The organism is Uliginosibacterium sp. sgz301328 (genome assembly GCF_041807905.1).
In the GTDB taxonomy this organism is placed as follows: Bacteria; Pseudomonadota; Gammaproteobacteria; order Burkholderiales; family Rhodocyclaceae; genus JBGVSA01.
The window spans coordinates 144,050-199,670 of record NZ_JBGVSA010000001.1; the positions used below are offsets into that span (position 1 = coordinate 144,050).

General features: G+C 63.3%; 57 protein-coding genes and 1 pseudogene (2 of these 58 cut by a window edge). 27 read left to right on the top strand and 31 right to left on the bottom strand.

Translation table 11 applies throughout. From position 1 onward, the window contains the following. The 3 genes from ACDA63_RS00615 to ACDA63_RS00625 form a co-directional block, all read right to left on the bottom strand. Nucleotides 1-493 carry the 5' portion of an NAD(P)(+) transhydrogenase (Re/Si-specific) subunit beta gene (locus ACDA63_RS00615; RefSeq protein ID WP_373661214.1) on the bottom strand. It extends 884 nt beyond the left edge of the window, so the window shows 493 of its 1,377 coding nt (coding positions 1-493); its start codon is at nt 491-493; its stop codon lies beyond the left edge, outside the window. Further along, on the bottom strand, nt 493-789 hold the full coding sequence (locus tag ACDA63_RS00620; RefSeq protein ID WP_373661215.1) for an NAD(P) transhydrogenase subunit alpha: 297 nt from the start codon (nt 787-789) through the stop codon (nt 493-495). Before ACDA63_RS00620 ends, ACDA63_RS00615 begins: the two co-directional genes overlap by 1 nt. Nucleotides 790-864: 75 nt before the next feature. Then, a complete protein-coding gene (locus tag ACDA63_RS00625) occupies nt 865-1,989 on the bottom strand; it encodes an NAD(P) transhydrogenase subunit alpha (RefSeq protein ID WP_373661216.1) in 1,125 nt (374 codons plus the stop codon). A 138-nt stretch (nt 1,990-2,127) separates the two neighbouring features. Between ACDA63_RS00625 and corA the strand changes: the two genes are divergently transcribed. After that, nucleotides 2,128-3,189: a magnesium/cobalt transporter CorA gene (gene corA, locus ACDA63_RS00630; RefSeq protein WP_373661217.1), complete on the top strand. Its 1,062-nt coding sequence runs from the start codon at nt 2,128-2,130 to the stop codon at nt 3,187-3,189. Between the two features lie 27 nt (nt 3,190-3,216). Here the strand turns inward: corA and ybaK are convergent, their stop codons facing one another. Continuing rightward, nucleotides 3,217-3,702 (bottom strand): Cys-tRNA(Pro) deacylase, encoded by a 486-nt coding sequence (ybaK, locus tag ACDA63_RS00635; protein ID WP_373661218.1) that lies wholly within the window; start codon nt 3,700-3,702, stop codon nt 3,217-3,219. Nucleotides 3,703-3,743: 41 nt separating this feature from the next. On the opposite strand from ybaK, the gene ACDA63_RS00640 reads away from it, so the two are divergent. After that, nucleotides 3,744-4,304 (top strand): DUF4124 domain-containing protein, encoded by a 561-nt coding sequence (locus ACDA63_RS00640; protein ID WP_373661219.1) that lies wholly within the window; start codon nt 3,744-3,746, stop codon nt 4,302-4,304. 27 nt (nt 4,305-4,331) lie between these two features. On the opposite strand, the gene ACDA63_RS00645 is transcribed toward ACDA63_RS00640, so the two are convergent. Together ACDA63_RS00645 and ACDA63_RS00650 are read right to left on the bottom strand one after the other, a co-directional pair. Further along, complete coding sequence (locus tag ACDA63_RS00645; protein WP_373661378.1) at nt 4,332-4,670, bottom strand: FKBP-type peptidyl-prolyl cis-trans isomerase; 339 nt, start codon at nt 4,668-4,670, stop codon at nt 4,332-4,334. Continuing rightward, nucleotides 4,656-5,000: pseudogene (locus ACDA63_RS00650) on the bottom strand (FKBP-type peptidyl-prolyl cis-trans isomerase); the annotation flags it as partial. The pseudogene ACDA63_RS00650 and the gene ACDA63_RS00645, both read right to left, overlap by 15 nt. Before the next feature lie 216 nt (nt 5,001-5,216). On the opposite strand from ACDA63_RS00650, the gene nudC reads away from it, so the two are divergent. From nudC to ACDA63_RS00665, 3 genes are all read left to right on the top strand, one after another. Next, nucleotides 5,217-6,044: an NAD(+) diphosphatase gene (gene nudC, locus ACDA63_RS00655; RefSeq protein WP_373661220.1), complete on the top strand. Its 828-nt coding sequence runs from the start codon at nt 5,217-5,219 to the stop codon at nt 6,042-6,044. Nucleotides 6,045-6,264: 220 nt separating this feature from the next. Next, nucleotides 6,265-7,236 carry a TRAP transporter substrate-binding protein DctP gene (gene dctP, locus ACDA63_RS00660; RefSeq protein ID WP_373661221.1) on the top strand — a complete coding sequence of 324 codons (972 nt, stop codon included), beginning with the start codon at nt 6,265-6,267 and terminating at the stop codon, nt 7,234-7,236. A gap of 169 nt (nt 7,237-7,405) precedes the next feature. After that, nucleotides 7,406-7,918, top strand: a complete 513-nt coding sequence (locus ACDA63_RS00665) for a hypothetical protein (protein WP_373661222.1) — start codon at nt 7,406-7,408, stop codon at nt 7,916-7,918. Nucleotides 7,919-8,002: 84 nt separating this feature from the next. On the opposite strand, the gene ACDA63_RS00670 is transcribed toward ACDA63_RS00665, so the two are convergent. The 8 genes from ACDA63_RS00670 to ACDA63_RS00705 all read right to left on the bottom strand — a co-directional run bounded on the left by ACDA63_RS00670 (nt 8,003) and on the right by ACDA63_RS00705 (nt 15,438). Further along, the gene (locus ACDA63_RS00670; RefSeq protein WP_373661223.1) at nt 8,003-8,218 is read right to left on the bottom strand and encodes a hypothetical protein; all 216 of its coding nucleotides are present in this window, start codon (nt 8,216-8,218) and stop codon (nt 8,003-8,005) included. A 41-nt stretch (nt 8,219-8,259) separates the two neighbouring features. Next, nucleotides 8,260-8,874: a transcriptional repressor LexA gene (lexA, locus tag ACDA63_RS00675; protein WP_373661224.1), complete on the bottom strand. Its 615-nt coding sequence runs from the start codon at nt 8,872-8,874 to the stop codon at nt 8,260-8,262. Between the two features lie 91 nt (nt 8,875-8,965). Next, a complete protein-coding gene (locus tag ACDA63_RS00680) occupies nt 8,966-9,172 on the bottom strand; it encodes a hypothetical protein (RefSeq protein WP_373661225.1) in 207 nt (68 codons plus the stop codon). Nucleotides 9,173-9,331: 159 nt separating this feature from the next. Beyond that, nucleotides 9,332-9,796, bottom strand: a complete 465-nt coding sequence (locus tag ACDA63_RS00685) for a hypothetical protein (protein WP_373661226.1) — start codon at nt 9,794-9,796, stop codon at nt 9,332-9,334. Between the two features lie 12 nt (nt 9,797-9,808). Then, nucleotides 9,809-11,023, bottom strand: coding sequence for a flagellar hook-associated protein FlgL (gene flgL / locus ACDA63_RS00690; RefSeq protein WP_373661227.1), 1,215 nt, complete (start codon nt 11,021-11,023; stop codon nt 9,809-9,811). Between the two features lie 17 nt (nt 11,024-11,040). Next, nucleotides 11,041-12,981 (bottom strand): flagellar hook-associated protein FlgK, encoded by a 1,941-nt coding sequence (gene flgK, locus ACDA63_RS00695; RefSeq protein ID WP_373661228.1) that lies wholly within the window; start codon nt 12,979-12,981, stop codon nt 11,041-11,043. 239 nt (nt 12,982-13,220) lie between these two features. Beyond that, nucleotides 13,221-13,850: a hypothetical protein gene (locus tag ACDA63_RS00700; RefSeq protein ID WP_373661229.1), complete on the bottom strand. Its 630-nt coding sequence runs from the start codon at nt 13,848-13,850 to the stop codon at nt 13,221-13,223. 271 nt (nt 13,851-14,121) lie between these two features. Then, complete coding sequence (locus ACDA63_RS00705) at nt 14,122-15,438, bottom strand: dienelactone hydrolase family protein (RefSeq protein ID WP_373661230.1); 1,317 nt, start codon at nt 15,436-15,438, stop codon at nt 14,122-14,124. Nucleotides 15,439-16,060: 622 nt separating this feature from the next. Between ACDA63_RS00705 and ACDA63_RS00710 the strand changes: the two genes are divergently transcribed. The 12 genes from ACDA63_RS00710 (at nt 16,061) to ACDA63_RS00765 (ending at nt 24,704) form a co-directional block, all read left to right on the top strand. Continuing rightward, nucleotides 16,061-16,609, top strand: a complete 549-nt coding sequence (locus ACDA63_RS00710) for a TM2 domain-containing protein (RefSeq protein ID WP_373661231.1) — start codon at nt 16,061-16,063, stop codon at nt 16,607-16,609. Between the two features lie 90 nt (nt 16,610-16,699). Next, nucleotides 16,700-17,350 carry a response regulator gene (locus ACDA63_RS00715; RefSeq protein ID WP_373661232.1) on the top strand — a complete coding sequence of 217 codons (651 nt, stop codon included), beginning with the start codon at nt 16,700-16,702 and terminating at the stop codon, nt 17,348-17,350. A gap of 6 nt (nt 17,351-17,356) precedes the next feature. Further along, nucleotides 17,357-19,501, top strand: a complete 2,145-nt coding sequence (locus ACDA63_RS00720) for an ATP-binding protein (protein ID WP_373661233.1) — start codon at nt 17,357-17,359, stop codon at nt 19,499-19,501. 147 nt (nt 19,502-19,648) lie between these two features. After that, nucleotides 19,649-20,008 carry an ArsR/SmtB family transcription factor gene (locus ACDA63_RS00725; protein ID WP_373661234.1) on the top strand — a complete coding sequence of 120 codons (360 nt, stop codon included), beginning with the start codon at nt 19,649-19,651 and terminating at the stop codon, nt 20,006-20,008. Next, the gene (locus ACDA63_RS00730; protein ID WP_373661235.1) at nt 19,983-20,501 is read left to right on the top strand and encodes an SRPBCC domain-containing protein; all 519 of its coding nucleotides are present in this window, start codon (nt 19,983-19,985) and stop codon (nt 20,499-20,501) included. Before ACDA63_RS00725 ends, ACDA63_RS00730 begins: the two co-directional genes overlap by 26 nt. Before the next feature lie 88 nt (nt 20,502-20,589). Further along, nucleotides 20,590-21,132: an SRPBCC domain-containing protein gene (locus tag ACDA63_RS00735; RefSeq protein WP_373661236.1), complete on the top strand. Its 543-nt coding sequence runs from the start codon at nt 20,590-20,592 to the stop codon at nt 21,130-21,132. 12 nt (nt 21,133-21,144) lie between these two features. Next, complete coding sequence (locus ACDA63_RS00740; protein WP_373661237.1) at nt 21,145-21,606, top strand: SRPBCC domain-containing protein; 462 nt, start codon at nt 21,145-21,147, stop codon at nt 21,604-21,606. Then, nucleotides 21,603-22,559: an SRPBCC domain-containing protein gene (locus ACDA63_RS00745; RefSeq protein WP_373661238.1), complete on the top strand. Its 957-nt coding sequence runs from the start codon at nt 21,603-21,605 to the stop codon at nt 22,557-22,559. The genes ACDA63_RS00740 and ACDA63_RS00745 overlap by 4 nt, the downstream gene beginning before the upstream one ends. 46 nt (nt 22,560-22,605) lie before the next feature. Then, nucleotides 22,606-23,142 carry an SRPBCC domain-containing protein gene (locus ACDA63_RS00750; RefSeq protein ID WP_373661239.1) on the top strand — a complete coding sequence of 179 codons (537 nt, stop codon included), beginning with the start codon at nt 22,606-22,608 and terminating at the stop codon, nt 23,140-23,142. Then, nucleotides 23,139-23,720 carry an SRPBCC family protein gene (locus tag ACDA63_RS00755; protein WP_373661240.1) on the top strand — a complete coding sequence of 194 codons (582 nt, stop codon included), beginning with the start codon at nt 23,139-23,141 and terminating at the stop codon, nt 23,718-23,720. The genes ACDA63_RS00750 and ACDA63_RS00755 overlap by 4 nt, the downstream gene beginning before the upstream one ends. Beyond that, nucleotides 23,717-24,202, top strand: a complete 486-nt coding sequence (locus ACDA63_RS00760) for an SRPBCC family protein (protein WP_373661241.1) — start codon at nt 23,717-23,719, stop codon at nt 24,200-24,202. Before ACDA63_RS00755 ends, ACDA63_RS00760 begins: the two co-directional genes overlap by 4 nt. An 85-nt stretch (nt 24,203-24,287) precedes the next feature. Then, nucleotides 24,288-24,704, top strand: a complete 417-nt coding sequence (locus ACDA63_RS00765) for a VOC family protein (RefSeq protein WP_373661242.1) — start codon at nt 24,288-24,290, stop codon at nt 24,702-24,704. Nucleotides 24,705-24,750: 46 nt separating this feature from the next. Here the strand turns inward: ACDA63_RS00765 and ACDA63_RS00770 are convergent, their stop codons facing one another. The 5 genes from ACDA63_RS00770 to ACDA63_RS00790 form a co-directional block, all read right to left on the bottom strand. After that, nucleotides 24,751-25,086, bottom strand: coding sequence for a zinc ribbon domain-containing protein YjdM (locus ACDA63_RS00770; protein ID WP_373661243.1), 336 nt, complete (start codon nt 25,084-25,086; stop codon nt 24,751-24,753). A 140-nt stretch (nt 25,087-25,226) separates the two neighbouring features. After that, nucleotides 25,227-27,629 (bottom strand): DNA topoisomerase IV subunit A, encoded by a 2,403-nt coding sequence (parC, locus tag ACDA63_RS00775; RefSeq protein ID WP_373661244.1) that lies wholly within the window; start codon nt 27,627-27,629, stop codon nt 25,227-25,229. A 117-nt stretch (nt 27,630-27,746) separates the two neighbouring features. After that, nucleotides 27,747-28,997, bottom strand: coding sequence for a sigma-54-dependent transcriptional regulator (locus ACDA63_RS00780; RefSeq protein ID WP_373661245.1), 1,251 nt, complete (start codon nt 28,995-28,997; stop codon nt 27,747-27,749). Then, nucleotides 28,978-31,359: an ATP-binding protein gene (locus ACDA63_RS00785; protein WP_373661246.1), complete on the bottom strand. Its 2,382-nt coding sequence runs from the start codon at nt 31,357-31,359 to the stop codon at nt 28,978-28,980. Before ACDA63_RS00785 ends, ACDA63_RS00780 begins: the two co-directional genes overlap by 20 nt. Further along, on the bottom strand, nt 31,356-32,603 hold the full coding sequence (locus ACDA63_RS00790; protein ID WP_373661247.1) for an ABC transporter substrate-binding protein: 1,248 nt from the start codon (nt 32,601-32,603) through the stop codon (nt 31,356-31,358). The genes ACDA63_RS00785 and ACDA63_RS00790 overlap by 4 nt, the downstream gene beginning before the upstream one ends. A gap of 439 nt (nt 32,604-33,042) precedes the next feature. On the opposite strand from ACDA63_RS00790, the gene ACDA63_RS00795 reads away from it, so the two are divergent. The 4 genes from ACDA63_RS00795 to ACDA63_RS00810 all read left to right on the top strand — a co-directional run bounded on the left by ACDA63_RS00795 (nt 33,043) and on the right by ACDA63_RS00810 (nt 38,051). Beyond that, on the top strand, nt 33,043-34,032 hold the full coding sequence (locus tag ACDA63_RS00795; RefSeq protein WP_373661248.1) for an ABC transporter substrate-binding protein: 990 nt from the start codon (nt 33,043-33,045) through the stop codon (nt 34,030-34,032). Between the two features lie 165 nt (nt 34,033-34,197). After that, complete coding sequence (locus ACDA63_RS00800) at nt 34,198-35,268, top strand: ABC transporter ATP-binding protein (RefSeq protein WP_373661249.1); 1,071 nt, start codon at nt 34,198-34,200, stop codon at nt 35,266-35,268. 10 nt (nt 35,269-35,278) lie between these two features. After that, a complete protein-coding gene (locus tag ACDA63_RS00805) occupies nt 35,279-36,976 on the top strand; it encodes an ABC transporter permease (RefSeq protein ID WP_373661250.1) in 1,698 nt (565 codons plus the stop codon). Between the two features lie 10 nt (nt 36,977-36,986). Continuing rightward, nucleotides 36,987-38,051: an ABC transporter ATP-binding protein gene (locus ACDA63_RS00810; RefSeq protein WP_373661251.1), complete on the top strand. Its 1,065-nt coding sequence runs from the start codon at nt 36,987-36,989 to the stop codon at nt 38,049-38,051. A 120-nt stretch (nt 38,052-38,171) separates the two neighbouring features. Here the strand turns inward: ACDA63_RS00810 and ACDA63_RS00815 are convergent, their stop codons facing one another. The 9 genes from ACDA63_RS00815 to ACDA63_RS00855 form a co-directional block, all read right to left on the bottom strand. Beyond that, a complete protein-coding gene (locus ACDA63_RS00815; protein ID WP_373661379.1) occupies nt 38,172-38,483 on the bottom strand; it encodes a type II toxin-antitoxin system VapC family toxin in 312 nt (103 codons plus the stop codon). Between the two features lie 105 nt (nt 38,484-38,588). Continuing rightward, nucleotides 38,589-38,900 (bottom strand): hypothetical protein, encoded by a 312-nt coding sequence (locus ACDA63_RS00820; protein ID WP_373661252.1) that lies wholly within the window; start codon nt 38,898-38,900, stop codon nt 38,589-38,591. 8 nt (nt 38,901-38,908) lie between these two features. Continuing rightward, a complete protein-coding gene (locus ACDA63_RS00825) occupies nt 38,909-40,876 on the bottom strand; it encodes a DNA topoisomerase IV subunit B (protein ID WP_373661253.1) in 1,968 nt (655 codons plus the stop codon). 13 nt (nt 40,877-40,889) lie between these two features. Beyond that, the gene (gene dnaQ, locus ACDA63_RS00830) at nt 40,890-41,603 is read right to left on the bottom strand and encodes a DNA polymerase III subunit epsilon (RefSeq protein ID WP_373661254.1); all 714 of its coding nucleotides are present in this window, start codon (nt 41,601-41,603) and stop codon (nt 40,890-40,892) included. Further along, nucleotides 41,603-42,373, bottom strand: a complete 771-nt coding sequence (gene tpiA / locus ACDA63_RS00835; protein WP_373661255.1) for a triose-phosphate isomerase — start codon at nt 42,371-42,373, stop codon at nt 41,603-41,605. The genes dnaQ and tpiA overlap by 1 nt, the downstream gene beginning before the upstream one ends. Nucleotides 42,374-42,441: 68 nt before the next feature. Further along, nucleotides 42,442-42,921, bottom strand: a complete 480-nt coding sequence (locus ACDA63_RS00840) for a cupin domain-containing protein (protein WP_373661256.1) — start codon at nt 42,919-42,921, stop codon at nt 42,442-42,444. A 20-nt stretch (nt 42,922-42,941) separates the two neighbouring features. Then, nucleotides 42,942-44,306 carry a DNA repair protein RadA gene (radA, locus tag ACDA63_RS00845; RefSeq protein ID WP_373661257.1) on the bottom strand — a complete coding sequence of 455 codons (1,365 nt, stop codon included), beginning with the start codon at nt 44,304-44,306 and terminating at the stop codon, nt 42,942-42,944. Beyond that, nucleotides 44,306-45,379, bottom strand: coding sequence for an alanine racemase (gene alr / locus ACDA63_RS00850; protein WP_373661258.1), 1,074 nt, complete (start codon nt 45,377-45,379; stop codon nt 44,306-44,308). Before alr ends, radA begins: the two co-directional genes overlap by 1 nt. A 68-nt stretch (nt 45,380-45,447) precedes the next feature. Next, entirely contained in the window at nt 45,448-46,401 is a 954-nt protein-coding gene (locus ACDA63_RS00855) for a LysR substrate-binding domain-containing protein (RefSeq protein WP_373661259.1), read from the bottom strand. Nucleotides 46,402-46,580: 179 nt separating this feature from the next. On the opposite strand from ACDA63_RS00855, the gene lplT reads away from it, so the two are divergent. Continuing rightward, on the top strand, nt 46,581-47,906 hold the full coding sequence (lplT, locus tag ACDA63_RS00860; RefSeq protein WP_373661260.1) for a lysophospholipid transporter LplT: 1,326 nt from the start codon (nt 46,581-46,583) through the stop codon (nt 47,904-47,906). Between the two features lie 70 nt (nt 47,907-47,976). On the opposite strand, the gene ACDA63_RS00865 is transcribed toward lplT, so the two are convergent. From ACDA63_RS00865 to tsaB, 3 genes are read right to left on the bottom strand one after another with little or no spacing between them, the layout of a single operon-like run. Next, a complete protein-coding gene (locus tag ACDA63_RS00865; protein WP_373661261.1) occupies nt 47,977-48,852 on the bottom strand; it encodes a uracil-DNA glycosylase family protein in 876 nt (291 codons plus the stop codon). 2 nt (nt 48,853-48,854) lie between these two features. Next, entirely contained in the window at nt 48,855-49,346 is a 492-nt protein-coding gene (rimI, locus tag ACDA63_RS00870; protein WP_373661262.1) for a ribosomal protein S18-alanine N-acetyltransferase, read from the bottom strand. Next, nucleotides 49,343-50,029, bottom strand: coding sequence for a tRNA (adenosine(37)-N6)-threonylcarbamoyltransferase complex dimerization subunit type 1 TsaB (gene tsaB, locus ACDA63_RS00875; RefSeq protein WP_373661263.1), 687 nt, complete (start codon nt 50,027-50,029; stop codon nt 49,343-49,345). Before tsaB ends, rimI begins: the two co-directional genes overlap by 4 nt. Before the next feature lie 51 nt (nt 50,030-50,080). Between tsaB and dusA the strand changes: the two genes are divergently transcribed. From dusA to ACDA63_RS00900, 5 genes are all read left to right on the top strand, one after another. Continuing rightward, nucleotides 50,081-51,082 carry a tRNA dihydrouridine(20/20a) synthase DusA gene (gene dusA, locus ACDA63_RS00880; protein ID WP_373661264.1) on the top strand — a complete coding sequence of 334 codons (1,002 nt, stop codon included), beginning with the start codon at nt 50,081-50,083 and terminating at the stop codon, nt 51,080-51,082. A 114-nt stretch (nt 51,083-51,196) separates the two neighbouring features. Then, nucleotides 51,197-52,675, top strand: coding sequence for a glucose-6-phosphate dehydrogenase (gene zwf / locus ACDA63_RS00885; RefSeq protein ID WP_373661265.1), 1,479 nt, complete (start codon nt 51,197-51,199; stop codon nt 52,673-52,675). Nucleotides 52,676-52,726: 51 nt separating this feature from the next. Next, nucleotides 52,727-53,065 carry a phage holin family protein gene (locus ACDA63_RS00890; protein ID WP_373661266.1) on the top strand — a complete coding sequence of 113 codons (339 nt, stop codon included), beginning with the start codon at nt 52,727-52,729 and terminating at the stop codon, nt 53,063-53,065. 272 nt (nt 53,066-53,337) lie between these two features. Further along, entirely contained in the window at nt 53,338-54,489 is a 1,152-nt protein-coding gene (locus ACDA63_RS00895; protein WP_373661267.1) for a flagellin, read from the top strand. A gap of 350 nt (nt 54,490-54,839) precedes the next feature. Further along, nucleotides 54,840-55,621, top strand: partial view of a flagellin gene (locus ACDA63_RS00900; RefSeq protein ID WP_373661268.1) — the 5' portion only. It continues 370 nt past the right edge of the window; the window shows 782 of its 1,152 coding nt (coding positions 1-782); its start codon is at nt 54,840-54,842; the stop codon falls past the right edge of the window.

Genomic DNA, 55,621 nt, shown 5'->3' on the forward strand with positions numbered 1-55,621 from the left:
CGGCGGCCAGTGCAATGTTGACCACATTCTGCGCAGGCAGGCGGAAAGCCTTGTTCATCAATCCCTGCAGCTTGGCGAACGCCACGCAAGAACCCGCAAACGACACCGCGCCGATGAGCGCGCCCAGCACCGCAAGCGCTACGGCCACTTCGCTATGGAACGTGCCGCGGGCGAACTCGACCGCCGCGATGGCTGCCGCGGCACCGCCGCCCATGCCGTTGTAGATCGCGACCATCTGCGGCATGTCGGTCATCTTGACTACGCGACCGGACCACCAGGCCACGCCGCCGCCAATGACGATCGCCAGAATCATGAGCAGGAAGTTGTGCATGCCCGGCGTGGCGAAAGTCGCCAGCGTCGCCACCAGCATGCCCACGCCCGCCCAGATGATGCCGCGCCGCGCCGTGACCGGCGACGACATGCTCTTCAAACCGATGATGAACAGGACGGCCGCAACGAAATACGCCACTTCAACCAACAGATTCGGCGTCATTACGCGCCCTCCTTCTTATTCTTATCGGACTTGAACATGGCCAGCATGCGTTCGGTGACCACGTAACCGCCGGCCGCGTTGGCCGCCCCCAGCAGCACGGCGAAGAAGCCGATGGCTTGTTCGACCGGCGTTTCGGCGTGGCCCAGCGCCACCATCGCGCCCACCACGACCACGCCGTGGACGAAGTTGGAGCCAGACATCAGCGGTGTATGCAGAATCACTGGCACGCGCGAGATCACCTCGTAGCCGGTGAATGCCGCCAGCATGAAAATATAAAGTGCAGTAAAGCCTTCCATGGGTTCTCCCGTAGCGAGAAGGAAGATGTTCAGTGCGGGGCGATCATGAAGCGACAGCCCCGCTCGTTCAGTCGATCAGAGTCCGAGCACCTGCTTGACGCCAGCGTGGCGGACCTCACCGGCGTGCGTCAGGCACGTACCGGCCAGGACTTCATCCTCCCAGTCCAGCGTGAGCGTTCCTTCCTTGAGCATCGGGCTGATGAAGTTGAACAGGTTCTTGGAGAACATCTCCGACGCATGCACCGACATGCGGCTGGGCAAGTGCGTCGGTCCGATCAGCAGCACGCGGCCGATCTGGGTTTCGGCGCCGGCCACGCAGCCTTCGACGTTGCCACCGGTTTCGGCCGCCATATCGACGATGATCGAACCTGCCTTCATGCCCGCCACCATGTCGGCGGTCACGATGCGCGGGGCTCGCTTGCCCGGCACGGCTGCCGTGGTGATCAGCACGTCGCACTGGGCGATGGCCTTGGCCAGCTTTTCGGCCTGCTGGCGCTTTTCGTCGTCGGTCAGCTCGCGGGCATAGCCACCCGTGCCGGCCGCCGAAACGCCGGTGTCGACGAACTTGGCGCCGAGAGATTCGATCTGCTCGCGGGTCTCGGGGCGCACGTCATAGGCCTCGACCATGGCACCCAGGCGCTTGGCGGTCGCGATGGCCTGCAGACCCGCAACACCTGCGCCGATGATGAGCACGCGCGCCGGACGGATGGTGCCGGCCGCATAGGTGAGCATCGGGAAGAACTTCGGGCACTTGGTGGCGGCGATCAGCACGCACTCGTAACCCGAGCAGGCAGCCTGCGAGGAGAGAATGTCCATGCTTTGCGCGCGCGAAATGCGCGGCAGCAGTTCCATTGGGAACGCGGTGATCTGCCCGGCCTGCAACTGTTTGATGCGCTCGGCGCTGGCATACGGTTGCAGCAGCCCCAGCAGGACCGCGCCCGGCTTGAGCTGCCCGACGATCTCGGCCGGCGGCGGGCTCACGGTCAGCAGGCAGTCGGACTGGGCCACCACCTCGGCGGCACTGTCGACCCATTTGACATCGGCGTAATCGCCTTCACCCAGAAAGGCACCCGCGGTCGCGCCGCGTTGCAGCACGATACTCGCGCCCAGTTGCTGGAATTTTTTCGCCACGTCGGGCGTGAGCGGAACACGCCGCTCGGCGGTATCGCCATCCTGCAAGACTCCGATAGTCCAGGACATTGACTCTCCCTGTCGAGAAATGAAGCTTCGCCTCTATACCACGGACGCACCAACGATGCATCATAAAAGACCCGTGCCATTCGCCGGACCGTCCGCATGCCAAAACGTACAGATCGCAAACCCCGAAAAAAACGCCACTTGGCCTATACGCCCAAGGTGGGTCGCCCACCCGGCAGCATCGATTATGTAGGCGAAATCAAGGTTAAGAATCCGACGATTACTTTATTCGACTATGACGCCGAAGCTCTGACGGAAGTCACTTTCAAGTCGATTAATGACTCACGTCAATACACGCGCAAGCATCGTGGTCTTTGGTTAAATGTTCACGGCCTGCATGAGGCAGAAGTCATGCGCGAGATCGGCGCACGCTTCGGCCTGCACCCGCTGGTGCTCGAAGACATCGCGCACACACAGCAGCGCCCCAAGGTGGACGACTACGGCGAGTATCTTTTCGTCGTCATGCGCGCATTCAACTATGACAGCGCCACGCACGATGCTTCGAGCGACCAGATCAGTCTGGTGCTCGGCAAGAACTTCGTCCTGAGTTTCCAGGAGCGCCCCACCGGCCTGTTCGATCCCATCCGCGAACGCCTGCGCCAGGACGGCTGCGCCTTGCGTCGTGCGGGGCCAGACGCCTTGCTTCATGCGCTCATCGATGCCGTCGTGGACCGCTACTTCATCGTAGTCGAGGCGATCGGCGACGACATCGAACTGCTCGAAGACGACATCATGAGCAGCACGGCCAGCCGCCCTATCGCCGACATCAACCACTACAAGCGCGAGGTGCTGGAAGTCCGCCGCGCCATCTGGCCGACGCGCGAAGTCGTCAACGTCCTGCTGCGGTCGGGGCCATTGCTACAGCCCGAAACCCAGCTCTACTTCCGCGACATCTACGATCACGCCGTCCACATCATTGACCAGCTCGACGCCCTCAGGGACCAGATCGGCGACCTCCTCGACATCCACCTGTCGACGGTCAGCAACCGCCTCAATGCTGAAGTGCGTGTGCTCACGGTGGTCACCACGCTGCTCGCGCCCGCCTCGCTGGTGACCGGCTTCTTCGGCATGAACTTTCAGCACCTGCCATTTCTGGATGCGCGCGGAGGCTGGGAGATATCGCTTCTCATCATCCTGATCGCCGGCTGTTCGCTGGTCGGACTGCTCTACTGGCTGCGCTGGTGGACGATCAAGCGCAACTGATGTCGCGCGGGGGCCAGCCAGCGGTGCTCAGGCCGCCGCGTCGACCAGCTCGGGTTTGAGGATGTCGATCACTGTCTGCGGGGAAAGCCCCACCAGGTATCCGCGCTTGCCGCCATTGATGTAAATCTTGTCGAGCGCCGCGATGGTCCGCTCCATATAGACCGGCATCGCTTTGCGGGTGCCGAACGGACTTGTTCCGCCAATCATGTAGCCGGAATGGCGATTGGCAACATCCGGACTGCACGGCGCGATACTCTTCACACCGATATGCCGCGCGAGATTCTTCGTCGATACCTCGCGATCGCCGTGCATCAGCACGACCAGCGGACGTTTGTGCTCGTCCTCCATGATCAGCGTCTTGACGACGGCATGCTCGGGCACGCCAAGCTCGCGGCTGCTCACAGTCGTTCCGCCATGTTCTTCGTATTCGTACAGGTGATGGGTGAAGTCCGCGTTGTGCGACCGCAGCACGCGGATCGCGGCCGTCACCGGCGTCTTGTCGTGATGACTCATGGTGTTGTTCTGCTGAATGTAGCGCCGACTAAACTGAAATCATGACACTGAGACTCTGCGCAAGCGCTTTCGTCTGCCTGCTGATCGTTCCGGCCTGCGCCGTGGCCGAGGTTTACCGCTGGACGGACCGCGACGGCAGGGTGCACTACGGCGACCAGCCGCCCGCCGGCGTGTCGGCGCGGCGCGTCGATGCCAGCGTCAACGTCGTGCCCGCGGTGCCCCGCGCGCCCGCTCAACCAGCCGCCCCAGCGGTGCCTGCGGCGCCCCCGTCCGCCAACACTCCGCCACAACCCGCCAGCCCGCCTGATCCACAGGATGAACTGCGCGCCCGCATGCTCGCGCAATGCCGCCAGAACCGCGGCATCGATTGCGAAAACGAAGTCGAGGCGATGCTCACCCCTCCGTGGAACGGCTATATCGAAGCTCCGTGGTGGCCTGTATGGGGCATCGCACCGCCGCGCCCGCGTCCGCCATCGCCGCCACGCCCGGAGCCACCCCGACCGCCCAAGCCCAAACCCGATCCGGTGCCAAAGCCCACTCCCGCGCCCACACCCAAGCCTGTGCAGCCCAGGCGCGGGTGGTCGTTCGAGCGCTGGGAGTGAGCTTCGCGCCCGCCCGCGTCCAGACGCTCAGAGCACGTCCAGCAATTCGACCTCGAACACCAGCGTGGCATTGGGCGGGATCGCGCCGCCGGCACCGCGCGCGCCATAACCCATGTGCGGCGGGATCGTCAGCTTGCGCGTGCCTCCGACTTTCATCCCGGCCACGCCCTTGTCCCAGCCCGAAATGACTTGGCGGCGCCCCAGATCGAAGCTGAACGGCTCGCCGCGATCCTTGCTGGAATCGAACTTGGTGCCGTCGAGCAACCAGCCGGTGTAGTGCACGACCACCGTGCGCCCAGGCTTGGCCTCGGCGCCCGTGCCAAAAATGCTGTCTTCGATGGTCAGGTCGGACAACACGTCGAGCAATTCGACCTCGAACACCAGCGTCGCATTGGGCGGAATCACGCCGCCCGCGCCGCGCGCGCCGTAGCCCAATTCGGGCGGAATCGTCAGCTTGCGCGTGCCACCGACCTTCATGCCCTGCACGCCTTCATCCCACCCCGGGATGACCTGACGCCCACCCAGTTCGAAGCTGAACGGCTGATTGCGATCCTTGCTGGAGTCGAACTTGGCGCCATCGGTGAGCCAGCCGGTGTAATGAACGGCAACGTTGCTGCCGGCCTTGGCTTCGGTGCCCGAGCCCTGGACAACGTCCTCGATGACAAGTCCGGTGGAAGTGGTGACGGGTTCGGCCATTGGGCGCTCCTTCTGTAACAGTCAAAGGGAAGAATGATAATGTCGGACGTCGCCGCTGAGCCGGTCTTGGGCCGAAAAGTCATCCAGGGTCGTCTTCGGAACGCACAGCACCAGCGGCTGCGGTGCATTCCCAAGACAATCCATGGCGCCACGACGCTGGCGCCCGCCTCGTGCACTGCTTGTCCAGCACGCGGCTTTCAACCAAGTGAATGAAACATGACCGAGGATTTTCTCCCGCTCTTCTCGGCGGGACACCACGCGTCCGACGACGCATTGCTCTTTGCATACACAGGCGATGAACAGATCCTGCGTGCCGACCTGACCCTGCCAGCCCTGGCGGATCTCGCTTCGCTGGGGCCTGCCGGCAGCGACAACATCATCGGCACGCTCGGCGGCCGCGATTGTCGTGCGCTCGCCTGGCCGCGCGGCACTGCGCTGCCGGATGGGCTGATCGCGCAAGGCATGCGTGACGTGCTGACCGCCCAGGCCGCCCACATCGCCTCCATTACTGTGCGCGCACGCCAAATGGCGACCTGGGACCTCCACTCGCGCCACTGCGGCGCCTGTGGCACGGCCACCTTCGTCGTCGCAGGCGAGCCTGCCAAGGAATGTCCCAACTGCGGACTGCGCGAATACCCACGCATCGCTCCCGCTGCCATGATCCTCATCCGGCGCGGCGACCGGCTGCTGCTGGCGCGCTCGCCCCATTTCAAGCCCGGCGTCTACAGTGCGCTCGCAGGCTTCGTCGAGGCCGGCGAAAGCGTGGAGACCTGCATCCACCGCGAAGTACTTGAAGAAGTCGGGCTGAAGATCGACAACCTGCGTTACTTTTCCAGCCAATCCTGGCCATTCCCGCATTCGCTGATGCTGGCATTCCACGCGGATTACGTTTCCGGCGACATCGTGCCGCAAGCGGACGAAATCGAAGACGCCGGCTGGTACGACGTCGATGCGCTGCCCGGACTGCCCGCGCCGATCAGCATCGCCAGCCGCCTGATTGCCAACGCGGTGGACGAGATCCGCGCACGTCGAGCGGCAGGTTGAGCTTTTTACCCGCCGATCGGGTCAATCGATTCACCCGGCCTCCGTGAGGCATGGTCCGGCTGCGACGACAAGGAATACGCTTTCGTCACCCTGTCGAATGGCGCTCGGCGCCGACCGTTCGGCGCTCATGGAAAACGCTTAACTGATTTTCCGAGTACCCTTCGCCACATTGCGACGCCTCACTCCACAGGCCCGCGCTGGAACACAGGGGAAACGAAAAATGCTGAGGCGATTGTTGCTGGGATGTGTGATGGGTCTGGCCTTGCCTGCGCTGGCGCACGCAGATCCGCTCAAAGGCTGGGTTCAGGGTAGCGAAGAATTCCCTTCGCACCAGGGCCTCAAGTTGTTCATGGACGAGGTCAAGGCCAAGACGGGCGGCAAGTTCGAAGGACAGATCCAGACCAAAGACACGCTCGGCGACATCTACAAGGCATTGCCGCTCGTCGACAAGGGCCAGCTCGATGTCGCAGTCATCAGCAACACGCCGATGTACAAGGCTGTGCCCGAAATGGAAGTACTGTCGCTGCCATTCATGTTTTCCGATACGCGCGGAATGATGAAGGCGCTCGATGGCGAACTCGGCAAAGGGCTGGAAAAGAAACTCGCCACCAAGAGCTTCATCGTACTCGGTTGGTACGACGGCGGCTCCCGCTCGTTCTACCTCAAGACAAAGCCGACGGGTTATGCCACCGATATCGAAGGCAAGACCTTGCGCGTGGCCGACCGCGAAGCGCTGCGCACCATGGTTACCTCACTGGGCGGATCGGCCGTGATGATGCCGCTGAACCAGATGCCCAAGGCCTTCACGAGCAATGAACTGGATGGCGCCGAGACCGACATCTTCACCTATGCCAAGGAAGAGCACTTCAAGTACGCGCCGTATTTCCTGGTCAGCAACCACAGCATGCAGCCAGAGGCTCTGATCGTTTCCACCCAGTTGTGGGCAAAACTGTCGGAAGCGGAAAAGAAGGTCTTCCTGGAGGCTGGCCACAACTCGGCCGTCGCCATGCGAGAACTGTGGGCCAGGCAGAGCGCCACATTGCGCGCCAAGCTCGAAAAACAGGGCGTGAAATTCCTCGATCTGAAGAACCAGACGTCTTTCATCTCGCGCATGCGCCAGGTCTACCAGCCGATCCTCAACAAGCCCGATGCGAGCGAACTCATGCTGCGCATCATGACGACGCGAGGCTAAGGCAACACCAACGACGCCAAAACCGCATCCCAAGACATCTCTAGGAGAGACCCAGCAGGCGGGCCAGACGTTTCTGGTATTGGTGGCGAACTGATTTGAATCGACCCGCGTCATCTTTTCGAAGGGCATTGTCCTGCGCCTTGCATGCAAGTGACGTGAGGAGAAGGTAATGCGGTGGGTCGGCTTGATCGTGGCGATCTGGATATTGGCCGCCTGCGAGCGCGCGGCCGAGCCTCGGAGCGTGCAGCCTGCGCAAGCCGAGAGCTCGATAGCCTCGGACGCCAACGAAACACCATGGGGGACGGTAAATATCGCCGGCCCGGGGCCGACCAGCTTCATGCCCTGCGAAGCGATGATATCGCCCGCCTCCACATTGGTCCTGTCGATGAGCTGGGAGGCCTGTGCCACTGTGCCGCTGCAGCAGATCAAGGCTGTCGGCTCGCAAACGGAAGACGGCGAGACACGAATCAGCGTTCGCCACTACAGCACAGTCGACGGGCGCATCGTCATCTATAGCTACGAATGCGCCAGCAACCGCCCCTGCAACGGCGACAACGGCGTCACCTGGCACCGCGAAGCCCGCAGTCTGACGCTGAACCAGACCCGCCTCGATCTGTTCAACTCGGGCGGCGCTCGCAGCATTCCGCTCGCTGAACAGATCAGCGGCACACTCCACTACTGACGCAAGTCCATTCAGGCATCGCGTCGATTCGCGCAGTCCTGCCCGCGCCATCTCTGCGCGCGACTACCGCGTGGCGAACGCTCTTTAGAGCCCCAGCCGCTTTTCTTCGTACGACGCCAGCAAGCCCCAACTGCGGCCACGTCGATGGACGACATCGAGGATCGCGCTCGGACGGATGACGGTGCGCGTGTGCGTTTCCACGCCGCCACTGCGGCGATCATGCGGTTGCGCCAACACGGGCGCTTGCGGGATGAAGTTGGCTGGACCTTGCAGCAGGCTGAACAAGCGAATCGTCTTCATGATGGGTTCTCTGGAAAGCTGGAAAAAGGATCGGCGCGTGTTCAACGCGGAAAACCGTCGCGGATCAGGCCGACGGCGATGCCTTCGATCGTCAGCTGACTGCGTTCTGGATCAACGAGGATGGGCGCGTAGTCGCGGTTCTCCGCGATCAATTCGACGATCCCGTCGCGGTGGCGCTTGAGGCGCTTGACGGTGACGTCGTCGTCTACACGTGCAACGACGATCTGCCCGTCGCGGGCTTCGTGCGTGCGGTGCACGGCCAACAGATCGCCATCGAAGATGCCGGCGTCGATCATTGATGCGCCCCGCACCTGCAACAGGAAGTCAGCACGCGGAGTGAACAGCGCCGGATCGACCTGGTGCCGGGACTGGATATGCTCTTGCGCCAGTATCGGGGCGCCGGCGGCGACGCGGCCGATCAACGGAATACCCAGGGATTCCACCAGCCGCAGACCACGGGCTGAACCAGCTTCAAGCAGCAAGGCGCCTTTCTGGACGAGCGCCTTGATGTGGCTCTCCGCCGCATTGGGCGAGGCGAAATTGAAGGCGTGCGCGATTTCGGCACGCGTGGGCGGCATGCCATTGGCCTCGATGGCTTCGCGAATGAAGTCGAGGATTTCTTGTTGCCGGCGCGTCAAAACGGATTCGGATGCCATTGCCACCTCCTGGAATACTGTATTTATATACAGCACCCAGGAAATGCGCAAGAATTTTCTGTGCCGGCGCGCCCCATCGGGCGCAGATTGCTCAGAACGCCAATTCGTCGCCCTCTTCCGCCATGGGCGGCGGCTCGGGGATTTCGTCCAGGCGGTGGCTGCGCGCCATTTCCGCCCGGCACGCCACGATCTGGTCAGCCAGGCCGGGCAAGGGTGGAATGTGCTCACCCGAACGCAGGCTGCGTTGTGACTGGTAGAAGCTCATTTGCGCGATCGCGCGACGACGGCGTTCGAACATGACTCGGGCCCTCTGTTTCGTTGAGTGCGCGAATCGTTTGTTGTGATCGACCATGCGTCGCGCTCGCATGCCCCTACTTCAGACCACATTGCACTGCAGCGCAAGCTGGAAGAAAGGGCTGCCCGTGACGAAAATCACCCGGCATTGCGCCGTATCGGTTTAGCGCAGGATTTGCGGATGGACGAGCACGACGTCGGCGCGTGCCGTGCGATGCGGCAGCCAGATGCGCGAATCGATCGACTCCTCGTAGCGCAGGATCTGATAGCTGCCGAAGCCGCGTTCGCGGGCCAGCGCTTCGGCCCGGCGTGCCAGCACTTGTTTGGCCTCGCCCGCGCCGCCGACATTGATCGGCTTCATCGTCAATTCGTACGAAGCACGGTTATCGCCCAGGCGTGTTTCCTGGATCGACCAGTTCGGCGCCAGCGGATCGACCACGGTGTAGACCAGATAGCTGATGCCGGCAATCACCACCAGATCGTCCAGATGCAGCACGTAGCTTGGCGTGAGCTGGATGCCGGCATCGGGAATGATCGAAGCGTTGCGCGGATAGGTGCCGCTGATCGAACTGCACGCCGACATGGCCACGCACAACGCGGCAAGGATGGCACCGGAAAGACGTTTCATGGCGCGCGCCCCTTACTTCAGGAAGTTGAACAGCGACAGGCCGGATATCTTGATGAACGACTGCTGCGCCGCCTGCAGGCTGACGTTCTGCATGCTGAAATCCGAGATCGTCGAGGCGTAGTCCAGCCCGGTCAGCTTGTTGATGCGGTCGGAATACTGCTGCTGCGCATCCGTGCCGAGGCTTTGCAGCGCATCCAGTTCGGTCTGCCGCGAACCCACCTGCGAGCGCAGCTTCAGTACATTGTCGAGCGCGTTGTCCAGTTTGTTACCCGCGTCGGCGAGCCCCTGCTGAAGCGCCGCGCCCGATGAGTTGTCCAGCACGCTGATGAGCTGTTGCAGGGTGCTGAACATGTCTGTCTGGCCGCCCGGATCGACCGTGAAGGTGTCGCCCGGCGCGGGTGTTCCGGACACCGCGACTTGAATCTGGCCGGTGGCCGGCGCGGGCGGCAGGTCGATCGTGCCGCCGCTGGTGTACGTGCCTGTTGCCATCGGCGCACCGGTCATGCCGGGGTCCGCTGCGCGATCGAAGACCTCGTAAGTGCTTCCGCTGGTAAAGCGGATGCCATATTGCCCGCCCGAGTACGAGCCGGTCACCGAGCCACCGTTGATCACCGCCGCGCCGGAGTTGCCCGACGCGGACGAAGCGTTGAACGAGCCATTGAGATTGTCCACGCTCATGAAAACCTGCATGCCGTTGTCGGACACCGGCATCAGCCGCGTATCGGAGACTTGCAGCGTGCGCTGCCCCTGGTCGCCTTGATAGCTCACCCCGCCCGACAGATTGCCGGTAAACGGCAGGGTGTCGCCCTTGAAGCCGGCGAACATGTATTGCCCATTGGAATCCGTGCTGTTGGCCAGGCTCAGCAGGGAATCGAACTGGCTCTTGAGGTCTGTCGCGATGCTCTTGAGGTCATCCTGATTCAGCGCGCCGTTGCCCGCCTGGATGGTGCGCTCCTTCGCGTACGTAATGATGTCGCCGATGGCGGCAAGCTTGCTCTCCAGCGATTTGAGCGCATCGTCGGCAGTACCCTGGTTGGTCATCTGCTGCTGCACAACGGCGCTGGCCTGTTTGACGGTCAACGCTTGCGCGGCGGCCACGGGATCGTCGCTGGGCTTGGTCACCCGGGTATTCAACGACAATTGCTGCTGCAGCGTCATCAGATTGGACTGCTGACGGTTCATCGTCGAAACGTTGGTGTCGAAGATCAGAGAGGTCGAAATGCGCATGGCGTGCTCCTGATTGATCAGCGCGCAATGTTGAGGACAGCTTCGAAGAGCGTCTGAGCAGTGCTCATGACGCGGGCCGCAGCCTGATAAGCCTGCTGGTAGCGCAGGAGATTGGCAGCCTCTTCATCGAGGTTCACGCCCGATACCGACTGCTGCGCGGCCTGCGCCTGCTCCAGCAGGGTCTGCTGCGTGCTGGTGTTGATTTCGGCCGCGTGCGTCTGTGTGCCGATCTTGCTCACGATCTGGCTGTAGGCCGTAGCGTACGTCGCCGATCCGCCAAGCATGTTCTTGGTCGTCTGCAGGTTGCCCAGCGCCACCGCATTGCGTCCGTCCGACACCCCGCCGTCATTGCTGGTGATGGTGAAGGCGTCGCCGTTCTTGGGCGCCCCGCTGATCGAAAACGAAATGTTCGGCGAAGCAAGCGTGAAGGTCTTGCCCGAAGCATCCGCGACGGGGTCATAGGCCAGCGTGCCGGACGCCGCGCCACCCAATACAAAACTATTGGTGGCCGAGTCGAACGTAACGGTAATGTTCCCGATGTGCGGCGTCGTGGCCGAAATACCGGTGCCGCTGACGACCGAACCCTGCGAGATCGACGCCGTGCCGCTGTTCGTCGATGCCGCCGACGTGGTGATGGGTGCGCCAGCCGCGATCAGCCGCGTATCGGTGATTGCCACGTTCACGCTGGACGCGGCATAGCGGGTCGGCTGGATCAGGAAACGGTCGCCCGCCGCAACGGAGCCCGAGGTGAGCGAAATCGAAATGCCGTCAACGTCGGTGGGCAAGGTCGCGCCGGAATACACCGACTTGCCATCGGACGAGCGCTGCAGGTTGTAGTTGGTGCCGTCGAAACTCAGCACGTAGTCGTCGGTCGTCAGGTTGGCGACGTTGCTGTATGACACTTCCAGTTGCGCGCTGGAAACCGTTCCGGTGGAGAAGGCCGGCAAATTTTGCACGGCGCCCTTGATGGGGGTGAAAAAATCGCCGCCCATGGCACCGTTCAGATCTACGCCAAGCCGATGTTGGGCGTTGAAGGTCTCGGTCATGCCCACCGCGATGCGCCCCAGCGCGTTCTGCGCGGCATCCAGCGCGTCCGAGCGGAACGTCAGCAGGCCGGCCAGCGAACCGCCGGTGATCATGCTGTCGGAAAGCTTGGCGGAATTGTCGCCCTGCAACTGGATACCCAATTGCAGCTTCTTCGGATTGCTGTCCGACGGCGTGGCGGTCAGCGTGTAGGTGCTGTTGCCCACCACCAGCGGTTGGCCGGTGCCGATGAATACGCTCACCGAACCGTCGCTCTCGGTCGTGGTCGTCACCTGCACGTTGCGGTTCAATTCCTGGATCAGTGCATTGCGCGCATCCAGCAGATCATTGGCAGGCACGCCCGTGCCGGAGGCCTGCGCCACGACGATCTGGTGGTTCAGGTCCGCCAGTTGTTTGGCCAGGGTGTTGATCGAATCGACGGTGGTTGAAATCTGCGACTCCACCCCGCTACGGATTTCGTCCATGCGCTGGTTGAGCGACTGGAAGCGCCCCGCCAACGCCTGGGCGAACGACAGCATCGATTGACGCGCCGACACATCCGACGGATTGCTCGCCACGCTCTGTACGCTGTTGAAGTAACTCGTCAGCGCAGAGGAAAGCCCGACGGTTTCATCGCCCAGCAGATTGTCGATCTGCGCGATCTCGTTGTAGTAGGTCTCCGACTTGGAATGCGCGGCATCGGCCGCCATCGTCTGGTTTTCGAGGAACTGGCTGTAGATGCGCTTGACCGTCTGGACCTGCGTGCCCTGTCCAAAGAAACCCGCGCCCGTATAGAGCGGCTGCTGTGTGCCCTGGATCACCTGTTGACGGCTATATCCCGTCACGTTGGCATTGGTGATGTTGTGCGAGGTCGTCGTCAGTTGGGCCTGCGCGGCGTTCAACCCCGTCAGACCGATACTCAGCAAACTGGCCATGAAGGCGCTCCGGATCCACTTATGGCTGAGCCATAGCAAGAGCTTTGCCAGTTCAGGCGTCTCTGCTTTTGTTTTTTAAATACAGATACTTAGGACAGTAGAAAACGTCATCCTCCGGTCAATGCACCGATGACCGGCAAAAGCTGCCGGTGCGCAATCGTCGCTTGGAGCGAAGCGTGTCGCGTCAACGAAAAAAAGGCGGGCAAAGCCCGCCTTCCTCGCTCGTGACGCCATGGACGTTACGTCGGCATGAACTCGCGCACCGATTTGTCGATGCCGCGCAATGCCGCCACATCGAACTGAGTGTCGGCGAGCGCGCCGCGATCCCGACGAGCGCCGTGTGCAGCAATCCCGAAGGCCACGCGGGCGCCACGGAAGCCGGTACGCCTGAGCGCAATGGATTGCCGCGACCGGCGTACAGCCGCTTCTGTGCGATCTTGCAGGGTCGCCGCGCCCCCGGCCCGCATATCGGCCGGCGCGACACCTGTCTCATGCGACGTCGACAGGGATAGTCCGAGAAGACTGCGCACCGCCATGACGACAGACTCGTCGGGCGCCGAGCGCGTCATGACGACCACGCCGGACGGGCCCTGAGCGTGTATGGACTGGCTGCATATCTGCGGAGCCAGCAGCAAGACTCGCCCGCTCACGAGGCAATCGAGCAGCGCGGCGCCCATGCCGCGCAATCCCACGCGACTCCCCTCCTGGTCGACCAAGACCAGGTCGGGCTGGCAGCTTCGCGCCACCCGCAGCGCGTGGGCCGGCGAAACCAGCCCGACGACATCCAGTCCCATGTCTTCCGCCATGGCAGAGAGGCGACTGCCCATCCGCCGATGTCCACCTACGATCAATACCGTTTTCTTGCGCATGTGATGATCCATTCATTGCAACCTATCGTCACCCGTGCGTCATATGCTCAACCGCCTGTGAAACGACTCGGAGAAGGAATCGCAGGGCGGTTTTCGCCCTGCGGTCCGGGAGCAAAATGGTAGCGCCCTGCCTCCGCCAATATTTGGCGGCCATCAAGCGGGTATCGCGCATCAAGACATTGTCATGCCGCAGCGCGAAACGAATCTGAGCTGTGCGCCATACTTGTGTCGGACAAAGCCGATGGCGTTACCACCATCGGCCCATTCGCCCTCAGCGCTTGAGTGCCGTGTCCAGCCAGGTGAAGGCCGCTTCCTGCTCTTCTTGCACGAATACGTGGCCGAGTGTCGACCAGGTCTGGGTCTTGAGCTTGTCGCCCGCGCCCCACGCCGTCCACACCTGCTGCATCTTGGCGTAGGCCGCATCCACCGATGCGGTCGGGAACAGCGTATCGGTGCCTCCATTGAAGAACAGCATCGGCTTGGGCGCCGCCAGGCTCGCCACGTCCGGGAAGTCGAGATAACGCAACAGCCCCGGATGCATCATGTTGAAAGCGGACTGGCCCTTGAGCTGATTGTTGCCCGGCACCATCAGGCCGTCGGTGGTCGCCATCCAGCACACTGCAACGCCGGCTGCGATCTTGTCGGAGAGCGCTGCCAACTGCCACGCACGGAATGCCCCCATCGAGAAGCCGACTGCCGCGATGCGATTGACATCCACCTGCGGTTGGCTGGCCAGGAAGTCGGCCGCGCGCACGTCTTCGCGCGCCATCAGCCCGCCGAGCGAATCGCCCAGGTTGTACAGGTTGGCAGCCAGCGCCTGTTGCTGCTCGCCCTGCGTTTGCGTGCCGACGGCGGTATAGCCGCCACGGTCTCCCCAGCCCAGCGCATCGACGGCCAGCACCACGTAGCCACGCTTGGCGAGCTCGTCGCCGACAAAGCGATCGCTGAAGTACTTATTGCTCCAGGCGGTCGCAGAACTCAGGCGCGTGGCGTCTCCCCACGGCTTGATGAGCTTTTCCTTGCCGATGTCGAACTTGCCGCCGTGGTCGTGCAACAGCACTGCGGCCGGGAACGGGCCGCTGCCCTTGGGCACCAGCATGAGGCCCATGACACGGCTGTCGGCGGTCAGGTTGAACACCACCTTGCGCGACCAGTACGTGCCGTTGTCCTGCTCATCGATCACCACCGGGTTGAAGGCGGTCTTGTCGTTGTCATCGAGGATGAGTTCCTTGACCTTGGCCTTGCCGGCGGCGCGCCACGCGGCCATGTCGGTCGTGCCGGATTTCCATGCCATGGGGAAGGTCAGGCGGTCCTTGAGCCTCTGGTAGAACACCGGCAGGTTGTTCGGCGCAGCCGATGTCGCGGCAATGATGCCGGAGGTCTGGTAGCTCGCGTCAGCGGGCGCGCTGCTGGAACTGGACATGGATATGCTGGATGCGGAACTCGAGGAACTGACCGCCACGCTGCTCAACGAGCTGCTGCTGGAAGCGGCCGCCTGAGATTGTGCCGGTTTGTCGTCGTCGCCGCACGCGGCGAGAGAAACCATCAGTGCGGCCGTCAGCACGCACAGCTTGAAAGGGTGATGCATTGCCATTGTCTCCTGTCATTTTTCTTGGCGGGATGTACCCGGGGCGGCCCACGACGTCCGGTTGCGGACGCGTCGCCCCGCTCCGAAATTTGAGCAAATGTGGGAGGGGAAATCCTGATCGGCATTGCGCTTTTTCGGATCATCGACTGGCAACCGTCATCGGCGGTCGATGTTCGGTCGGACGGCGTGCCACCAGTGGCGCCGCCGGGATTTCCGGTGACATTGAATCCGGGCGATCCGGCGTCCACCGAACAGTCATTCGTCATTCACGGAAAAAGCACACGTGCAAACAAGCGATTCATTTGTTCGCCAGATCGTTAAAAAGCGTTCCGTCTGATACCCAAGTAGTTTCATTTGTAACATCATGCCGACAGACCCAGTTAGCAGGAAGCTAACCGTAAGAATTTGGGCTCGCCGCTCCGAACACTCTGATCCGCGCATGAATACCCTCTCGAAAACTCAGAGTTTCCGCAGGACCTGACTCGAAGTTCGGCCACTGCGGTCGGGACATTCGGTCCATATGCTTCCGCTCATTCGGTATCCGCAGTTAAAGAACTCTCACTTTCGATGGTTGAGTGCGGACGACACATGAGCCGCAGAGAACTCAGCCGTGGAGCAAGAGATGAACACGCACTCATCAAGCCTGGTGACGGCGGCCGTGGCGCGCACGCGCCAGTTGCCCGTCCGATGGCCGCCGCGCAGCACGCGCCCGTTCTTGCCGGCGTGCGCACGTTGCGCCCGCTTCGACGCGCGCACCAGCCGAACGCTGTGGCTCCTGTGGGCGACGCTGGGCTGGGCCGGCGCACACCGTCTGTACATGGACAAGGTCGCCAGCGGTCTGGCCGTGTTGATCGGGGCCATGCTGCTGGCGCTGGGCCAAGCCTGGCGCCCTGCCCTGATCGGTGCGGCGGCGCCGGCGGTCGCCGCCACGGGCTTGCCGTGGGCCGTCACTGGGGCGCATGTGCTGCTCGCTGTGCTCGATGCAGGCGTACTGGGGCTGATCGCCCTCTGGCTATTCGATGTCGCCAACGTACGCCACTGGGCGCGCCAGCTCGAACGCAACGCGTCGACCGAAGCACAGGTGCCAAGACATCCGCTGTGTCATATCGAATGTCGCTCGGAATGTGCCGTACACCGCGCCGATGCCACGCTGCGCGGCCGCCGCGCATGAACGCCAACACCAGGAGCGGTGGCCAATCGTCGCCGCGCCGGTTGAACGACCGCCTCGCCGCGGTCCGCTTTTAGAGAAAGGAACGCCGCCATGGAACCGCATATGGCTCATCAGCAGAAGACTGTCGTCATCATCGATGACCACCCGAGCATGCAGCGCGCGCTCAAGGACGTGCTGGAAGAAGACAGCACGCTCAACCTCAAGGTGCTCGGGATGGCCGCGGACGGCATGGCCGGTCTGAACATGGTGCGCGACCTGCGTCCCGACCTCGTCATGCTGGACCTGAACCTGCCGCACCTGGACGGCCTCAGCGTGGTATGGCGCGTGCGCCAGCTGGAACTGAATACAGCCATCGTGGTGTTCTCTGGCCTGGACGCGCGCGTCTATGCGCGCAAGGTCATGGAGGCCGGCTGCAACGGCTTCATCAGCAAGACGATGGAGCCGCAGGACATCATTGCCACTGTACGCACGGTGCTGGCGGGTTTTACCTGCTTCCCGCAGATCAGCACGCCGGCCTACGCCAGCAACGGCAGCGATCGCGGCATCGATGCGCTCACGCGCCGCGAACTGGCCGTCATGCTGGGCCTTGCGCGCGGCAGCAACAACCGCCAGTTGGCCGACGAACTGCACATCAGCGAGAAGACGATCAGCACCTACAAGGGGCACATCCTGCAAAAACTCGGGCTGGGCAACATCGTCGACATCGTCAACTACGCGAAGATGCACGGGCTGGTGGACTGAGCCAGCATGCCGACACCACCTCGCGCCCTTCGTTACTGCACGGCCGTCGCCATCGCTGCGCTGTGCGTGAGCGCGACGACGATGCTGGCCGGCACACGCGGAGCGGTCCATTTGGCGATCATGACATCGGGTGCCAGTCTTGCGCTCGGGACGCTGCTGGCCGTCGTCATCGCCGGCCTGGCGCTCGGCTGGGCCTTGCTGTTGTGCCGTGAAGTGCGCCGACGCAAGCAGATGGAAAGCGATCTGTTGCGGCAATTGGGCTTCCAGCAGGCGTTGATGGACAACATGCCCGTGCCGCTCTTCATGCGCACCGCCGACGGCGTCATGCTCTCCTGCAACCAGGCGTACCTGGACTGGCACGACACGACCGCCGACGAGGTGATCGGCACCGACCTGCAATGGCTGTCTCGCTTCGTCTCGCCGGCCATCGTCGAAGAAGCCCTCTACCGTCCAGTCATCCAGGAAAAGCGCAGCACCGTCAGCGAGGTCACCACCGTCATCAATGGCAAGCCGCGCCCCGCCTATGTATGGGCAGCTCCGTTCGCGGGGCCGCAGGGCGAACTCCATGGCGTGGTCGGTGGCCTGCTCGACATCGGCGAGCGCATCCTGCTCGAAAACGATTTGCGCCATGCGCGCGACGCGGCCGAAGCGGCCCGCATCGAAGCCGTGCGAGCCAACCAGGCGAAATCGCGTTTCCTCTCTAATGTCAGCCACGACATGCGCACGCCGCTGAACGTCATCATCGGCATGCTCGACCTGGAACTGAGCGGCGCGAATTCAACGCTCGAAGAGCGCCAGAACACGCTCGAAACCGCGCAGGAATCCGCCAGGCAATTGCTTGGCCTGATCGACGACATGCTCGATCTGGCCAAGATCGAGGCCGCCGGCCTCACGCTGTCGCCAACGCCCGTGCATCTGGGCGAACTGCTCGGCCGCGTCGAACGCGTGTTCGGCGCCACGGCGCGCCACAAGGGCCTGGTTCTGCAAACGGATTTTCAGGGCGTGGATGTGTGGATCAGCCTCGACGGGCTGCGCCTGTGGCAAGTGCTGGGCAACCTGCTGTCGAATGCCATCAAATTCACCGCCCGTGGTTATGTGCGGCTATCGGTCGAAGTGCGGCCGCGCGGAGACGATTTTTTCGCCACGTTCTGTGTGGCCGACAGCGGTATCGGCATAGCGCCCGAAGAGCAGGCCACGATCTTCGAACCTTTCACGCAGGCCAGTCATTCAGCGCACGGGCAGTTCGGTGGCACCGGGCTCGGGCTGGCGATCTGCAAGCAGCTTTCCATCCTGATGGGCGGCGATATCCGGCTCGACAGCGATCCGGGCATCGGCACTCAAGTGTGGGTGGGACTGCCGCTCAAGCACAGCGCCCCGGCCGAAAGCGGGCGGCCGAACGAGACAGACCGCATGCCGCAAAGCGGACTGCGCGTGCTGATCGTGGACGACCATCCTTCAAACCGCAGGATCATGCGCACGCAATTCGAGCAACTCGGCTGCTCCGTCGCCGAAGCCGACAATGGTCTGGCAGCCTTGGAACGATGGCACCAGGAACGTTTCGACGTCCTCGTCACCGACTGGTCCATGCCGCGCATGGGCGGAGCCGAACTCATGACAGCGGTACGGCGTGCCGAAGCCGGCCACGACAGGCATACGACCCTCCTGTGCCTGACGGCGCATGTCGAGCGCGAGATCGCCGCAGAGGCAATGCGCTGCGGTGCGGACCTCAGTCTTGTCAAACCCGTCACGCGCGACCAATGGCGCGCTGTGCTGGCGCAACTGCACCCGGCGCACCCGACAGCCGCCGCACCGCTTCACGCCGAGTTGCGGCTCGACGCCGAGCTCGTCGCTTCGATACTTCATCACCACGCCCAAGACCTGATCGCAGCGCAGAACGACTTCGCCCATGGTGACTATGCAGCGCTGGCCGAGCGTGCCCACCACATGAAAGGGCCGCTCCAGTTCACGCACTGCCGCAATGCCGTCGAACTGTGCGAAGAACTGGAAGCGTTCTGTGACGAACAGGCTGATCCAGACGTCATCGGCGACGGACTGCAACGCCTGATCGACGCTACCGACGAAATCCGGCGCACGCTGTCCGATGGCACGGGATCATCACCCGGGTGGCCGGCGACAACGCCCTTCGCCTGACGCCACGCCGCGCACCTCGACGTGGCGCGTCACGGGCCAGCCCCACGGCGCCCATCTTGCTGCGTCGATGTTCTCCGAATTTTTCCTTGACGAGCTTCAATCCGGGCACTACTTTACCAATACGTTAATTAACCTATAGGTTTAGTCATGCCCGCCGACCCACTCAGCGCCACGTTCTCGGCGCTGGCCGACCCGACCCGCAGGGCCATTCTTGCCCGCCTGTCGCTGGGAGAGACCTCGGTCAAGGAGCTGGCAGAACCCTTTGACATGAGCCTGCCCGCGGTGACCAAGCACCTCAAGGTGCTGCAGCGCGCGGGGCTGATCACGCAGGGACGCCAGGCGCAGTGGCGGCCCTGCCGGCTCGAGGCCAAGCCCTTGCAGGACGTGGCCGACTGGCTGGAGCAATACCGTCGATTCTGGGAGGCGCGTCTGGATCGCCTCGAAGAGTACCTGCGCGAGCTGCAAGCCATGGAGAAGAACGATGAGCGAACCGACGACGAGCGCTGAGCCGGACCTGATTGCCCCCATCTCCGACGGCCCCGACGAAGCCAGCGTCTCACGCGTGCTCGACGCACCTCGCGAACGCGTCTTCGCCATGTGGACCGACCCGGCCCACGTGACGCACTGGTGGCGGCCGGAGGGCTTTCGCAGCGTAGTGTGCGAACGCATGGACGTACGGCCCGGCGGCGGCTTCGAGTTCCGCATGCATCACGAGAACGGCAACGAGTACCTGAGCCGCAACACATATATCGAGGTCGTACCGCCCGTCCGTCTCGTCTATGACGAAACTTGCTACGAGAACGGCACCGCCTTTCATCAGGCACGGATGACGATCCGCTTCGATGATCTGGGCAGGCGCACGCGACTGATCATCCACGGCCATTTCACCTGGCTGCCGGGGCGCGATCCGCGCTGGACGATCGACGCCATGAAGGCCGGCTGGACTGGCGGCTGGAAAGACAACCTCGACCTGCTCGTACAGTACCTCGCCACGCTCTGAGCGGCCACCCTGGCGCCATCCGCGCCCCACTGCAGCACCTGTTTCACGCATCGCCGGCCGGCCTCGCGCCGCCTCATGGAGAGAAGGCATGAACACAGTAGCGCCTGCTTTTGCTTACCTGGATGGCGACTTTGTCGTCAGCCGTCATTTCGACGCCCCGCGCAGCATGGTCTGGCAGGCTTGGTCGGAAGTCGAGCGCCTCGCCCAATGGTGGGGCCCGAAGGGCTTCTCGATGCGCCATGCCAGCGGAGAGTTCCGGCCGGGCGGCATGTTCCACTACGGCATGGTCACGCCCAATGGCCAACTGATGTGGGGACGCTTCATCTATGGCGAGATCGACGCGCCCTGTTCGCTGGAATACACCGCGTCGTTCTCCGACGAACAAGGCGGCATCACCCGTCATCCGGGCATCGCGGTATGGCCGATGGAAGTCTTCACGCGGCTCACCTTCGACGATGACCGCGACGGCACCGTCGTCGCCCTGCGCGGTAAGGCCGTGCGGTGCAACGCGACCGAACGCGCCGCATTCCGCAGCAGCTACGAGGGCATGAGCCAGGCCTTCAACGCGACGTGGAACCAGCTCGCCGCCTACCTTGCAAAAGAACAGGCGCTGCAGTTTTCGCGGCGCTGACCGGAGCCCACCATGTCCGCCCAGCAAACCACCCACGAAGCCATCACGTTGACCTGCGTGCGCGAATTCGACGCGCCGCGCCGACTCGTCTTTGAAACCTGGGCCACGCCCGAACACCAACGCCATTGGCGTGCCCCCGTGGGCCAGACGGTGCTCTCGTTCGATGCCGACTTTCGTCCCGGCGGCGCCTACCGCATGCGCATGAGGTCGGCGGCCGGCGTGGAGCGCAGTCTTTCCGGTGTCTATCGCGACATCATCGAACCCGAACTCATCAGCTTCACCTTCGCCTGGGAAGGCGACTCCGCGCCCGCCAACCTGGTGACTGTCACCTTCGAAGCCATCGGCACCCGCACCCGCCTGACGCTACGGCAAACGCCATTCGTGACGGTGGAAGCGCGCGACGCCCACGCCGTCGGCTGGGGCAGCGCCTTCGATCGCCTCGCCGAACACCTGACGACAAGGAAGCACTCATGAACCACAGAGCAGACCACGACATGTTCGCCGGCAAGACCGCCGAACTCATCATCCGGCGCAGCTTCGACGTAGCGCCGGCCTACGTATTCGATGCGTGGCTCGACCCCGGCACGCTGGGCAGGTGGCTGTTCGCCACGCCCGAAGGTCAGATGAAAACGGTGGAAGTAGACGCCCGCGTAGGCGGCAGCTTCCGCGTCGCCGAACAACGCGGCGAAGTGCTGGCCGACCACGTCGGCACCTATCTCGAAATCGACCGTCCGCATCGTCTCGTATTCACCTTCACCTACCACGGCGAAGGCGAACGTACGCCAGCTTCGCTGGTGATACTGGACTTCGTCGCCACCGGCACGGGTTGCGAGCTGACACTCACGCACCGCATGGACGCAAGCTTCGAGAGCTGGCTCGACAAAGTGCGCGAAGGTTGGACGGGCATTCTCGGCGGCCTCGCGGCCAACGTCGCCACCGAACGCGACTTTGTCATCACACGCGAGATCGATGCGCCGCGCGACGCCGTATTCCGCGCCTGGACCGAACCGCAGCGACTCACCCGCTGGTGGGGCCCGGAGTGCTTCATCAACCCGATCTGCGAGATCGATCTGTCCGCGGGCGGCCGGCATTACATCGTCATGCGTTCGCCGGATGGCACCGACTACCCGTGCAAAGGCAAGTACCTCGACATCTTCCCGCCCAAGCGACTTCTCATGACAATGGACTGCAGCGAGCACCCTGCGGCCTGGCACGACATGGTGGACCCGCAGCGCGGCGACAACCCGAACCCGGCCGGAGAAATCGTCGAAGCGGTGCTGCTCGACAAGCTCGACGACAAGCGCACGCGCATCACGGTGCGCCTGCGCTTCAAATCGGTCGCCGTTCGTGACGCGCTGGAACGCATCGGCATGCGCGCGGGCTGGTCTCAGAGCTTTGACCGCCTGCAGCGCATGATGCAGGCCTGACGCGCAGAACGATCAGCACACAACAAACAACAGAGAGAGCTCAAAAATGTCAGCGTCCCCGCTCCACGAATCGGTACACGACGGCAAGACCGAAACGCACGTCGTGCTCACCCCGCCTTCGCACCATGAGATCGTCATCGCCCGCGTGCTCGAAGCGCCACGCGAACTGGTATTCCGCGCCTGGACCGACCCACGGCAGCTCGCGCAATGGTGGGGCCCACATGGATTCATCTGTGCCGACAGCCATGTCGATCTGCGCCCCGGCGGCCGCTTCCGGCTCGACATGCAAGGGCCGGACGGCCTGGCCTATCCGTGCGAAGGCATCTATCACGAGATCACGCCGCCCGAACGCATCGTGCTGGGCGGCATGCTCGACGACCGCGACGCGTGCGGCTGCGGCATTCCGCCGAATGGCCGCGTAACGATCACATTCGCGGCGCTGGCCGAACGGCTCACACGGCTGACCATCACCGCCCGCCTGCCCTCGCGCGAGTCTTGCGACATCGTCGTGCAGCACGGCTTCGGGCTGGGCTGGAGCCAGGCGCTCGAACGCCTCGAAGCGCAACTGGCCAGAGCGCAATGATGTCCGCGCTGCGCGTCTCCAAGCTCACGGCCGCGGTGCTGGCGGTAGTGATCGTCGCGGTACTGCTCTTTGCGCTGACCAAGCCGAAGATGTTCGTCGTGCAGCGCACGATCGTCATCCACGCACCGGCCGAGAAGATCTTTCCGCTCATCGACGACTTTCACAACTGGGCCGCATGGTCGCCCTATGAACACCTCGATCCCGCCATGAAACGCAGCTTCACCGGTCCACAACACGGCGAAGGCGCCAGCTACGCGTGGGACGGCAACAGCAAAGTCGGCGCGGGCATCATGCGCATCGCGAAATCCTCACCGCCTGCGCACCTTGCGATCGATCTGCACTTCGAGCGGCCCCTGGACAGTCGCAACGTCGCCGAATACACACTGGGCGCCGCGCCTGAAGGTACGCGCGTGACGTGGTCGATGGAAGGTCCGAACCCGTACATCGCCCGCGTGATGCAGGTGTTCTTCGACGCTGAAGGCATGGTCGGCAAGGATTTCGAGGCGGGCCTGGCCAAGCTCAAGACAATCGCCGAGGCCCCGGAAGGCCGCAGCATCGACACGAGACAAACGCCATGAACACACGCCACCACACGGCGCTCGCGCCCGACATCGGCGCGGACCGCAAGATCGTCCTCACGCGCCTGCTCGAGTTTCCTCGCGAAAAAGTCTTCCGCGCCTTTACCGAGGCCGAGCACGTCGCGTGTTGGTGGGGGCCGGATGGCTTCACCAACACCATCATGGCGATGGATGTGCGCCCGGGTGGCACGTGGCGATTCGTCATGCATGGGCCGGACGGCACGGACTACCCCAACCGCATCGTGTTCACAGAGGTCGATCCGCCATCGCGGCTCGTCTACGAACATGGTGGCGACAGCGAGCCGTTCCGCGCCGACTTCAACGTGGTCGTCACCTTCGACACGGTCGGCAACGCCACGCGGCTGACGATGCAATTGATCTTCCAAACGGTCGAGGACTGCGAGCGCGTCAAATCCTTCGGCGCGGTCGAAGGCGGCCGCCAGACGCTCGAACGCCTCGCCCGTCACCTATCCGGCATGTAAGCCGACACAGCTTGCACGCCCCACCCCGCCGCGCCGCGGTCAGCAGATCGGCAGGCGCGGCACCCTGTACGCGAAAGGACTCACCATGATCGTTCAACCGTACCTGTTCCTCGAAGGCCGCTGCGAAGAAGCGCTGGATTTCTACACCAGGACGCTCGGGGCCAAAGTCACGATGAAGATGCGCTACGACGAAGCGCCCGAAGCGCCACCGCCCGGCATGCTCCCGCCGGGTTCCGAAAAGAAAGTGATGCATTCGGCATTCACCATCGGAGACTCGCTGATCATGGCAAGCGACGGCTGCGTGGCGGGCGAACAGGCATTCAAGGGATTCTCGCTGTCGATCACCGCCGACAGCGAGCAGCAGGCGCGCCAGATGTTCGAGGCGTTGAGTGAAGGCGGCACGGTCAAGATGCCGATGAACAAGACCTTCTGGTCGCCCTGCTTCGGCATGCTGGAAGACAAGTTCGGCATCGGCTGGATGATTGGTCTGAACCCGGCCTGATACCGCCATGGCTGTGCGGGCCATCATTCGGCCCGCACGCGCTGCTTCAGACTTTTTTCAGGAAGCACGCCTTGAGCATGAACGCGCCGGCGTCGGTCTTGCAGTCGACTTCGTGATCGCCGCCGACGAGACGGATGCTCTTGATCTTGGTGCCTTGCTTGAGGGTGATCGAAGACCCCTTCACCTTGAGATCCTTGATCAGCACCACTGCATCGCCGTTGTTGAGGACGGTTCCGTTGGAATCGCGCACGACGTCTTCGGCCTCGGCCACTGCCGCCTCTTGCGGCGACCATTCGTGACCGCAATCGGCGCAGACATAGTTATCGCCATCCGGGTAGGTGTTTTCCATCGCGCAGATGGGGCACGGGGGAATCTGAGACATGTTGGAAAGCCTTATCAAAAGAAAAACGCGGCATCGCTGCCGCGTCCGGATGGTATCGACTCACGTCGTCCCACCTTGTCGACCGGATCAGATCGGAGCGGATTGACACAATCCGTTGCCCACTCCGATCGTCACGCATCTCATTTTGCCGGCAGCAGCGCTGTCGGCTTGAGCTTTTGCGGCAAGGCGCCGCCCTTGCGGGCACGCTTGCCACGGCAGGCTTCCAGCGCCGCACCCTTGAGCGTGAACTCGATCGGCTTGCCACCTCGCACGCCAGTGCCCTGCACGAGCAGTTCGTCTGTCGGTGGGCAGGCCACGGCGACGAGTTCTTCCTTCTCGTCCAGACCCATGACGATCATCCCGCGACCGCGCGGCATGATCTTCATTTCGGCGCGCGGGAAGTACAGCAAGCGACCATTGGCCGACAGCGCCGCCAACCACTCGCCTTCGATGCGCGCCGGCACCAGGACGGACTCGCCCTCTTCCATCGTCATGAACGCCTTGCCCGCACGCTGGCGGCTGACCAGCTCGGACAACTGCGTGATGAAGCCGTAGCTGCCACTGCCGGCGAAGAAGTACGACGACTCTGGGTCATCCGACATCGCCACGGCGACGCGTGCGCCGCTTTGCAGCTCGATGAGCGTGGTCACCGGCACGCCGTCCCCACGCCCGCCCGGCAGATCGGTGATGCGGATGGAATACGCGCGACCCAACGTATCGAGAATGATCAACGGCCATGCCGTGCGCGTTTCGATCACGGCAAAGCCCGCGTCGCCGCTCTTGTACGTCAGGCTCTGCGGATCGACGCCGTGCCCCTGGCGCGTGCGGATCCAGCCGTTCTTCGACAGGATCACCGTCACAGGCTCGTCGATCACCGGTGCCTCGGTCGGCACGATGGCGGCAGCGGCTTCGATCAGCGTTCGGCGGTCGTCGCCGTATTTCTTGGTGTCCTCGGCGATTTCCTTGAGGATCAGGCGCGTCATGGCATTGCGATTTTCCAGCAGGTCCGTCAGCGTGGCACGCTCGTCGCGCAGGCCCGACAGCTCCTTCTCGATCTGCAGGTATTCCAGCCTGGCCAACTGACGCAGGCGGATTTCAAGGATGTCTTCGGCCTGCATTTCGGACAGGTCGAAGCGCGCCATCAGTTCCGACTTCGGTTCATCAGACTCGCGGATGACCTTGATGACCTCATCGATGTGCAGCCATGCCGTCTGCCGGCCTTCGAGAATGTGGATGCGGCGCTCCACCTGCCCCAACCGATGCCGCGTGCGGCGCTCGACGGTCACGTAGCGGAAATCGATCCACTCCAGCAGCAGCGTCTTGATGCCCTTCTGGCCCGGGCGGCCGTCGCGGCCGACCACGGTGAAGTTGAGCGGCACGGACGACTCGAGGCTGGTGTGCGCCAGCAGCACGCGCATGAGTTCGTCGGGCTCCTGCGTGCGCGTCTTGGGTTCGAGCACCAGGCGCACGGGTTCCTTGTCGGACGATTCGTCACGCGCGGCGTCGAGCACGCTCAGCACGAGTGCCTTGGCGTTCTTCTCATCCTGCGTGATTTCTTTCTTGCCCGTCTTGGGCTGCGGGTTGGTGACCGCTTCGATTTCGGACAGTACCTTGGCCGCCGACACACCGTGCGGCAACTCCGACACGATGATGCGCCACGCGCCGCGCGCGAGCTGCTCCAGGCGCCAGCGCGCACGCATGCGAACCGAGCCGCGTCCGCTCTCGTAGGCGTCGCGCAGCACGTGGTCCGGCGAAATGATCTGGCCGCCGCCGGGGAAGTCCGGCCCCGGCAACAGTGCGCGGATATCCTCCAGCGACGAGTCCGGCTTTTTGATCAGCAGCGTGGCGGCGGCTGCGACTTCGCGCAGGTTGTGCGGCACGCATTCGGTCGCCATGCCCACCGCGATGCCCGAGGCGCCATTGAGCAGCAGCATCGGCAGGCGTGCGGGGAACAGCTTGGGCTCGTCGAAAGCGCCGTCGTAGTTGGGTACGAAGTCGACCGTGCCCATGTCGATTTCCGACAGCAGCAGTTCGGCGATCGGCGTCAGGCGCATTTCGGTGTAACGCATCGCGGCGGCACCGTCGCCGTCGCGCGAACCGAAGTTACCCTGGCCGTCGATGAGCGGATAGCGCAGCGAGAAATCCTGCGCCATGCGCACGGCCGCGTCGTACACCGATTGGTCGCCGTGGGGGTGCAGCTTACCGATCACGTCACCCACCACGCGGGCCGATTTGACCGGCTTGGCATTGGGCGCGAGCCGCATTTCGTTCATGGCGAACAGAATGCGTCGCTGCACGGGCTTCATGCCGTCTTCCACCTGCGGCAGCGCGCGACCGCGCACCACGCTCATGGCGTAAGCCAGGTAGGCACGCTCGGCAAATGCCGCGATCGGCAGATGGTCGTCAGGCAGTTCGGCCAGTGTGGGAGGTTGATCGGGCGGCGGCGGTTCGGCCGGCTCGGCGGCGACCGCTACGGTCGCTTCTTCGTCTTGCCCGAACAGATCGGGCTCGTTGTCTGGATTATTGTCGTGGGGCGTCTGCATGGGCTACAACTGCGGCAGTTCGTTCAAGAGCCGCATTATGGCAGAGCCCGCCCGGCTCGGCAGGGCAGCCGGGCAAATGGAGTCCTGCGCGGCTATGCGGTCGCGCCGCTCACGTCCCTACATGCGGTATTCGCTCTTGTCCAGCCCGTACTTTTTCATCCTCAGATAGAGCTTCTTGCGCGGCACCTTGAGGTATTCGGCCACCTCGTTGATGCGCCCGTCGAAGGCTTTGAGCGCCTCGGCCAGAACCGTGCGCTCGAAATCGTCGAGCCGTTCGTCCAGCGAACGAGGGTCCGCCACAGGCTGCTCGCCGGCCTTGGCGGCGAACGCCTGAAAGCCCACCGCGCAGAGTTCGGCCGCGTGCGCCAGCTCATGGATGTTGCCCGGCCAGGGATGATGGGTCAGCCGCCGCAACATGTCGGGCTTGAGGCGCGGCTGCGGCCGCCCGAGGCGCAGGCAGGCCCGCGCAAGGTAGTGGTCGAACAGATCGGCGATGTCCATCGAGCGTTCGCGCAGCGGGATGAACTCCACCTGCGTGAGGCTGAACAGGCCATACAGCGACGGCAGCATCCGCCCCTCGGCCGCCAGCGTGGATGCCGACTTCTGGCCGGTGGCGATAAGCCGTACCTGCCCGGTGACGTCTTCCATCATCTGCACGAGGCGGCGCTGGGCGTCGTCGTCGAGATGGTCGCAGTTGCGCAACAGGAGCGTTCCGCCCGCCGACGCGCCAACCGCCGCAATGAGTTCGTCGAGACTCTGGCGGGCGGCATTGAGCGCCGTCAGCGGGCCGTCCTTGCGGCCGCTGATCTGATGGACGTAGCGCGCTGCCGTCGAACGGCCGGTACCTGACTCTCCATGGAAGAACAAGGGCAGGTCCGTCTCGGCCAGTTGCCGCAGCGTTACGCGCAGGCGCTCGACCCATCGTCCGCGACCGATGATGTGCTGGTTCAAAACGCCGCGCTGCCAGCGACGGCGCTCGACGACGCCACGCCGCATGCGCAGCGCTTCATGCGCACGGTCGAGCAGATGCGCGGGATCGACGGGCTTTTCCAGAAAATCGAAGGCGCCCCTGCGCACCGCGTCGATCGCCATGGGAACGTCGCCATGGCCGGTGAAAAGCAGCACGGGGAGCTGCGCGTCCAGCCGGAGCAGATCGTCGAGCAGGTTCATGCCGGATTGGCCCGGCATGAAGATGTCGGTAATCACGATACCCTCCCAATCGTCCGGCACCAGCTCTAGCGCACCGAGCGCGTCGGCCATGGCGCGCACGCGAAAGCCCTCCGTTGCCAGCATGTCACGATAGGCGTCGAGCACATCGGCGTCGTCGTCGATGAGCAGCACGTTTTCGTCAGATCCCAGCCTCTGCATCTTGCACACCCCGTAGTTCCAGTATGACCAAAGCGCCGCCCGTCACCGTCGACGCGATCCGCAGCTCTCCGCCGAAGGCTTCCATGATCGATGTGCACACCGAAAGCCCCAGCCCCAGGCCGACCTCCTTGCCTGTCGCGAACGGCTGCAGCAAGCGACCGTGCAGCGCCGGCGACCAGCCCGGTCCGTTGTCGGCCAGCTCGATGACGCAACGGCCATCGCACCGCTGCGCAGTCACGCTTACGCGCAGCGACGCCGGCGTGCCGGCCTGCATGGCGTTGGCGAGCAGATTGACGAACACCTGCTGCAAGCGCACCGAATCGGCCAGCACCATGACGGGCATCGGCGGCAGCGCCAGCGCTTCAACCGGTTCTGCGTATTGAATCGACAGGAGCGACCACGCGTCGAGCGCACACTGGCGCGCATCAACAGCCACCAGCGTCGATGACTGGTCGATGCGGCGGGTGAAGTCGCGCAAGCGACGGATGATCAATGCGGTGCGTTCGATGAGCTGCTGCATGCGCCCGTGGTAAGGGGCGACGCGTTCGACATCGCCCGCTTCGAGCGCGCGCGTGGCGGTGTACAGGTAGGCGCGCAACGCGTTGAGCGGTTGGTTCAGCTCGTGCGCCAGCGTGGTCATGGTCTGCCCGACGACGGCCAGCTTGGCGCTCTGCACCAGTTCGTCCTGCGTCTGGCGAAGGCTCGCTTCGGCCGCGATGCGCTCGCCGACCTCTTCGACGAGACGGGCGTTCTGGTCATTGAGCAATTGCGTCTGACGCTGGACCTCCTGCTCCAGCCACTGGCGGGCCTGCACCTGCGGCGTGACGTCGGCGATCGTCATGATCACGCGATGGCGTCTGCGCTGTGGTGAAGTCCGCAATACAGCCGAAAAGTGCCGGCCGTCGCGGTGGAGTTCCAGATGCTGCTCGCCATCGCGCCAGAGTGGGCTGTCGGCCGCCAGCAGGCACTTCAGCGACTCGCGCCACGATTGCGGCATGAGTTCGGACAGCTCAACGGAGCCTGACGATTGGTCCTCGAACAGCGCACGTGCGGCGGCGTTGACCGACTCGATCCGTCCTTCTGCATCGAGCGTGATGAGTGCCGCCGCCGTATCGTCGATCAGCGTGAGCGCGTTGCTCTCCTCCACCCGCTTGACCATGCGTGCAAAGCGCCGCAACAGGCTGGCAATGCGACCGAGTTCGTCGCGCCCGAAGACGGCCACCGGCGTATCCAGTTCGCCGCGCGACAAGCGCAGGGCGGCCTGCGCCAGCATGCTGAAGCGTCTGAGCAGACGACGCCGGATGTAGAAGTGATTGATGACCAGCAAGAACACGATCGAGGCGGCCATGCTGCCGACGATCAGCGCGCCGCTGGCCCGCGTGATCGACAGCAGCCGCGTGTTCAGACGCTGAAGTTGTTCGCGCCCGCTGCCCACTTCCGCCGCGAGCAGACTGCGCAGGCGTCCCAGCACATCGTCGCGCGCCCCGATCGCCGCCTTGAGCGCCTGGCGCGACCGCTCGCGCTCGCTGAGCAATGCCGGCAATGCCGCGCGGTCCGTACCGATCGCGGAAAGTTGGACGACGATCTGCTGGGCGCCAACCATGCCGGGATACGGCTTTACCTGCCGGATCTGCGCATCCAGCATGCGTTGCAGGCCGGTCAGGTAGCCGACGTGCGCTTCGACTTCCTGCGTTGTACGCGCCGCCAGGAAGCGGAACAGATCTTCGACGACCTGCGCTTCCACGCGCGCCACCGAATTGATCAACTGTCGTTGCCGCTGCAGCGCGCGCAAGGATTGTTCGCTGCGCCGCAATTGCGCGGACTCTCCGCCCCGCGCCACCGCCTCGACCAGCGTCCACTCCTGCCAGCCGATGTCCTGCGCCAACGAAGCGAGCTCTTCGTTGAAGTCAGCGTTGAGCGAGTTGATCCGCTGCGTCGTTTCGAGCAGGTGCTGTTCGGCAACCCGTTCAGAGTCCAGCGCGGCTTCCAGTTCCGCCAGCCGCTGGCGCGCTTCGGCCGTCAGGGCTAGCACGGCCTGCTGCAATGGAGGCGACGCGTGACGGGCTGCGTCATCGATCCCCGACAGGTGCGACACGATCGCGTTGCGCTTGCCGCGCTGACGCTCTTCGGGACTCTCCCGCACGATCTGGTTGAAGTCGCTCGTCAAGGCGTCGAGCGCACGCTCCAGGGACTGGGCGGATTCGATGCGCGGCACCAGGTCGCGCAACGTCAGCGCAAGCTGCTCACGCTGCGAATACCACGCCCACATCGCGGCCGCGCCGGCGAGGACCGTCAGCGCCGTGCTGGCAAGAAACGCCCGCTGCAGGAGCGCGACGATCGAGATGCGGCGCAGACTGATCATGGCAAGGACGACATGATTGCGATGGCCGCCTTGTGCTGCCGTTCGAAGAATTCCAGCCAGCGCACGACTTCAGACTCGCGCGCGCCCGCGCCGTGCTCTTCGGCAAAGCGGCCCACGTATTTCGGGTCCGTCGCCTGAGCAGAGGTGACGGGAACAGCCGTCAGCAAGGCTCGCACGTCGGACAACACACGGCCCGTGCGGGCCTCCGCCGCGTCGAGCTGTCGCCAGTCGTCCTGCAACTGCATCAAGCGATCAGTGATGGCTCGGTCGAAGAGTTCCTGCACCAGTCGCTGGCGAGCGAAAAGCACCCCGTAGTCGAGCGTGGGCTGCGCCAACAGGCGCTTCTGCTGCGCGGCAAGCGGATGCCCGGCCGGCAACAGCGTGACCGGGTACTTGCCCGTGGCTGCGTCGGCAAATGCCTCCTGCCCTTTCTGGCTCAACAAAAAAGCGATGAAACGCTCGGCCTCTGCCTTGTTGCGACTGGCTGCCGAGATGGCAATGTAGGTCGGCGCGCTGGTGAAATTCTGAAAGTAACGGAACGCCAACGGCTTGGCAGGAATCAGCACATTGGCATAGTTGTCGATGACCGGACCGGCCGCACCGACGCCCGTTTCGATGTAATGAGACACGCCGAAGCTGCGCGACGAGATTGTCGACAGATTGCCGCCGATACCCATCAGCAAGGCCCATCCCTTGGCCCAGCCGCGTTGCTGGAGAATGGTCTCGACCATCAGCAGATTGGTGTCGGATCGGGACGGCGTGCTCATCACCACCAGCCCGCGCAGGCGCCGATCGGCCAGTGCGTCCCACGTCGCCGGCAGTGACACGCCGGCCTGCCGCAGACGTTCGCGGTGACTCAGCACGCCGTAGCCCGACAGGGCCACGACCGAGGTGGTCTCGCGCAGGAAAGCCGGCAGCAGGCGCTCGCTTTGCGCCACGCGCGGAATCGGGTTCGAGGCGAGAACGCCGGCCGCGGTCATTTGCTGGAACAACACCGGAGACGAACTCAGGATCAGGTCGATCCCCTCCGCTTCGGGTTGCTGCATCGCGCGCAGCAAGGCGCCACTGGTGCGATTGACCGTGCGTACCGTCTTGCCGTCCTGCGCGGCCCACACGCTGATCAAATGTGCGGTGGCCGACGGTGAGAACGTCGTGCCGATCACAAGCTCGGCCCGCGACGACGCGGCTGACAACGCGACCACCACGCACGCCAGCGCCTTGTGTCTCCATGTACTTCTCTGCATATGCCTCGCGCTCCTCCGACGCACACGTGGGGCCCTTGTGGACGAGATACCGGTGTGCGCAGCGCAGGCAATCCGATGCTCGTTCCAAAGGCTCTCCTCTGGCCACCAATATCTCCGAGTCGGGCGCATACAACTCAGATTCACGCCGACACATTGACCTTGCTCAACACATTCATGAGCCGCCGAATCCGTTGCGCAGCGTCAACCGATGCATGCCACTGACCCAATGCGACCACGCCCACGGTCGACCGCATTTCGCGCGGGTTGCTGGCGACTCAAAATCCGCGCACCCCGTCTCCGGGTTGTGTCACGCCTGACTCAAAACAGCCATTTGCCGCGCACGCGGCGCACGGCCATCGTGCGTCGCACGGCTTCACGGTTTGAACAGGCTCGCGAGAGCGAGCCCCGGATGGCAGACAAGCAACGAGGAGACAACTGTATGTTCAAGAAGACACTGTGCGTACTGGCCTGCGGCATGGCACTGGGCACGTTCGCGGGCGCGGCCAGCGCCGCGGAAGAACTCATGATCTACACGTCGATGAAGGAGTCGCTCATCGGCAGGATCAAGGATGCCTTCGTGAAGAAAAACCCCGGCATCAAGGTCGATTACCAATCCGCCGGCGCCGGCAAGCTGATGGCGAAGATCGCCACCGAACGCCAGTCGGGCCGCATCATGACCGATCTGTTGTGGACCAGTGAAGTGCCCGACTTCTATCACATGAAATCGGAAGGCTTGCTGGAAAAATACAGCTCGCCGGAACTGAAGAACGTGGTCAATCCGCTGCCGGATTACGACGGTTCGTTCACCGCCGTGCGCCTGGGCACCTTGGGCGTTGCCTACAACACCCGCTACATCAAGACCGCCCCAAAGACCTGGAAGGATATTTCGGGCCCCGCGTACAAGGGCGCGTTCGGCATCGCCAATCCGGCGCTCTCCGGAACGTCGTACATGAGCGTGCAACTGCTCGTCGATGCGTTCGGCTGGGACTACATCAAATCGCTGAAGGCCAATGGCGCGAAGGTCGGCAAGGGCTCCGGGCAGGTTGTCGACGACACCGCGTCGGGTGACCTGGTGGGCAGCCTCGGCGTGGACTACATCGTCAGCGACAAGATCGAGAAAGGCGCCACGATGGCGCTGGCATATCCGCCGGAGATGCTCGTGATCCCGAGCCCGGTCGCCATCATCAAGGGCACCAAGAATCTGCCCGCCGCGCAGAAATTCGTCGACTTCCTGCTGTCGGCCGAGTGCCAGGAGATCATCGCGCAGGAAGGCACCGTGCCGGTCCGCAAGGGCGTCAAGGCAGCCGTCAAGGGCATTCCCACCGCGGAAGAAGCCCAGGCGCGCGCCATGAAGATCGACTACGTGAAGATCATCAACGCCAAGGAAGCAACCATCAAGCAGTTCAACGAGGTCATGCAGATCCGCTGACGGCGCCCGCCGCACCTGCCGGGCGCTATGCGTCTGGCAGGTGCCCTTCCATAGGAACCTGGAACACGGTTGGCGCCTTCGAGGGCCAACACTCATGAAGTTCCATCGTGCTCCGGGTTCCAAATGCGGCCGCAGGTGCCGCGCCGCCCAAGATGGTGCTTCGACATGGCTGATATCGCACTCCAGGGCGTGAGCAAGGCTTACGCCGGACACTCCGTACTACAAGACCTCGATCTGACAGTCCAGCATGGTGAGTGCTTCACCTTGCTGGGCCCGTCGGGTTGCGGCAAGACCGTACTTCTGCGGCTGATCGCGGGTTTCGAGAACCCCGACTCCGGCTCGATCCACATCGGTGGCAAGGAAGTCTCCAACTCTGCCCACCGCGTCAGCGTTCCGCCTGACCAGCGCAACCTCGGGGTCGTCTTCCAGGACTACGCCGTGTGGCCGCACATGACGGTATTCAACAACGTGGCCTACCCACTGAAGATCGCCAAAGCCTCGCAGCAGGAATTGCGCGAGCGCGTCACCGATAGCATCCGACAGGTCAACCTGGTCGGTCTGGAGGAGCGTCTGCCCTCCCAACTGTCGGGCGGACAGCAGCAACGCGTTGCGCTGGCGCGCGCGCTCGTCGCCAAGCCTTCGTTGATGTTGCTGGACGAACCGCTCAATAACCTCGATGCCAACCTGCGCGAAGAAATGCGCTTCGAGATCAAGTCGCTGCAGCGGCGCCTGGGCATCACGATCCTGTATGTCACGCACGATCAGGAGATCGCGCTGGCACTCTCCGATCGCATCGGCATCATGGACAAGAACGGCGTCATACGGCAGGTCGGCACGCCCGAGGAGATCTTCGAGCGCCCGGTCGATGAGTACATCTTCCGCTTTCTTGGCATGACGAACTTCCTGAACGCCAGCATCGACGCAAACGGCATCAAGGTGGGCGAGCACTCCATTCCCCACGCCCGATTGGCAATCCCCGACGATCGCAAGGCGGGTCCGGTAAGGATGGGTTTCCGCCCTTCCGACGTGATGCTCTCGCGTGGCGGGGAAGGCATTCCTGGCGTGGTGCGCCGGGCGAGCTTCCTGGGTGCGATGACCGATTACCTGATCGAGATCGATGGCCAGAGCCTGCGCACGCAGATCGAGACTCACGAAGCGCTGGGGCGCGATCTGCTGTTCCAGGATGGCGAATCCTGCAGGGTCGCCCTGAGGTCCGCCCATTGGTTCGACGCCTGAGGAAATGAAGATGAAGCACTCACTCAATCGTTCCCGCGGCTTCGGCACCGCCGAGGTCATCCTGACAGTCGCCATCGCAGTGCTTGTCGTGGTGGTGGTGGTCCCTGTCGTCCTGATTTTCTTCAACGCATTGTGGGTGGACGGCAAGTTCAACGCCGCCGATTTCGTGCGCGTGCTCTCCGAGCGCGACACCTACATGGCACTGGGCAACTCTCTGTTCATCGCCACCGGCGTCACCTTGATATCCACGACCCTGGGCACCTTCTTCGCGTGGCTGGTCACGCGCACCGATCTGCCATATAAGCGGCTCATGAAGGGGATGTTCCTGATCCCGTTCATGCTGCCCTCCTTCATCGGCGCATTGGCGTGGAAGATGCTGCTGTCGCCGCGCGCGGGCTACATCAACCGCCTGCTGATGGATTCGGGGCTCACCGACGGGCCGGTGTTCAACTGCTACACCTACGCCGGCATCATGATCATCGAGTCGATGTATCTGTTCCCGTTCGTGTTCATCCAGGTGTCCGGCGCGCTCGAACGCATGGACCCGACGCTGGAAGAATCCGCCCGCATCTCCGGTGCGGGCCTCTTCACCATCACGCGCAAGATCACCATCCCGTTGGTGCTGCCGAGCGTGATCTCGGGCGCGCTGCTGATCATGCTTTACTCGATGGCGCACTTCGGCACGGTGGCCGTGCTGGGCATCGAGAACGGCATCTACAACATCCCCACGCTGATCTACGAGCGCATCCACCAGAGTGCGGGCAGTTTCGAGTCGATCCGCACCGGGACGGTGCTGGCGTCGGTGCTGGTGGTGACCGCGGCGCTGATCATCTGGCTGCAGCGGCGCGTGCTGGACAAGGGCAAGTACCAGATCATCGGCGGCAAGAGCTTCCGGCCGCTGGAGATCAAACTGCGCAAGTTGCGCATGCCGATGTTCATTCTGTGCATCGTCTACATCGCCATCACGATCGTGCTGCCCACGGTGACGATCTTCCTCGTCGGCGGCCTCAAGACCTATGGCCTGCCATTCACGTGGGAGAACCTCACGCTGCACAACTACAGCTTCATCCTGTTCGACTGGCAGCTCACGCGCGACGCAATCTGGAACAGCATATCGCTGGGCCTGGCTTCGGCCGCCATCGCGATGTTTGCCGGCGTGATGATCTCGTACGTCATCGTCAAGATGAAGGTGCGCGGCAAGGGCATCCTGGAATTCCTGGGCATGCTGCCTTTCTCGGTCCCGGGCTCGGTCATCGCGCTCGGCGTGATCCTGGCGTGGAGCGGCAAGTTCGGCATCAACCTGTACAACACGGTCGGCATCATCCTGGTGGCCTACGTGGCGCGCTACATGGCGTTCTCGCTCAAGGCCAACTCGGCCGCGCTGGAACAGGTGCATGACTCGCTCGTCGAAGCCGCCCGCGCGTGTGGTGCGTCGATGTGGCAGGCACTCAAGGACATTGTCATTCCACTGGTACGCCCGGGGATGCTGGCGGCGTTCTTCCTGATCTTCCTGCCGGCGCTGCGCGAGCTGACCGTCTCGGTCATGCTGTACGGGCCAAGCACCCGCACCATCGGCGTGGCGATCTACACCCTGAGTGAAGACGGCGAGACCGTCTATTCCGCTGCGCTGGCCGGCATCGCGCTGATCATCATCGTGCTGGGCCAGACCTTCATCGATCGGTTTGCCAACAAGGCGAAGGCGAAATAGGAGAGCCACCATGTCATATATCCGCCTTGTCAACGTGACCAAGCGCTTCGGCAATGTCACCGCCGTCGACAATCTCAATCTGGAAATCGCCAAGGGCGAGTGTTTCTCGATGCTGGGCCCTTCGGGCTGCGGCAAGACCACCACGCTGCGCATGGTGGCCGGTTTCGAAGACCTCGACGACGGTGAGATCCACGTCGGTGATCGGCTGCTGTCGTCACGCCGCACGAACCACTACGTGCCGCCGGAAAACCGTGACTTCGGCATGGTGTTTCAGGCCTTTGCAGTGTGGCCGCACCTGTCGGTGTACGAGAACGTGGCATTCCCGCTGCGGCTACGCAAGTTGCCGGCCGCGGAAATCGAAAACCGCACGCGCGATGCGCTGCGCCACACCAATCTGATGGATGTGGCGGCGGGCAGTCCGAGCGATCTTTCAGGTGGCGGCAAGCAGCGCGTGGCGCTGGCGCGCGCGCTGGCGATCCAGCCCGACGTGATGCTGCTCGACGAGCCGCTGTCCAGCCTCGACCCGCACCTGCGCGAAGAGATGCGATTCGAGATCAAGGATCTGCAACGGCATTACGGATTCTCGATCCTGTACGTCACGCACGATCAGTCGGAAGCCATGGCACTGTCCGACCGCATCATGGTGATGAAGCTCGGCGTCGTGCAACAGGTGGGGACACCGCTGGAGGTCTATACGCGGCCGGCCAACAAGTTCGTATTCAGCTTCATCGGGCTGTCGAACTTCATCGACATCGACATTGCTGCAAGCGGCTTCTCGCTCGGGGGCATTGCCATTCCGCACAGCGCGGTCGCGACACCCTTGCCCGACAGACTGCTTGGCGCCCCACGAGCAACATTGGCGTCGCGTCCGTCGGAGATCGACTTCGTCAGCGAGGGCGGTCTGCCCGGCACGGTCACGCGCCGATCGTACCTGGGCGAGACGACGGACTACCTCGTCGAATGCGGAGGGCATGCCTTGCGCGTGCAGAAGACCCGCAACTCGCCGGGGCCACGCGAAGGCGAGAACTGCCAGGTTGTCTTCCGGCAACCGCACTGGTACGCGACGGACGAGTAAGTCGCCATTCAATGTCGATTCAGGCATCGCCATTGCTGTCCGCCGTTGCGGCGAGCGGCAATGGCGCGGCATTCGAATTGGCTCGTTTCGCGCCTTGCTGCCACTTCGGTGCACCTCCCGTCACACGAAGGGATCGATGACCCGCACACCGGCTTGATGGAAATCGGTCATGTTGCGCGTGACAACCGTCAGATCGTGGATCAGCGCGATGGCCGCAATCTGCTTATCAATGGGATTCTGGTTGTTCGGCGACATCAATCGCCCCCAGACTTGTGCCGACCCGGCATCAAAATCAAAAATCCTGTCGGAATAGTCCTGGAGCACCGAATCCAGCCACCGTTCCAGTTTCTGCGCTTGCACCGTATCGCCGCGAGCCTTGATTCTCTCAACGCCCTGCCGCAGTTCTCCGATCGTCTGCACAGCAACGTACATATGCGCTTCATCGGCGTTCTTTTTGAAGAATCCGAGCACGCCGCGATGCGCGCTTCACCCTTTGCGGGCCTCGCTGATAACGTTCGTGTCGATCAGAAACAAACCTCACCTCGCCCGCGCAAAATCCGCGTCACCAACGTTGGGCATACTGGCCAGGACGTCGGCAACGGAGCGACGAGGCGGCTTCTGCAATGCGGCTTTCAGGATTTCTCGATGCTCTGCTTCTGCACTTCGGCCATGCGCGGCAGCGCGCTGTTTGAGCGCACGCGTCAAGTCCTCGTCGACATTTCTAACGACCAGATTGGTTGCCATGATTGCTCTCCCTGAATGATCCATCCACCAGACGCTCCAGGCGACGCACACAATGAATAAAGCCCTCGGCGCACGGCGCTCGAGGGCTTCGTGTTGAGCGTTCATCGCTCAGATCATAGATCCGCTTCGACCAAGTTGCCCTTGGCTTCCATCCAGGCGCGGCGGCCGGAGGCTTCGCCCTTGCCCATGAGCAGGTCGAACAGCGTCCGCGCAGAGGAGACGTCATCGAGCGTCACCGGCAGCACGCGACGCGTGGCGTGGTCCATGGCGGTTTCCTTGAGCTGGTCGGAACGCATTTCGCCCAGGCCCTTGAATCGGCCGATTTCCAGTTGCTCGACGCGGAAGCCTTCTTTGATCAAACGGTCACGGATGGCGTTGAGTTCGTTGTCGTCCAGCGCATAGAAGCGGCGCGCCGGGCGTTTCTTGCCTTGCGCGGGGACGTCGATGCGATACAGCGGCGGCATGGCGATGAACACGTGACCCGCCTCCACCACACGCGGAAAGTGACGCAGGAAGAGCGTCAGCAACAGCGTCTGGATGTGCGAGCCGTCCACGTCGGCGTCGGCCATGATGATGATCTTGCCGTAGCGCAGGCCCGACAGGACACCATCCGGCGCATCCAGCGCATGCGGATCGACGCCGATGGCGACGGAGATGTCGTGGATTTCGGCGTTGGCGAACAGGCGGTTGGGGTCCACTTCCCACGCGTTGAGCACTTTGCCGCGCAGCGGCAGGATGGCCTGCGTTTCGCGATCGCGCGCGAGCTTGGCGGAGCCGCCGGCCGAGTCCCCTTCGACGAGGTAGAGCTCGTTGTCGGCGATGTCTTCGCTCTCGCAATCGGACAGCTTGCCCGGCAGCACGGCCACGCCGCTGCTTTTGCGCTTTTCGACCTTCTGTGCGTTCTTCAGGCGCGATTGCGCCTGCTTGATGGCGAGTTCTGCAATCGCACGACCGTACTCGACGTTCTGGTTCAGCCACGCTTCGAACGGGTGGAGCACCATGCTGGACACCAGCTTGACCGCTTCGCGCGAGTTGAGTTTTTCCTTCACCTGCCCCTGGAATTGCGGGTCGAGGATGCGCGCGGAGAGCACGAAGCTCATCTTGCCGCACACGTCGTCCTGCTGGATCTTTACGCCCTTGGGCAGCAGGCTGTGGTGTTCGATGAAGCTCTTGACCGCTTCGAAAACACCGGTGCGCAGGCCGGATTCGTGCGTACCGCCGGCAACGGTCGGGATCAGGTTCACGTAGCTCTCGTTGAGCTGCATGCCGTCGAACCAGCCGAAGCTCCAGGCCGCGCCCTCGCCCTGCGCGAAGTCTTCATCCGCGCCGGCATAGGCTTCACCGGTAAACAGTGGTGCAACGGCCTCGGCGCCTGCGACCATCTCGCGCAGGTAACCGGCCAGCCCTTCTGTGTAGCGCCATTCCTGGCGCGCGAAACTGCCGTCGGCTTGTTCGATGTCGAGCATGACTTTCACGCCCGGCAACAGCACGGCCTTGGAACGCAGAAGACGTTCGATCTCGGCCTGCGGGATCTTCGGCGAATCGAAGTAACGGCCGTCAGGCCACACGCGTACCCGCGTCCCGGTATGTTTGCCCGCGCTGCCGATGTCCTGCAGCTCGCCGATACTGCGGCCGCCGTCGGCAAACACGATCTGGTGGATCTTGCCGTCGCGGCGCACTTCGACTTCGACGCGCGTCGACAGCGCGGTGGTGACCGCCACGCCCACACCGTGCAAACCGCCGGAGAAGGCATACGCGGAGTTGCCGCTCTTCTTGTCGAACTTGCCGCCCGCGTGCAGCACCGTATAGGCCAGCACGACCACCGGCAGACCTTCTTGCGGATGCAGGCCGACCGGGATGCCGCGACCGTCGTCGGTGACGGCCACCGAGCCGTCGCGCATGAGCACGACGTGGATGTTCTTGGCAAAGCCGGCCAACGCTTCGTCGGCGGCGTTGTCGATGACTTCCTGGATGATGTGCGTGGGCGAATCGGTACGCGTGTACATGCCCGGGCGCTCGCGCACCGGCTCCAGCCCCTTGAGGACGCGGAACGAGGATTCGTCGTATTGCTTCTGTGTCATGTCGTCTTGCAGTTCAGGCGCTCGCTTCGTGCGGCAGCCACAGGCAACCGCCCTTGGTCGCCTTGTCGATATCGTTGAGGTAACCCATGTGCGCGGCGAGTTCTTCTTCGGACGCGCGCAACACCACCAGCGCAGGCCGTTCGCCAGCGACGGCGAAGGATGCCACGGCCAGCTCGTCCATGTCTTCATCCAGGCCGATGGTCAGGCTTTCCTGCCCTCGCGTCATGGCCAGGTACACCTCGGCCAGCAACTCGGCATCGAGCAATGCCCCGTGCAGCGTACGGTGCGAGTTGTCGATCTCGTAGCGCGAACACAACGCGTCGAGCGAGGCCTTCTTGCCGGGGAACATCTCCTTGGCCATGCGGACCGTGTCGATCACGTCCGGGTGACACATGTCGGCGATCCTGGGCAGGGTCAGGCGGTCGAACTCCATGTTGAGGAAGCCGACGTCGAAGGCCGCGTTGTGGATGATGAGCTGAGCGTCGGCGAGGTAATCCGCAAGCTCGCGCGAGATGTGCTCGAACAACGGCTTGTCGGAGAGAAAATCGTCCGACAGGCCGTGGATGCGTTCGGAGTCGCCGACCTCGCGCTGAGGGTTCAGATATACGTGATAGTTGTTGCCGGTGAGCTTGCGGTTGAGCAGCTCGACACAGCCGATTTCGACCACGCGGTCACCGGTACGCCAGTCCAGGCCCGTCGTTTCGGTATCGAGGACGATCTGCCGCATCAAGCTTCCTTGTGGCTCGCGACCAATGCCTTGTAGATGGCGACGAATTCGTTCGCATCCAGCGCCGCGGAACCGATCAGGCCGCCGTCGATGTCCGGCATGTTGAACAGGCTGGAAGCATTGCTGGCCTTGACGCTGCCACCGTAGAGAATCGGCAGGTTATCGGCGAAAGCCTGATCACGTTGCGCCACGCGAGCCCGCAGGAAGGCAAGTTCTTCCTGCACGATTTCCGGCGTGGCGGCGATGCCGGTGCCGATCGCCCAGCGCGGTTCATAGGCCAGGATGATTTTGTCATGCGCGGTGCGGATGTAGCCGAAGGCGGCATCGAGCTGGCGGGCGAGCACTTCGTGCGTGCGGCCGGCGTCGCGTTCTTCCGCGGTCTCGCCCACGCAGATGATGGGCACCAGGCCGGCGTCGATGGCGGCCAGCGACTTGCGGCCCATGAGACCGTCGTTTTCGTGCTGGTAATAGCGGCGCTCGGAGTGTCCGATGATGACCGAATCGCAGCCGAGCTCATGCAGCATCAGCGGCGAGACTTCGCCGGTGTACATTCCGTTGAGATGGTCGGACGCGTTCTGTGCGCCGAGGTGAATGCCGCTGCTCTTGAGCAATTCGGCCAGTTGCGGGATGTATGGGAAGGCCGGACACACGACCATCTCGACACCTTCGGTCAGCGCGGGCAGCTCGGCACGTAGCTGCTCGATCAATGTGCGGTTGCTGGCAAGGTTGCCATGCATCTTCCAGTTACCGACGAGCCATTTTTTTCGCATATTGAGTGTCCAGGTAAAGAGTCGTTAAAAGAGGTCCAGGCGCACGGCGCAAGAATCCTGCCGCATCGCTACAGAGTCTGAATGTCGTCGAGCGCCACTACGTCGCGCAGTCGTTCCTGCGGCGTGACGGAGAGGTACAGGCGCTTGCCCAGGTCGGGGTAGTCGCACACATCGTAGTCGGGGCGGCTTCCGCCCACCAGATAGACGAGGTCCGTATTGCCCGTGTTGTGCATGGCGTGCGCCGGGCCGCCCGCAGGCAGCCCGATGAAGTCGCCCGCCGCCACCGCATGGCTGTCGTCACCCAGTACCACCGCGCCTTCGCCTTCGAGCACGTAGATGAACTCGTCACAGAACCGATGCGTGTGCTTTTCTGTCGATGTGACACCGGGCGCCACGCGCACGTGGTGCACGCCGACGCGCGTCAGGCCACAGGCGTCACCCAACGAATGCGAGTGGCGCACGGCCGAAGCGTTGAGCGGATGATGCAGCGTGCGGGCGGCGTCCCCGCCCTGCTCGTCGCGACGCACGATGTAGGGGTTGGCAGCCATGACACCCTCCGAAGCAGACATCACGAAAACTCGCGCAGCGCATCGAGCGCTTGTTCAATGCGGTCGACCGCCCGTACCTCGATGCCGGGAATCGGCTGGCGCGGTGCATTGGCTGTCGGGATCAGTGCGATTTCAAAACCCAGCTTGGCCGCTTCGCGCAGGCGTTCCTGCCCACGCGGCGCGGGGCGGATCTCGCCGGCCAGCCCGACTTCGCCGAACACCACCAGCTTCGGGGGCAAAGGTTTGCTGCGCAGGGACGACACGATTGCCAGGCACACCGAAAGATCGGCGGCTGGCTCGGCGATCTTCACACCACCCACGGCGTTGATGAACACATCCTGGTCCGAGCACACGATGCCGGCGTGACGATGAAGCACGGCCAGCAACATCGCCAGACGGTTTTGTTCCAGCCCGACCGAGAGCCTGCGCGGGCTCGGACTGTGCGCCATGTCAACCAGCGCCTGGATTTCGACCAGCAGCGGCCGCGTGCCCTCCTGCGTGACCAGCACGCATGCGCCGGGTACGGGCTGGGCGTGTTGCGACAGAAACAGAGCCGACGGATTGCTCACGCCACGCAGCCCCTTGTCGGTCATGGCGAACACGCCAAGTTCGTTGACCGCGCCGAAACGGTTCTTGATGGCGCGCACGAGGCGGAAGCTCGAATGCGTGTCGCCCTCGAAATACAGGACCGTGTCGACGATGTGTTCGAGTACGCGCGGTCCGGCCAGTGCGCCGTCCTTCGTGACGTGACCGACGAGAATCACGCTGGTGCCGGTCGACTTGGCGTGGCGCGTGAGCTGTGCCGCGCATTCGCGCACCTGTGCCACCGATCCGGGTGCAGACTGCAGCGCTTCGGAATACAAGGTCTGGATGGAGTCGATCACCGCCACCGCCGGGCGCACCTCACGCAGCGTGGCGAGAATTTTTTCCAGCGAGATTTCGGGCAGCAGCGGCAGGTCGCCACAATCGAGCTGCAAACGCCGCGCGCGCAGCGCGACCTGCTCGGTGGATTCTTCGCCGCTCACATACAACGTCGATTGCCTGGGCTGCAATTGCGCCAGCGCCTGCAGCAACAGCGTCGACTTGCCGATGCCCGGATCGCCGCCGATCAGCACCACCATGCCAGGCACGATGCCGCCACCCAGCACGCGGTCCAGCTCTTCGATGCCGGTCGGCTGGCGCGGTGCTTCACGCGGGTCGATTTCGCCCAGCTTCTGCATCTTGCCGGCGCTTGCCGCCAACGTGGCGAAGCGCCCTGTCGCAGCCGGTTCGGCAACGCTTTCGACGAGCGTGTTCCACTGACCGCAGCCAGGGCATTGGCCCTGCCACTTTGGATTCTGTGCACCGCACTCGGTGCAGACGTAGATGGATTTGGCCTTGGCCATCAGCGCGTCAACACCGGCACGCGATCGGCCAGTGCGCAAAAGAGTTCATACGACACGGTCTGCGCGCTCGCGGCGACCTCATCAGCCGGCAATCCCTGCCCCCACAACGTGACCGTCGAGCCGACGCCGGCATCCGGGATATCGGTGAGGTCCACCGACAGCATGTCCATCGACACACGACCCAGGGTGCGCGTACGCACGCCATTCACGAGTACCGGCGTACCGGTGGGCGCGTGGCGCGGATAGCCATCGGCGTAACCGCAAGCGACCGTGCCGGTACGCATCGTTCGGTCGGCACGGAACAAGGCGCCGTAGCCCACTTCATGCCCCGGTTCGAGCGTCTGCACGCCGATGATTTCGCTCTCCAGCGTCATCACCGGCTGCAGGCCGATGGTGTCGCTCGACTGCATGTCGGGAATCGGCGAGCCGCCGTACAGCATGATCCCCGGCCGCACCCAATCACGATGCGATTGGGGAAAGCGCAGCAACGCGGCCGAATTGGCGACACTGCACGGCAGGTCGAGGCCTGCCGCCGTGGCATCGAAGATTTCGAGCTGATGCGCAATGCCATGCGCATCATCAGCGCCGGCAAAATGCGTCATCAGGGTGATATGGCCCACCTGCCCGCTGGCTCGCAGCCGTTCGATCACCTTGGCCGCACAGCTTGGCGGCAGGCCGAGGCGATTCATGCCGGTGTTGATCTTGACGTGCACATCGACCGGCCGGTCGAGTTCCATGAGTTCGAGCATGCGCAGTTGCTCAGCGCCATGCACGACCAGCGTCAGGCCGTATTCGGCCGCCATCAGCACGTCGTCCTCGCGGAAGGCGCCTTCCAGCAACAGGATGGACTGCTTCAGGCCGGCTTCGCGCAGCGCTACGGCTTCACTCACCTCAAGCAGCGCAAAACCGTCGGCGACATCGGCGATGGCGCTGGCGCACGGCACAAGGCCGTGGCCGTAGGCATTGGCCTTGACCACGGCCCAGGCGTGTGCGGTGGGCGCACGCCCCTTTGCCAACAGGTAGTTGTGGCGGAAAGCCGATGTATCGATGCGAGCGCGGATGGGACGAGCCATGTGTCGGTGGGAGGCGTTTTCAGGGCATGGAGCGAGCGTCGCTCTGCTCCATGCCACGCCTTGTCAGTTCAAGGTTGGGGGTTGTTTGCGGCGAGCGCATTATCGCCCGGATTGCCGCTGCTTTGGGCCAGCTCGCTCATGTGCTGGACGGTGAACTCGGCAAACGTCGAGTGCAGCCGCGCGCGGAACCGGTCCTTGGGCACCAGCACATTCAGTGACGAGTACAGACGCGGTTCGAGCGAAATGGCGATCAGCGTGCCGTCGCGAAGATCACGCCCCAGCGATGCCCGCGAGATGATGGCAAAGCCGACGCCGTCGCGCACCAGTTGCTTGATGACTGCAAGACTGCCGAGCTCGGCGGCGCGCGTGAGATTTTCAGGCGGCACGCCCGAGGTGCGGAAGAAGTTCTCCGCCAGCGCACGGATCGCCGCGCCGGGGTCACGATCCACAAAGGCGAACGGCTGCAGGTCTTCAGCCCGCACCCAGCTCACCTTGGACAGCATGTGTCCCGGCGGCACCACGACCATGAGTTCGTCGCGATAGGCCAGCGTGCATTCGAGATCGGGATCGTCAGAATCCTTTTCGACCATGCCGACGTCGATGTCGTGCGCGGCGACGCGGTTTTCGATGTTCTCGGAGTTACCGACGAACACGCGCGGCACCACGCGAGGGTATTTCTGCTTGAACTTGGAAATGAGCTGCGGCAGCCAATAGGCAGCGATGGTCGGGCTGGCACCGATGGTCAGCACGCCCGTGAGTTCGTCCGTCAGCTCATTGATGCGGGTTTCCATCTCGTCCGACAGGCCGAGAATCCGTTCGGCGTAGGCAAAGACGATCTCGCCCGCTGGCGTCAGCGACACGCGACCGTGCCCGCGATCGAGCAGGCGCGTGTTGAATTGCTCTTCCAGTTGCTTGATCTGGAAGGTCACCGCCGGCTGCGTCATGAACAACGTTTCAGCCGCGCGAGTGAAGGAGCCGTGCTTAGCAACGGCATGAAAGACCTGGAGTCTTCTGTCAGCCATGGCGCCTCCATATAAGAAGTTTTTATTGCCGGCAATTGCAGCACAAACGCTGTGCGCTGTCACCTCTTGTGTCTTTGTTTGTTGCAAGGCGCGCCACGACGCTATTTCACCGTTCTGCGCAGGAAAGTGCACAAATAGTCTGTGGTATAAACGCGCTTTCGCCCACATAAGAGAGATACATGGGCTTGGGTTTTTACATTGTCATGCTGGCGCAGTTCTTTTCTGCGCTGGCGGACAACGCGCTGCTGATCTGTGCCATCGCGATCCTGCAGCATTTGCAGGCGCCGCCCGAATACGCACCACTGCTGAAGACGTCATTCACGATCTCTTACGTCGTGCTGGCCGCTTTCGTAGGCGCATTCGCCGATTCGATGCCGAAGTGGCGCGTGATGCTCATCAGCAACAGCATCAAGATCGTCGGCTGCGGCATGATGCTCGCCGGCATCAATCCACTGATTGCCTACGCCGTCGTCGGCCTGGGCGCGGCGGCCTATTCCCCAGCCAAGTACGGCATCCTGACCGAGATGCTGCCGCCTTCGAAGCTGGTCACCGCCAATGGCTGGATCGAAGGCCTGACCGTGGGCGCCATCATCCTCGGCTCGCTTCTGGGCGGCGCGCTGATCCTCCCGGACTTCCGCGACTGGGCATTGAGTCTGGGCATTCCCGGCATCCGCACGGGCGACCAGGCAAGCCTCCTCCTCGTCGGCCTCTTATACGTGATCGCAGCGGTGTTCAATCGCTATGTGCCCGACACCGGCGTGGACCACAAGCCTCTCAAGCGTAGCCCGTGGTACCTCGTCCACGAATTTTCGCATTGCGTACGCCTGCTCTGGCGCGACAAGCTCGGGCAGATTTCCCTGGCCGTTACCACCCTGTTCTGGGGCGCTGGTGCCACGCTGCAATTCATCGTCATAGACTGGGCCTACCATTCGATGGGGCTCAGCCTGTCCAAGGCCACTCAACTGCAAGGCGTGGTGGCCATCGGTGTCTCCATCGGCGCCATCGCAGCGGCCCGCTGGCTGACGCTGCGTCGCTCGCCGAGCGTGATTCCCATCGGCATCGCCATGGGCCTGGTCGTGCCCTTGATGGTGTTGCTGCCTTATCTTCCGCGTGAAAGTCTCGGTACGATCAGCTTCGACCTCTTCGGGCATGCGATGCACTTCCATCTGCACATCCGCATGCTGTGCGTCATGGCACTCATGATCGTGGTGGGCGCGCTGTCAGGCTTCTTCGTTGTCCCGATGAACGCGCTTCTGCAACATCGTGGCCACGTGCTGATGGGCGCAGGCCACTCGATCGCCGTGCAGAACTTCAACGAGAACGTTTCGATCCTCGTCATGACCGGTCTCTATGCCCTGCTCATCCGCCTGGGGCTATCGGTCAACGTGGTGATCGTGCTCTTCGGACTGTTCGTCGCGGCGATGATGTATCTCGTGAAGTTGCGCTTCGAAGCCAATCAACGCGAGCACGACGACGTGGCGCAACTGGAAGGCGCGGGACACTGAGCCAAGACAGCGCCCCCATGGGTGTGTCACCCCCTGCCGGACAGTACGGTCACTTCATCCTGCGCGTCGATCAGGTCTTTGCCTTTTGACGCGCCATCTCATCCTGAGCAAAGCACAGGTCTTCCCACGCCTTGGATTTGTCCGGCAGGTTACGCAGCAGGTACGCCGGGTGGTAGGTAACCACCACGGGGACCAACTCGTATCGGAACACCTTGCCGCGCGAGGCCGAAATGCGCGGCTCACCGCCAAGTAGCGTCTGCGCGGCTGGACGCCCCATGGCGATGAGCAGCCTGGGCGCGACCAGCGCGATCTGACGTTCAAGGAAGGGCCGGCAGGCGGCCATTTCGTCCGGCTGCGGGGTACGGTTGCCCGGTGGGCGACACTTGACCGCGTTGGCGATGTAAACGGTGTTCTGACGCGAAAGGCCGACGCTGTCGAGCATGGCGTCGAGCAAGCGGCCTGCCTGCCCCACGAACGGCTCGCCGCGCTCGTCCTCCTCCGCTCCCGGACCTTCGCCGACGATCATCCACTCCGCCTCGCGCGCGCCGACGCCAAAAACCGTCTGCTTGCGCGCTTCGCACAGGCGGCAGGCACGGCAGTCGCGCACGGCGGCTTCGAGCGCGTCCCAATCCATGGTCGACACCGGATCGACCTTTGCCACGGCAGGGGCCGGCCGGCCGGCGGGTTCGGCTTCGAGCGCGGGCTCGCCACGTTCCATCGGCACGGATTCGCCAACGGGCATGTCATCGAACGGCGGCGGTGCATCATCCAGCCAGGTTGGCGGCTCATCCGCAGGCATGACCGGCGCCGGCGAGGGAATCTGCTGCACTGGTGCAGCCGTCTCCGGCGCCTCTGCCACGGCGGCAGCGGCGGCGCGCAACTGCCAGCGAGGCTTGATGCCCATTTCCGTCAGCATCTGTTCGCGTCGTGCGTCGAGCTTGGTCATGGTCAGAGATCCCTGCGCAATTCGAGCGCGTCTTCGCGCCCTTCCGTGGCTGGGTAATAGCCCTTGCGACGCCGGTTGAGCACGAATCCCCACTTCTCGTAGAGCGCCTGCGCGGCGACGTTGGATTCGCGCACTTCGAGGAACAACTGCGTCTTGCCTGCCGTGCGTGCGAATTCGCATACGTGGTACATGAGCGCAGAGCCCAGTCCTCTGCCTTGTAGCTCCGGCAGGACACTGATATTGAGCAGGTTGGCGTCATCCACGCCAAGCATCAGCACGGCGTAGCCCGCACGGGCGCCGCGGTGGCGCAGTAACCAGCAACTATGTCCGGCCGCTTGGGAGTTGGCGAAGTCGCGGTGGCTCCATGGGAATGGATAGATGAACGCTTCGGCTTCGGCGACCCAGTCGAGGTCATCCGCCGTCATCGACGAAAAGTTCAGCTCATCGGCGGGAATCGGCGTGCGGTCTGCCCGGCCCTGCAGGACGGCGCTCATGCCTTGCCACCTTGTGCCAGGCGTTCGGCGACTGTCAGCGCCACATGGTTGCGCACGTATTCAGGCGCGGCCAGCGCCGGATCGATCCAGGCGGCGGGATCGCGTGCCGCCAGCCGTGCCACGGCGCCAGCGAGCGGTACGGCCTCGGGATCGAGCACAGCAACGTGGCCAGCAAACCGTTCGGCGATGGCCGGATAGGCGCGGAACGCGGTGCCCACTCCCCGCCACCCTCCTTCGGGCGGGACAGGCACGGATTGCGGCGGCACGCATTCGGCTTCGGCCACCTGGACCAGTGCCCCGTTCTGGCGTTGGAAGCGGGCTACATAGGCCTCGTTCATGCGTGCGTCCGCCGCGCAGTAGATCAAGTCGGCATCAATGGGCTCGGCCAACGCCAGCAAGCTATTGATCGGCGCGACCGGGCGATCCACGCCCAACGCAAGGCCTTGCGCCACGCCGCAGGCCAGCCGCAGGCCGGTAAAGGCACCGGGCCCGCTGCCGAAGGCGACGCAGTCGAGGGCGGAAACACCGATGCCGGCTTCAGCCAGCATTTCGCGCACCAGCGGCAGGATATTGGCGGAATGGCCGGAGGCGCTGCCCGACAAGGCGCGTTCGACAAGGTCGCCGTCAAGCATGAGCGCGACCGAACCGCGTTCGCAGGAGGTTTCGAGAGCCAGGATTTTCATGAGCCGTTGATTTTACCCGAGCCACGCAATCCGGCCCGCTAAAATGCGGCCATGCAAACAGTTTCCCCCGCCCTTCCCCCGCGTCGGCTATCCGTGGCCCCCATGTTGGACTGGACCGACCGCCATTGCCGTTACTTCCACCGTCTGCTGGCGCCGCATGCCTGGCTGTATACCGAGATGATCACCACCGGCGCCCTGATCCACGGCGATCAGGCGCGGCATTTGCGTTTCGATGCGCGCGAACAGCCGGTAGCGTTGCAGCTCGGCGGCTCGGAGCCCGAAGCGCTGGCGCGATGCGCGACGATGGCCGAGCACTGGGGCTATGACGAGGTCAATATCAATTGCGGCTGCCCGAGCGAGCGCGTGCAGAACGGCGCATTCGGTGCTTGCCTGATGAGCGAACCGCAATTGGTACGCGACTGTGTGGCCGCCATGAGCGAGGCCACACGCCTGCCGGTAACCGTCAAGCATCGCATCGGCATCGACCGGGTCGAACACTATGGTTTTGTGCGCGACTTTGTCGCCACCGTGGCCGAAGGCGGTGCGCGGACATTCATCGTGCATGCGCGCAACGCATGGCTCAAGGGCCTGTCTCCGAAGGAAAACCGCGAGATCCCGCCGCTGCGCTATGAATTCGCCTACCGGCTCAAGGCCGAATTTCCGGAGCTCGAAATATTGATCAACGGTGGCATTGCGACGGTCGAAGCCATCCAGGCGCATCTGGAGCACGTCGACGGCGTGATGATCGGTCGCGAGGCCTATCACAACCCGTGGGCGCTGACCGAATGGGAGCGCGCCCTGTTCAACGCCGACTGGCAACCGCAACGCGCGGAAGTCATCGCCGCGCTGGTGGCGTACTGCGAGCAGGAACGACGCGAGCACGGCACGCCGATGCGCGCCATCGTGCGCCATGTGCTGAACCTCGCCAACGGCCTGCCGGGCGCCCGCCAGTTCCGGCGCATGCTGTCCGACCCGCAGATGCTGCGCGACGCCACGCCCGACCTGCTTTGGCGAGCCTGGGAACAGGTCGGCACCAAGACGGTCGCAGCATAGGCTGCATGAAAGATATATATTGACGCTGCGCCGGCGCGCGGCGTCACGATGGCGGCATCGAAACGGCGCCGGCGTTACACTTCCGAGCTACCCCCGATAACGCAGGAGATCACGATGTCTTCTCGCACCATCCAGGTCGCGCCTTTCGACCTCGTCGTATTTGGCGGCACGGGCGACCTGGCCGCCCGCAAGTTGCTCCCCGCGCTCTACCACCGCGACCATGCCGGTCAGATTCCGGACGAAGCCCGCATCATCGGGGTGTCGCGTCGTGCATTGACGCGCGAAGGATATGCCGATTTCGTACGCAAGTCGGTGCGCGAATTCGTACCAGGCAACGCCATCGATGAGGCGGTGCTCGAACGCTTCGCCAGCCGCGCAGACTACCGCGCCGTCGATGCGACCGGCGAGGCCGGCTGGTCCGATCTCGCGCAGGTACTGGCCGACGGCCGGGACCGTACGCGGGCGTTCTACTTTGCCGTCTCGCCCGAACTGTTCGCCCCGCTTTCGCAACACATCCAGGAATTCCACCTCATCACGCCGCAGTCGCGGGTGGTGCTCGAAAAACCGATCGGCAAGGACGGTGACAGCGCACAGGAAGTCAACGAAGCGGTCGGCAAAGTGTTTGCTGAAAACCAGATCTTCCGCATCGACCACTACCTCGGCAAAGAAACCGTACAGAACCTGATGGCGCTGCGCTTTGCCAACCGGCTGTTCGAACCGCTCTGGAACAGCGGCAACATCGATCACATCCAGATCACGGTGTCCGAGGACATCGGCGTCGGGGAGCGCGGCGGTTACTACGATACCTCCGGCGCGCTGCGCGACATGGTGCAGAACCACATGCTGCAACTGGTCACGCTGATCGCGATGGAACCGCCTGACGCGTACGACTCGGAATCGGTGCGCGACGAAAAACTCAAGGTGCTCAAGGCGCTCAAGCGCATCGACGAACGCAACGTCGAACAAGTCACCGTGCGTGGGCAATACCGCGCCGGTTCGGTCGCGAGCAAACCGGTGCAAAGTTATCTCGACGACATTGGCAGGGAGGAGAGCAACACCGAGACATTCGTCGCCATCAAGGCCGAGATCGCCAACTGGCGCTGGGCCGGCGTGCCGTTCTATCTGCGCACGGGCAAGCGCCTGGCCGAACGCGTCTCCGAGATCGTGGTGAACTTCCGCCACATTTCGCATTCGATCTTCGACCACACCGCCGGCCGCATCCATCACAACCGGCTGGTGATCCGTCTGCAGCCCGATGAAGGCGTGACACTGGAAGTCATGATCAAGGACCCGGGCCCCGGCGGCATGCGGCTGCGGCGCATCCCGCTCGACATGAGCTTTGCCGAAACCTTCGGCGTCGCCAATCCGGACGCTTACGAACGCTTGTTGATGGATGTGATCCGCGGCAACCAGACGCTGTTCATGAGTCGCAACGAAGTCGCCGCCGCGTGGCGCTGGATCGATCCGATCATCGCGGCCTGGGCCACTACCGGCCAGCGACCGAGTCCGTACAGTTCGGGCAGTTGGGGGCCGTCGGCTTCCATCGCGCTGATCGAACGCGACGGACGCACGTGGTTCGAGGACAGCGAATAATCACCAATACCGGCGGGTTCGCCCGCATGACAAACGCAATATGGAGAATCAATGAAACTCATCCTGCGCTGGGCACTCAATGCCGTGGCCCTGATGCTGGTGCCGCAGATCGTGACCTCGATCACCGTCAGCAGCTTCATGACCGCCCTGCTCGCGGCCTTGCTCATCGGTCTGGTCAATGCGTTGATCCGCCCGGTGCTGTTGATCCTCACCCTGCCCATCACGGTGCTGACACTGGGCCTGTTCGCGCTGGTGATCAATGCGCTGATGTTCTGGCTGGTGGCCGAAGTGATATCCGGCTTCCACGTGCCGGGCTTCTGGCCCGCCATGTGGGGCGCGATCGTCTATGCCATTCTGACCTGGGCGGTGAACGTGGCGTTGTCGGATTGAATTCACCGGATCGACCGCCAGGCGGTCGTTGCAGGCGGACAGGGCGACTTCAAGGTCGCCCTTTTTTATTGCCGCGACGCGACTGCGAAAAAACTCCTAAAGCCGCGGCAACGGCCGTCGTTAATGGCTCATACATTGGAAATAACGCGCAAAAGCAGCTCTTATTCAAGTTTCAAAGCGCCGGGCCGATGTAAGTGGCAAGAGTCACGAACTCGAACGAACGAAGGGCCCCTGGGCCTGGAGTGAGAAACGCAAAGATAAGGAGTTAGAAAATGGCAATGACCATTAACACCAACGTTCAGTCCCTGAACGCGCAACGCAACATCACCAGCACGCAAAGCTCGTTGTCGACCTCGCTGCAACGCCTGTCCTCCGGCCTGCGCATCAACAGCGCCAAGGACGACGCGGCCGGCCTGGCGATTTCGGATCGCATGACCGCGCAGATCAAGGGCCTGACCCAAGCGCAACGCAACGCCAACGACGGCATCTCGCTGGCGCAGACCGCCGAAGGCGCGCTGGGCGAAATCAGCAACAACCTGCAACGCATCCGCGAACTGGCCGTACAAGCCTCCAATGGCACGAACACCCAGACCGACCGCGACGCACTGCAAGCCGAAGTAACGCAACTGCAAGCTGAAATCCAGCGCGTCGCCCAGCAAACCAGCTTCAACGGTCAAAAGCTGCTCGACGGTTCGTTCAACGGCGTGCAATTCCAGATCGGCGCCAACGCTGGCGAAACCATCGGCGTGAGCAAGATCATGAACGCGCAGACCGCCTCGCTGGGTGGTTCGCTGACCCGCACCACCTCGACGATCAATGCAACGTCCCTGACCAAGTACGACACGGCCATGGCCGCTGGCGACCTGACGATCAACGGTGTCGACGTGGGCAAGATCGATGCAGCGTCGACCTCCCAAGAGCGCGCAGCACAACTGACCGAAGCCATCAACCGCGTGTCGTCGCAAACCAACGTGGGTGCGTCCTACGACAAGACCACCGGCCAAGTCACGCTGACCTCCAATGCGGCCATCGCCGTGGCGGGCGCAGCGGACGATGCGACTATCGCAGGCTGGGCCAACAACGCCACCACCGGCACGGCAACGACCACCACCGGTATCAACTCGCTGACGGTTTCGTCCTTCACCAACGCGCAACAAACGATCACCCAGATCGACAATGCGCTGAAGGACATCAACACCGCCCGCGCTGACCTGGGTGCCGTGCAGAACCGCTTCACCTCGACGGTGGCAAACCTGCAATCGATGACGGAAAACCTGTCGTCCGCCCGTGGCCGCGTGACCGACGCTGACTTCGCTTCGGAAACCGCCAACCTGTCGCGCTCGCAGATCCTGCAGCAAGCGGGTACCGCAATGCTGGCCCAGGCCAACGCCCTGCCGCAGCAAGTGCTGAAGCTCCTGAGCTAAGCGACGGCCAAGCGTTACGCTGCATCAAGTAAAAAAACCCGCTTCGGCGGGTTTTTCGTTGTCTGCGCGTTCGATGCCGCCACTGGCAAGCCTTGCCGGCAATCCGGCAGCGCGCCTCCCTGCACCCGGCAGCAATTGCCGCCCCGTCCTCATCCCTTGCCTGAGTCGCACGCCAAAGCACGGAAAAACGCCGTGTTTGCCGCCTATTTCCGGTTGCGAACAAAACTGGCCCACCCTTTGCAATAGCCCTCGTGAGCTGAACGCCTCGGCATGCGCCGACGTGGGTCTGGAGATCGCTCTCCAGCAGTTCGGCCGGACCGTTCGAGTGCAATTCATGGAGGAAATTGGCCATGGCCATGACCATCAACACCAACGTGGCATCGTTGAATGCCCAACGTAACCTGACCACGTCGCAGAGCTCACTGTCGACGTCACTGCAGCGCCTGTCGTCAGGCCTGCGTATCAACAGCGCGAAGGATGACGCCGCAGGCCTGGCGATTTCCGAGCGCATGACCACCCAGGTGCGCGGCCTGACGCAGGCGATCCGCAACGCCAACGACGGTGTATCGCTGGCGCAGACCGCCGAAGGCGCGCTGGGCGAAATCAGCAATGACCTGCAACGCATCCGCGAGCTGGCCGTGCAAGCCTCCAACGGCACCAACACGCAGAGCGACCGCGACGCGCTGCAGGCCGAAGTGGCTCAATTGCAGGCAGAAATCCAGCGTGTTGCCGAGCAGACCAGTTTCAACGGCAACAAGCTGTTGGATGGCTCTTTCACCGGCGTGCAGTTCCAGATCGGTGCCAACTCCGGCGAAACGATCGGCATCAGCTCGATCATGAACGCGCAGACTGCCGCGCTCGGCGGGACGCTGACGCGATTCACGTCCACCATCAATGCGACCGCACTGACCGGGTATGCCAACGGTATCGCCGCCGGCGCGGTCACGATCAATGGTGTCGACATCGGCAAGGTCGACCCGGCATCGAATGCGCAAGAGCGTGCCGCGCAGGTCACTGAAGCGATCAACCGCGTGTCGTCGACCACGGGCGTAGGCGCTTCGTATGACAAGACCACCGGCCAGGTCACGCTGTCCTCCAATGCCGCCATCAATATCGCGGGCACCGCACCGGT

Coding starts and splice junctions, on each gene's coding strand:
- ACDA63_RS00620 (WP_373661215.1), bottom strand. CDS start 789: ATGGAAGGCTTTACTGCACTTTATATTTTCATGCTGGCGGCATTCACC.
- ACDA63_RS00625 (WP_373661216.1), bottom strand. CDS start 1,989: ATGTCCTGGACTATCGGAGTCTTGCAGGATGGCGATACCGCCGAGCGG.
- ybaK (WP_373661218.1), bottom strand. CDS start 3,702: ATGAGTCATCACGACAAGACGCCGGTGACGGCCGCGATCCGCGTGCTG.
- ACDA63_RS00640 (WP_373661219.1), top strand. CDS start 3,744: ATGACACTGAGACTCTGCGCAAGCGCTTTCGTCTGCCTGCTGATCGTT.
- nudC (WP_373661220.1), top strand. CDS start 5,217: ATGACCGAGGATTTTCTCCCGCTCTTCTCGGCGGGACACCACGCGTCC.
- dctP (WP_373661221.1), top strand. CDS start 6,265: ATGCTGAGGCGATTGTTGCTGGGATGTGTGATGGGTCTGGCCTTGCCT.
- ACDA63_RS00665 (WP_373661222.1), top strand. CDS start 7,406: ATGCGGTGGGTCGGCTTGATCGTGGCGATCTGGATATTGGCCGCCTGC.
- ACDA63_RS00670 (WP_373661223.1), bottom strand. CDS start 8,218: ATGAAGACGATTCGCTTGTTCAGCCTGCTGCAAGGTCCAGCCAACTTC.
- lexA (WP_373661224.1), bottom strand. CDS start 8,874: ATGGCATCCGAATCCGTTTTGACGCGCCGGCAACAAGAAATCCTCGAC.
- ACDA63_RS00680 (WP_373661225.1), bottom strand. CDS start 9,172: ATGTTCGAACGCCGTCGTCGCGCGATCGCGCAAATGAGCTTCTACCAG.
- ACDA63_RS00685 (WP_373661226.1), bottom strand. CDS start 9,796: ATGAAACGTCTTTCCGGTGCCATCCTTGCCGCGTTGTGCGTGGCCATG.
- flgL (WP_373661227.1), bottom strand. CDS start 11,023: ATGCGCATTTCGACCTCTCTGATCTTCGACACCAACGTTTCGACGATG.
- flgK (WP_373661228.1), bottom strand. CDS start 12,981: ATGGCCAGTTTGCTGAGTATCGGTCTGACGGGGTTGAACGCCGCGCAG.
- ACDA63_RS00700 (WP_373661229.1), bottom strand. CDS start 13,850: ATGCGCAAGAAAACGGTATTGATCGTAGGTGGACATCGGCGGATGGGC.
- ACDA63_RS00705 (WP_373661230.1), bottom strand. CDS start 15,438: ATGCATCACCCTTTCAAGCTGTGCGTGCTGACGGCCGCACTGATGGTT.
- ACDA63_RS00710 (WP_373661231.1), top strand. CDS start 16,061: ATGAACACGCACTCATCAAGCCTGGTGACGGCGGCCGTGGCGCGCACG.
- ACDA63_RS00715 (WP_373661232.1), top strand. CDS start 16,700: ATGGAACCGCATATGGCTCATCAGCAGAAGACTGTCGTCATCATCGAT.
- ACDA63_RS00720 (WP_373661233.1), top strand. CDS start 17,357: ATGCCGACACCACCTCGCGCCCTTCGTTACTGCACGGCCGTCGCCATC.
- ACDA63_RS00725 (WP_373661234.1), top strand. CDS start 19,649: ATGCCCGCCGACCCACTCAGCGCCACGTTCTCGGCGCTGGCCGACCCG.
- ACDA63_RS00730 (WP_373661235.1), top strand. CDS start 19,983: ATGAGCGAACCGACGACGAGCGCTGAGCCGGACCTGATTGCCCCCATC.
- ACDA63_RS00735 (WP_373661236.1), top strand. CDS start 20,590: ATGAACACAGTAGCGCCTGCTTTTGCTTACCTGGATGGCGACTTTGTC.
- ACDA63_RS00740 (WP_373661237.1), top strand. CDS start 21,145: ATGTCCGCCCAGCAAACCACCCACGAAGCCATCACGTTGACCTGCGTG.
- ACDA63_RS00745 (WP_373661238.1), top strand. CDS start 21,603: ATGAACCACAGAGCAGACCACGACATGTTCGCCGGCAAGACCGCCGAA.
- ACDA63_RS00750 (WP_373661239.1), top strand. CDS start 22,606: ATGTCAGCGTCCCCGCTCCACGAATCGGTACACGACGGCAAGACCGAA.
- ACDA63_RS00755 (WP_373661240.1), top strand. CDS start 23,139: ATGATGTCCGCGCTGCGCGTCTCCAAGCTCACGGCCGCGGTGCTGGCG.
- ACDA63_RS00760 (WP_373661241.1), top strand. CDS start 23,717: ATGAACACACGCCACCACACGGCGCTCGCGCCCGACATCGGCGCGGAC.
- ACDA63_RS00765 (WP_373661242.1), top strand. CDS start 24,288: ATGATCGTTCAACCGTACCTGTTCCTCGAAGGCCGCTGCGAAGAAGCG.
- ACDA63_RS00770 (WP_373661243.1), bottom strand. CDS start 25,086: ATGTCTCAGATTCCCCCGTGCCCCATCTGCGCGATGGAAAACACCTAC.
- parC (WP_373661244.1), bottom strand. CDS start 27,629: ATGCAGACGCCCCACGACAATAATCCAGACAACGAGCCCGATCTGTTC.
- ACDA63_RS00780 (WP_373661245.1), bottom strand. CDS start 28,997: ATGCAGAGGCTGGGATCTGACGAAAACGTGCTGCTCATCGACGACGAC.
- ACDA63_RS00785 (WP_373661246.1), bottom strand. CDS start 31,359: ATGATCAGTCTGCGCCGCATCTCGATCGTCGCGCTCCTGCAGCGGGCG.
- ACDA63_RS00790 (WP_373661247.1), bottom strand. CDS start 32,603: ATGCAGAGAAGTACATGGAGACACAAGGCGCTGGCGTGCGTGGTGGTC.
- ACDA63_RS00795 (WP_373661248.1), top strand. CDS start 33,043: ATGTTCAAGAAGACACTGTGCGTACTGGCCTGCGGCATGGCACTGGGC.
- ACDA63_RS00800 (WP_373661249.1), top strand. CDS start 34,198: ATGGCTGATATCGCACTCCAGGGCGTGAGCAAGGCTTACGCCGGACAC.
- ACDA63_RS00805 (WP_373661250.1), top strand. CDS start 35,279: ATGAAGCACTCACTCAATCGTTCCCGCGGCTTCGGCACCGCCGAGGTC.
- ACDA63_RS00810 (WP_373661251.1), top strand. CDS start 36,987: ATGTCATATATCCGCCTTGTCAACGTGACCAAGCGCTTCGGCAATGTC.
- ACDA63_RS00815 (WP_373661379.1), bottom strand. CDS start 38,483: ATGTACGTTGCTGTGCAGACGATCGGAGAACTGCGGCAGGGCGTTGAG.
- ACDA63_RS00820 (WP_373661252.1), bottom strand. CDS start 38,900: ATGAACGCTCAACACGAAGCCCTCGAGCGCCGTGCGCCGAGGGCTTTA.
- ACDA63_RS00825 (WP_373661253.1), bottom strand. CDS start 40,876: ATGACACAGAAGCAATACGACGAATCCTCGTTCCGCGTCCTCAAGGGG.
- dnaQ (WP_373661254.1), bottom strand. CDS start 41,603: ATGCGGCAGATCGTCCTCGATACCGAAACGACGGGCCTGGACTGGCGT.
- tpiA (WP_373661255.1), bottom strand. CDS start 42,373: ATGCGAAAAAAATGGCTCGTCGGTAACTGGAAGATGCATGGCAACCTT.
- ACDA63_RS00840 (WP_373661256.1), bottom strand. CDS start 42,921: ATGGCTGCCAACCCCTACATCGTGCGTCGCGACGAGCAGGGCGGGGAC.
- radA (WP_373661257.1), bottom strand. CDS start 44,306: ATGGCCAAGGCCAAATCCATCTACGTCTGCACCGAGTGCGGTGCACAG.
- alr (WP_373661258.1), bottom strand. CDS start 45,379: ATGGCTCGTCCCATCCGCGCTCGCATCGATACATCGGCTTTCCGCCAC.
- ACDA63_RS00855 (WP_373661259.1), bottom strand. CDS start 46,401: ATGGCTGACAGAAGACTCCAGGTCTTTCATGCCGTTGCTAAGCACGGC.
- lplT (WP_373661260.1), top strand. CDS start 46,581: ATGGGCTTGGGTTTTTACATTGTCATGCTGGCGCAGTTCTTTTCTGCG.
- ACDA63_RS00865 (WP_373661261.1), bottom strand. CDS start 48,852: ATGACCAAGCTCGACGCACGACGCGAACAGATGCTGACGGAAATGGGC.
- rimI (WP_373661262.1), bottom strand. CDS start 49,346: ATGAGCGCCGTCCTGCAGGGCCGGGCAGACCGCACGCCGATTCCCGCC.
- tsaB (WP_373661263.1), bottom strand. CDS start 50,029: ATGAAAATCCTGGCTCTCGAAACCTCCTGCGAACGCGGTTCGGTCGCG.
- dusA (WP_373661264.1), top strand. CDS start 50,081: ATGCAAACAGTTTCCCCCGCCCTTCCCCCGCGTCGGCTATCCGTGGCC.
- zwf (WP_373661265.1), top strand. CDS start 51,197: ATGTCTTCTCGCACCATCCAGGTCGCGCCTTTCGACCTCGTCGTATTT.
- ACDA63_RS00890 (WP_373661266.1), top strand. CDS start 52,727: ATGAAACTCATCCTGCGCTGGGCACTCAATGCCGTGGCCCTGATGCTG.
- ACDA63_RS00895 (WP_373661267.1), top strand. CDS start 53,338: ATGGCAATGACCATTAACACCAACGTTCAGTCCCTGAACGCGCAACGC.